We start from the raw sequence: 56128 nt of genomic DNA on the forward strand, positions 1-56128 counted from the left end.
GTGCGCGACTCGCGCGCGCTGGCGGACACGCCGCGATCATCGCGCTCGGCTGCGTCGTGCGCGGCGACACGCGCCACTACGAGCACGTTGCCGACGGCTGTTCCGAAGGACTCATGCGGACCGCGCTCGACTACCGCCTCCCCGTGCTCAACGGCGTGCTCGCGGTCGAGCGCCATGAAGACGCCGCCGCGCGCGCCGGCGGCGCGCACGGCAACAAGGGCGAGGAAATCGCGCTGGCCGCGCTGGAAATGATCGATTTGTGGAGAAAGCTGTGACGAACTCGCGACGCCCCGAAGGTGTGGATCTGGCCGCCCGCTCGCGCGCCCGGCGCCGTGCGCTGCAGGCGCTGTACGCCTGGCAGTTGTCCGGCAGCGCGATCGGCAGCGTGATCGACCAGTTCCGCCACGAGCAGGACATGGAAGTCGCCGACATCGAATATTTCGAAGACCTCGTGCGCGGCGTCGAGCGCCATTGCGACGAACTGGATGCGGGACTGCTGCCGTTCCTCGGCCGCGAGGTCGTCCAGGTCGATCCGATCGAGCGTGCGGCGCTGCGCCTGGGCGCCTACGAATTGAAATACCGCATCGACGTGCCGTATCGCGTCGTCATCAACGAAGCGATCGAGACGACGAAACGGTTCGGCGCCGATCACGGACACACCTACGTCAACGGCGTGCTCGACAAGCTCGCCGGCGAGTGGCGCAAGGCCGAGTACCGCGGCCGCTGACGTGAGAGCCGCGGCCGCTGCGCGTTACGGCGTCCGGGCGCGCGGAGCGAGCCGCTGAGCCATGGGCGAGTTCGCGCTGATCGAGGAAGTCCGTCGCCGCTGCGCGATCGCGCGCGACGACGTGGCGCTCGGCATCGGCGACGACGCGGCGCTGCTGCAGCCGCGCGACGGCGAGGAACTCGCCGTGTCGATGGACACGCTGGTTGCCGGCGTGCATTTTCCGCCGGGCACTGCGCCGTTCGATATCGGCTGGAAGGCGCTCGCAGTCAATCTTTCCGATCTCGCCGCGATGGGGGCCGAACCTGCGTGGGCAATGCTCGCGCTGACCCTGCCGTCGATCGATGCCGACTGGCTCGCCGGGTTCTGCGACGGTTTCGGCGCGCTCGCGCGTGAGCACCGCGTCGCGCTCGTCGGCGGCGACACGACGCGCGGTCCGCTCGCGATCACGGTCACGGTGCACGGCTTCGTGCCGCGCGGCGCTGCGCTGCGCCGCGACGGCGCTCGCGCCGGCGACCGCATTTTTGTTAGCGGACATCCCGGCGATGCTGCGGCCGGACTGGCCTGTGTCCTCGGCGCGACGCTGCCGCGCGCGCCGTCCGGCGACGACCGCGAATACCTGCTGCAGCGCCTGAACCGGCCCGTGCCGCGCGTCTCGCTCGGTCTCGCGTTGCGCGGCATCGCGGGCGCCGCGATCGACGTGTCCGACGGCCTGAGCCAGGATCTCGGCCACATTGGCGCGCGCAGCGGGCTTGGCGCGATCCTGCGCGCCGACCGTCTTCCCGTGTCGGCGCCGCTCGCGCGCGTCGGCGACGTGGAGCAGCTGCTGCGCTGGCAGCTCGCCGGCGGCGACGACTACGAGCTGTGCTGCGCGGTACCGCCGGAACGGATCGCGCAGGCACGCGCCGCAGCCGATCGCTGCGGCATTGCCTTCACCGAGATCGGCACGTTCGACCACGGCAGCGGCGTTCGCGTCGTCGCGGCGGACGGCAGCGAGATCGCCGCCCCGCGCGGCGGCTGGGAGCATTTCGCCGCATGAGCCTGAGTGCCGCACAGCGCCGCACGATCCTCGGTCATCCGGCCGGCTGGATCGCGAGCGGCTTCGGCGCGGGGCTGAGCCCGCTCGCGCCGGGCACGGTCGGTTCCGCGGTCGCGCTGTTGCCGTATCTATGGCTGCGAGAGCTGCCGCCGGGCATCTACCTCGGCGTCGTGCTCGCCGTGTTCGTGCTCGGCGCCTGGGCGTCCCGCGTTCTCGTCGCGCGGCTGCGGCTCGAGGATCCGGGCTGCATCGTCGTGGACGAATTCGTCGGCCAGTGGCTCGCGCTCGCGCTGGCGCCGCCGGGCTGGCTCTGGATCGTCGTGGGATTCTTGCTTTTTAGACTTTTCGACATCTGGAAGCCCTGGCCGGTTTCCTGGACCGACCGCAACGTCGGCGGTGGACTTGGCGTCATGCTCGACGACGCGCTGGCCGGGCTGATGGCCGGCGCCGCGCTCGCGGCACTGGCACGGGCCGTTCAATAGCGGCGCGCGTCGTCCTCGAGATACCGGTAGTAGTCGACCGCGACGGCCGCGACCAGCGCGTTCGCGTCGTGGGGGGCCACGGTCACGCGCAGTTCGGCGACGCGCTGGATCGGCACGATCTGCTCGTAGTCGCGGAAGAACGCCTGCAGCGCGGCCGTCCTGCCGCGCAGCTCGAAGCGGTGGCGCTGGCTCGCATAGAACTCGCGGCCGACTTCGGCGTCGCGCGCGATCGCGCCGAGCGTCAGTCCGTGGCGCTCGGCGAGCGCCTTCAACCCGGCGTCGATTTCCGCGGCCACGAACTGCGCGGGCAGGCGCTGCTCGTACAACGCGAGGTCCTTGCGCACGGCGGCGACATCCTGCGCGTAGGCGTCGGGATTCGCGGCCTGCTGCCGCTTGGCGTCGATGGCATCGTCGAGCCACATCGTCGCGGCCTCGCCGCGCTCGACCTGATCGAGTGCGGCTGCCAGCTGCCACGCTCCGAGCACGGCACCGGCGATCAGGCCGAACGCGACGGCAAAGCGGCGTGCGCCCTGCGGCGAACCCGTCTCGGCGTTCACGGCGTCACCGTTGCGGGCAGGCTCGCGAGACGCGCGGGATCGATGCGGGCGTCGAGTGTCACGGTGCTTCCGGCGAGCTCGGCGACGGTGCCGGAAAAGCCGGCGCGATCGAAGCGCTCGAGCATCTGCGCCATCGCGACGTCGTTGGCGTTGCCGAGCCGCAGCCTGACGCGCTGCGGTTCGACCTCGAGCGAAACGATGCGCGTACCGGCCGGCAATTGAGACGTCAGTCCGAGCGCCGGCTCCAGGCCGGCCTGCGGACGGCCGAGCACATCGACGATCGTCTTGCGCGCGAGCATGCGGCCGCGCAGCTGATCGATGCTGCCGATCGGCGCGAGCACGGCGTCGAGCTGCGCGAGGCGCCGTTCGAGGGCTTCGGCCTCGGTCGCGAGCACGGCCTCGCGGTAGCGGAAGTAGACGGTCGCGGCGAACAGCGGCAGGAACGCGGCGAGGAACGCGAGCAGCGCGAGCACCAATGCGGAGCGGGGCCTTTTCACGGGCGACGTCATCGCAGCGGCTCCGGCGTCGTGGAGGTGCTGCAGGGTGCGCCCCGGTCGGGCGCCGGCGGGCCGATGCGATAGGCGAGCACGGCGGCAGCGTCGGCCGACAGCGTGACTTTCTCGCCGACGCGATGCCCGTCGTCGAACTCGCTGGCGAACAGCGCGAAGACGCGCGGCGGATCGCCGGACCTCTCGACCGCGATGAGCTTACGGCAGACCACCTTTCCGTCGCTGCGGCGTTCGCGGCGGATGCGCTCGGACCACGCGGCACGATCGGTGCCGCTGCGCAGCGCCGGCGCGGCTTGGTCCCAGGCCTCGGTATAGCGTGCCGCATCGACGAGGTCGAGCCAGGCAGTCGCCCGTGCGGCCTCGTCGCCGGCATTCGCCGCGGCGCCGAAACTCAATACGAGCATCGCGATCGTCCCTCGCATCGTCGACCTCCTAGTCGGGCAGCAGCTTGCCCGGGTTGAGTATGCCATCGGGGTCGAACTGGGCCTTGATACGGCGCATGAGTTCGAGCGTGACCGGATCGAGGGCGCGCGGCAGGAATTCGCGCTTGACGAGGCCGATGCCGTGCTCGCCCGACAGCGTGCCGTCGAGCGCGAGCACGAGATCGAACACCGCCGCGAGGCAGCCGGGCGCGGCAGCGGCCTGCGCCGGATCTTCGGGCCGGTACAAAAGATTGACGTGGATGTTGCCGTTGCCGGCATGCCCGAAGTTGACAATGGGAATGGCGTACTTTTCCGAAATCGCGCGCAGCCCGGTGATGAGTTCCGGCAGGCGGCTGACCGGAACGACGACGTCTTCATTGATCTTCATCGGCGCGATCGCGCGCAGCGCCGGCGAAAGCGCCTTGCGCGCGGCCCAGAGCTGATCGACCTCGGTCGCGTCGTTGGCCGCACGCCATTCGACGAGTCCCTCGCCGCGCGCCGCCGCCGCGACGGCCTCGACCGCGGACGGCAGATAGTCGACGTCGCCGTCGACCTCGATCAGCAGCATCGCACCGGCCTCGGGTACGGCGTCGCCGCCATGCCGGCGCGCGAGCCGCAGCGCCGCGTTGTCGAGGAATTCGAGCGCGCAGGGCGTGACCGGCTGGGCCATGATCCGCGACACCGCGGCCGCGGCGGTCGCGATGTCGGCATAGGTCGCTCGCAGCACGCGCCTGGCTGCCGGCAGCGGCGTGAGTTTCAGCGTCGCCTGCGTGATCAGCGCGAGCGTGCCCTCGGCACCGATCAGCAGCCGCGTAAGGTCGTAGCCGGTCGCGCCCTTGCTCGTGTAGTAGCCGGCGCGGAAGGCTTCGCCGGTGCCCGCGACGGCCTGCAGGCCCAGCGTGTTCTCGCGCGGCGCGCCGTATTTCACGGTGCGCGGCCCGGCCGAGTTGCAGGCGAGATTGCCGCCGACGCTGCAATAGGCGCTCGAGGTCGGATCGGGCGGCCAGAAGAAGCCGAACGGCTTGAGCGCGGCCTGCAGATCGCCGTTGAGCACGCCGGGCTCGACGACGGCATAGCGGTTCGCCGCGTCGATGCGCAGGATGCGGTTCATGCGTTCGAACGACGCGACGACGCCGCCGGCCACCGGCACGGTCGCGCCGGTCGTGTTCGTGCCGCGGCCGCGCGCGATCAGCGGCGTGCGTGCTGCGCGGCAGGCCTGCACGAGAGCGACGACCTGCTCGTGCGCGGTCGGAAACACGACTGCGTCGGGCAGGGCCTGGCGGCGCGAATTGTCGTAGCCGTAGACCAGGCATTCGCCCGGATCGACGCTCATCGCGCCGGGGAAGATCGCCGCGAGCGTTTCGCGCAGGGTCGCCGCGAGCGCCATGGATCAGTCCTGGTATTCGAGCACGCGGACGACCTTCTCGACGCCGGCGACGTTGCGCGCGATCTCGGTGACGCGGTCGGCTTCCTCGTGCGAGAGCAGGCCCATGAGGTACACGGTGCGATGCACCGTCGTCACGTTGACGCGCGTCGGGTCGAAGCCGGGCATGTCGACGATGTCGAGCAGCGCGGTCTTCACGTGCGCGGTGATCGTGTTGTCGCGACGCTGAGACAGGAAACCCTCGGGCTCGCGGACTTCGATCTCGTTGACGAGCCGGCGCACGCCTTCGTAGCCGGACACGCGCTGCTCGGCGCGATGCTTGAGTTCCTCGGTGCGCACTTCGCCGGCCAGCAGCATCACGCCGTTGTAGACGACGATCGACACGTTGTTCTTGAGCGCGAGCTCCTTGTCCTTGTTGAAGTTGTCGTAGGCCGAGGCCTGGATGTTGCGGTCGCTGATGACCGTGGTCCAGCTGCGCCGGTCGTGGCCGACGCCGGCAGCGGTGCCGCCGACGACGGCCGCGACGCAGCCCGACAGCAGCGCGGCGAGCGCGGCCAGCGCGATCGCGCGCAGCGGCATGCGCAGAAGGTTCGGTCCGGAGCGAAGGTTCGGTCTCATGCAGTCCTCTTCAGTGGGCGTCAAAGGCGGCGCGTTCCCAGGTGCAGGTCGGATTGTCGACACCGCCCCTGAACGCGACGCTGTCGAAACGGCATGTCGCCTGCGCGTAGCACGGGTGCGCGGCGAGGAACATGTCGGCCGCGCGCACGAGGCGGCGACGCTTGGCCGGCGTGATGGATTCGAGCCCGTCGGCCACGGCGTCGTCGTTGCGATAGCGCACCTCGACGAACACCAATGCGGTGCCGTCGCGCATGACGAGGTCGAGCTCGCCGTAGCGGCAATGCCAGTTGCGCGCGACGAGGCGCAGTCCGGCCCGTTCGAGTTCGGCCTGCGCCGCCTGTTCCCAGATGGCGCCGACCGCGCGCATCAGGGCATCCGGCCGTCGCCGAGCGTCAGTCCGGACACGGGACGCGCGACGCCGTTCTCGAACCGCGCCCAGGTGAGCAGGCGGTGGACGCGGCCGAACGTGTCGGACGCGAGCTGTCCGGTCGCGCCGGGCAGATAGCTGTCGGGATGCGTGCCGAGCCAGTCCATGTAAGGCATCAGCGCATAGGCGTCGAGGCCGAGCGCGAACAGGCGCGCGCCGCTGCCGCGGGCCGAATCGATGCCGCGCACGATCTGGTCGCGCGGCGGCAGCCCCGCGCTCGCGTCGAACAGCCACGGCGCATCGCAGAACTCGAGGCCGTCGAGGTCGCGGTCGAGGCCCGCATTGAGCGAGCCCGAGTAGACGTGCGAACTCGCGAGCACCGGCACCGTGACGCCGGCCAGCTTGAGCTGCGGCACGAGCAGGCGCGCCTGCTGCGGGCGCATGCTGATGAAGACCGCCGCGTTGGACGCGGTCGCGAACGCGCCGACGGCCTGGCGGATCACGCCGGAATAATTGACTTCGCCTTCCTTGATCCGCGATTCGCCGACGACCGCGCCGCCGAGACTCTCGAACTGCGCGCGGAACGCGAGCGCGGCGCGCTCGGCCCAGTCGTCGGTCGCCGCGATGACGGCGGCTTCCCGGATGCCGAGCGACGCCATGCGTTCGGCCGCCTGCGCGCCCTCGGTGTCGGGCAGCAGGCCGAAGGCGACGCTGCCCGGCGGCGGCGTCGCGCCGCTGTCGGCCTGGTTCAGCGCGAGCACCGGCACGCGCAGATCGCCCTGTTCGAACAGCAGCCCGACGGCTTCGCGCGTCAGCGGGCCGACGACGCGGTCGGCGCCGTCCTCGACCGCGCGGCGATAGGCGGCGAGCGCGTCTTCGGCGCTTTGTCCACTATCGTAGATTTTTACTTCACCACGCTGCGGATCGGCGTTGCGGTCGTTGAACCAGGCCGCGAAGAAGCCGTCGCGGATCGCGGCGGCCGCGTTTTTGAGCGCGCCGCTGGACGGCAGCAGCAGCGCGACGCGGCGCGACGCGCGGTAGCCCTCGCGCGACCAGCCGTCGCTGCCGTCCTGCTGCAGCGTGCCGACCGGCCGGCTCGGCCGCTGCAGCGCGAGCGGCAGCATCTGGCCCTGCTTGCGCAGTGCGCGTTCGATCCAGGGGCGCAGCAGGTCGTTCGGCGGAAGCTCGGCGCCGCGCTGCTTGAGCGTCGCCGCATCGAGCGCGGCCAGCGTGTCGACGATTTCGCGACGGTTGCCTTCGCGGTCGGCACCGGCGAGCGAGCGGTCGAGCACCGCACGCGTGCGTGCCGCCGCGAACCGGTCGCCGGTGGCCTGCTGCGCGCGCGCGGTCAGTTCGAGGCGGCGCAGCACGAGCGCCGGCGGCAGCGCCGCATCCGGCAGCGCGAGCAGCGCGAGCGCTTCCTCGGGCTGTTCGCGGTTCAGCGCGAACTCGGCGCTGAGCAGGTCGTAGCGATAGGCGTCCTCGCCGGTCAGGCGCTTGCGGCGGACGTCGGACAGCACCTCGGCAGCCGCGGCGGTGTCGCCTTCCTCGCGCAGCGCCTCGGCGGCGCGCAGGCGGTAGTGGCCGCGCGCGCCCGAGTCCGATTTCGCGAGTTCGAGATAGGCGTTCGCGGCAGCGCGGAATTCGCCGCGTTCGTAGAGCTCGTCGGCGGCTGCGGTCTGCGCGCCGCGCGTGGGTGCGGTATCCATGGTTGCGCAGCCGCCGAGCAGCGACATCAGCAGGCAGAGCAGAACACCACGCAGTTTCACAGGCATGACCGCATCCGTAACGCCGGGTAATGCTGCGATGATAGCGGATAGTGACCGCGCGCCCGCGGGCGCGCGGCGGAGGAACGGGAATGACGGAACAGCGGGCCGGAAGGCTCTGGGTGGTTGCGACGCCGATCGGCAATCTGGACGACCTCGGCGCGCGCGCGCAGGAAACGCTCAAGCGCGTCGCGCTGATCGCGGCCGAGGACACGCGCCACAGCGCGCCGCTGCTCGCGCGCTACGGCATCTCGACGCGGCTCGTCGCGCTGCACGAGCACAACGAGCGCGACGAGGCCGAACGTCTCGTCGCGCGCATGCGCGACGGCGCCGAGATCGCGCTGATTTCCGATGCGGGAACGCCGCTCGTCAGCGATCCGGGCTTTCGCCTCGTGCGTGCGGCGCGCGCCGCCGGCATCGCCGTATCGCCGGTGCCCGGCGCCTGCGCCGCGATCGCCGCACTGTCGGTCGCCGGGCTGCCGAGCGACCGTTTCGTGTTCGAGGGATTCCTGCCGTCCAAGGCATCCGCGCGGCGCGATCGCCTGGCCGAACTCGCCGCCGAAACGCGCACGCTGGTGTTCTACGAATCGAGCCACCGCGTACGCGACTGCCTCGATGACATGGTCGCCGCGTTCGGCGCGACGCGCCCGGCCGTGCTCGCGCGCGAACTGACGAAACTGTTCGAGACTGTCCTCGACGGCGACCTCGCGACGCTCGTCGCGCGCGTCGCCGCCGACCCGAACCAGGAGCGCGGCGAGTTCGTGCTGCTGGTCGGCGGCCGGCCCGACGACGAGGACGCGCGCCTGGCCGAAGGCCGCCGCGTGTTCGCGCTGCTGCGCGACGAACTGCCGCCGGCACGCGCGGCCAAGCTCGCCGCGGCGATCACGGGGGCGGCGCGCAAGGCGCTGTATGTGAGCGAGTAACGAGTATCGGCGCCGCGGCTCGTGCTCATTTCTCGCTCCTCTTCACTCGTTTCTGCTCTCAAGCCGCTACAATCCGCCGCGGAGTCGGCCAGACAGTCGCGGCGCAGCAATGCGGCGAGGAAAGTCCGGGCTCCATAGGGCAAGGTGCCAGGTAACGCCTGGGCGGCGCGAGCCGACGGCCAGTGCAACAGAAAGCAAACCGCCGAACGCTGCCGGCAACGGCAGGCGTGGTAAGGGTGAAACGGTGCGGTAAGAGCGCACCGCCTGCGGGGCCAACGCCGCAGGGCACGGTAAACCCCACCTGGAGCAAGACCGAATAGGGGAACCATGACGCGGCCCGCGTCGTTCCCGGGTTGGTCGCTCGAGCCTGACGGCGACGTCAGGCCTAGAGGAATGACTGTCGTCCCGCAAGGGATACAGGACCCGGCTTATCGGCCGACTCCACACACGCGCAGACGTGGCGGGAGAGTGGTGAAAGACGCGGCGGCACGCGCGCGGTTTTCACCACTTTCCTCCGCGTCCTGCGCGTTTTTCATTGCGCCGCACGCTTGCGATCGCTTCGCGCCGCCGAATCGCGGTTTCATCGCCGTCCCGAGGTGTTTCGTCGCAAACCGCAGCGCTTGACGGTGCGCCGCTGCGGCGGTCATCGACAGCGGTGTGAAGCGCGCGTTCGTCTGCGCCGGCGGCGGAGCGCCGCGCATCGACGCGCACGGCACCTTCGAGCCCGGCTCGATCGCGAGGACCATGAACGCGGCGCTGCTCGCGCAGTTCGTCCTCGACGGCCAAGTGTCGCCGGACACGCGGCTCGCCGCGCTGCTGCCGTCGCCGGCCATCGTGCCGCAGCTCGACGGACAGTCCATCGTGCTGCGCAACGTCGTGACGCATCGCTCGGGTCTACCCGCGCTGCCGCGGCACCGGCCGGACCTCGGGCGCCTGCTCGACGAACTCGCGCGGCGAACCGCGCCGCCGGCCGAGGCGCGCCTCCGCTGGATCACCGCGGCGATCGGCGATCAGGTGCGCCTGATCGCGCTCGACGATGTCATCTATTTTCAGGTCGACGACAAATGTGTCCGCGTCGCCACGGCCGGCGACGATGCGCCGATCCGCATGCCGCTCAAGGAATTGCTGGCCGGGCTCGACCCGGACGCGTTCCGGCAGGTGCATCGCGGCATCGTCGTGCGCGTCGCGGCGATCGACCGTCTGCGCCGCGACGAATTCGGCAAGGGCTGGCTCAGTCTCAGCTCCGGCCGGAGCGTCTGCCGGCCAGCACCGGATTCCAGCGCCGGTTTCGCGGCATGTGATTGCCGGCTCAGCGCGGCGCGTTGCCGAACAGTACGGCGCGCTCGTCGTCGCTGATCGTGCGCGCCGGCGCATAGGCGGCCGCGACGCCGGCATAGGCGCGCTGCGTCGCCGGCCGCACGCGGATCGCCTCGAACCAACGCTGCAGATGCGGAAACCCGGCGAGATCCTGCGCATGCGCCGCGTGCGGCACGATCCACGGATAGCAGGCCATGTCGGCGATGCTGTACTCGCCGGCGATGAATTCGCGATCGGCGAGCCGGCGGTCGAGCACGCCGTAGAGTCGCGCGGTCTCGCGCGTGTAGCGGTCGATCGCGTAAGGCACGGGCTCGGGCGCGTAGACGCGGAAGTGACCGTTCTGTCCAGCCATCGGGCCGAGCCCGCCGACCTGCCAGAACAGCCACTGCATGACCTCGAAGCGCCGGCGCGGATCCTGCGGCAGGAACCGGCCCGATTTCTCGGCGAGGTACTGCAGCAGCGCGCCGGATTCGAACAGCCGCACCGGCTCGCCGCCGTCGGCGGGGGCGTGGTCGATCAGCGCGGGAATGCGGTTGTTCGGCGAGAACGCGAGGAACTCCGGGCGAAATTGCTCGCCCTTGCCGATGTCGACCGGCACGATGCGGTGTTCGAGCCCGGTTTCCTCGAGCATCAGGCGCGGCTTCAGTCCGTTCGGCGTTCCCCAGTAATACAGCTCGATCATGGTGCGCTCCGCGTAGGCGAGGGGCGCCAGCTTAGGTAGCGATCTGGCATGCTGGAAGCGCCAGCATCGGAAACATTCATGGATCCAGTTCTTGCGTTTGCGCTGCAGCTGTCGCCGCGCGGCTCGCGTACCTTGCTGCGTGCGCTGCATGCGCAGCTGCGCGCGGCGATTCTCGACGGCCGCCTGCGGCCCGGCCAGCGCCTGCCATCCTCGCGCGCGCTCGCACAGGCCTACGGCATCTCGCGCAACACGGCGGTCGCGGCCTACGACCTGCTGCTCAGCGAAGGCTATCTGCGTGCGCGGCGCGCGAGCGGCGTGCACGTCGCCGAGCTGCCGGCCGCGGCCGCGCCGTCCGGCGCGACGCGGCCCGCCGCACTGGCACGCCGGCATCTGTCGCCGCAGGCGCGCGACGCGCAGGAGACCGACGCGGTTGCGAGCGGCGGCGTGTTCCGCCTCGGCGTGCCCGAGCTCGACGGCCTTCCGTTCGAGATCTGGCGCCGGCTCGGTGCGCGCGCGCTGCGCCAGTTCGCGCGCACGAGCGCCGACTACGCGCCGGCGCAGGGTCGGGAGGTGCTGCGTCAGGCGATCGCCCAGCATGTCGCGTTCGCGCGCGCCGTGGCCTGCCGCGCCGACGATGTCGTCGTGACCTCGGGCGCGCAGCAGGCGTTCGATCTGCTCGCGCGCACGCTGGTCACGCCCGGCCGCACGCGCGTCGCGGTCGAAGAGCCCGGCTATCCGCCGCTGCGCGCGGCGTTCGCCGCAGCCGGTGCGCAGCTCGTGCCGGTGTGTGTCGACGCCGAAGGGCTGTGCGTCGCCGCGCTGCCGCCCGACGTGCGCGTGATCTGCGTAACGCCGTCGCACCAGTTCCCGCTGGGCTGCGCCATGTCGGCCGCGCGGCGCGCCGAATTGCTGGGTTTCGCGCGCCGCCGCGACGCGGTCGTGATCGAGGACGACTACGACGGCGAGTTCCGCTACGCCGACCGGCCCCTCGACGCGCTGCAGACGCTCGACGGCGGCGAGCGCGTGTTCTACGTCGGCACGTTTTCCAAGAGCCTGTTTCCGGGCCTGCGCATCGGCTATGTCGTCGCACCGGCCTGGGCGCGCGCCGCGCTCGTCGCGGCGCGGCGCACGGCCGATTCGCACGGCGACGTGCTGGCGCAGGACACGCTCGCGGCGTTCATCGCCGAAGGCCATCTCGCGCGTCACGTGCGGCGCATGCAGGCCGTCTATGCGCAGCGCCGCGATGCCGTGCTGCACGGCGTGCAGCGGCATTTCTCCGGCGTGCTCGAACCCTTGCCGTCGCTGGCGGGCCTGCATCTGGCGTTCGCCTCCCTGCCGGAAGCGCCGCTGCCGTCCTGGTTGACGCGCGTCGAACCCGGACCCGGCGGCGTCGCCACCTTGCGCCGGTTCCGCACGTCGCGGGGCGGTCGCGCCGGTCTCGTGCTCGGCCTCGGCGCGGCCGAGCTGGTGGCGGTGGGACCGGCGCTGGCCAGTCTGCGGCAGGCCTGGACCGCCGGCTGAGCGCGGTCGCCTGCGACGGAATTGCCGCCGACCAGCCGTGCCGGATACGCTGCCGTTTCCCTTGGGAGGATTGCGACGATGATGATGCGGACGGCGAAGATCGGACTGATGGTGGCGATGGTGCTGTCGGGTGTGGCCGAGGCCGCTTGCGACAATCCGGTGCAGGGCAAGAACGGCGAGAAGCCGAATCATCGGGTGCATTGGTCCACGCGCAGCGAGGTACTGAGCCAGGGTTTCGACGTATTCCGCTCCGAGCGCGCCGACGGCGGCTTCGAGAAGCTCAACGAGAAGCCGATCCCGTCGGCGCGCGTCTCGGTGAAGACGAAGGACTACGAGTACAAGGACTTCGCGATCGATCCGTGCAAGACCTACTACTACTACGTCGAGGCGATCGCCGAGAGCGGCTATCGCATGAAGCTCAGCGAGCCCCAGGCGGCCGGCCCCGGCGCGAAGCCGCCCGCCGCCGCGCAGAAGGAAAGCGAAGCCAAGAGCGCCGGCAAGGCCAAGTGAGCGGCGCGGCTTTCCTGCGCCTGGCCGTGTTGGCGACGGCTGCCGGCGTCGCCGGCTGCCGGCACGCCGAGCCGTTGATCGACGTTGCGCCGGGCAGCGCGCGCGGCGCCAATGTCGTACTGATCACGCTGGACACGGTCCGAGCCGATTACCTGGGCTGCTACGGTCGCGCGCCTTCGGTCACGCCGAATCTCGACCGTCTCTGCGCCCAGGGGCTGCGCTTCGCGAATGCCGTCACGCCCGCGCCGCTGACGTTGCCGGCGCATGCGACCCTGCTGACCGGCCTGACGCCGCCGCATCACGGCATGCGCTACAACGCCGAGTTTCCGTCGGCCCCGCAGAACAGGACCCTGGCCGAGGACCTGCACGAAGCCGGCTATTTCACCGCGGCGACGGTGTCGGCCTTCGTGCTCGACCGCCGTTTCGGCCTCGCGCGCGGTTTCGACGTCTACGACGACAGTGTCGCGCAGGCGCCGCTGCATCCCGGTCAGGTGCTGCGCAACGAGCGCGATGCCGAGGCGGTCACCGATGCGGCGCTGTCCGTGCTGGCGAACCGCGACGTGACCAAGCCGGTCTTCCTCTGGGTGCACTACTACGACGCTCATGCGCCCTACGCACCGCGCGTACCACCGGTGCAGACCGACGATGCGTCGCGCTATGCGGCGGAGATCGGCCAGATCGATACGGCGGTGGGCCGCCTGCTGGCGGCGCCGGCGCTGGCGCCCGAGCGCACCGTCGTCGTCGTCGCGGCCGATCACGGCGAAGGTCTGGGCGATCATGCCGAACGCACCCACGGTCTGTTTCTCTACGACACGACGACCCACATTCCGCTGCTGCTGCGCCTGCCGCCGCGGCTGGCGCAGCCACGGGCGGGCCACATCGTCACCGGGCTTGTAGGGCTCGTCGATCTGCGGGCGAGCCTGCTCAGCCTCCTCGGGCTGACCCACGCGCCCGACGACGGCATCGACTGGTTCAGCCGCAAGCGCGGTCCGCAGGAGGGCGTCTACCAGGAGGCCTCGCTGCCGTATTTCGACTACGGCTTCGCGCCGCTCTACAGCTGGCGTGGCCGGAGCGAGCGTTTCGTCGAGGCGGCGACGCCGGAGTATTACGACCTGGCCGCCGATCCGGCCGAGAAGACCAACCGCTTCGCTGAGCTCAGCGGCAAGCAGGGCAATCCCGCCGACCGCGCGCGCCAGCGTCTCGACGCATTGCGCCTGGGCGTTCCGAGCATCGTGCAGGCCGCCGCACGCATGGAGCAGGCCAGCCCCGACGTCACCGCGCGATTGCGCTCGCTCGGCTATATCGGCGCGGCCCCGGCCGGCGAAGAAGGCGAGCTGCCGGATCCGAAGTCGCAGATCGAGGTCGTGAACCTGCATGAGGATGCGGCCGCGCTGATCGAGAGCGGCAACGCCGCCGGCGGCCTCGTCCTGCTGGAGCGTGCCCGCGCGTTGTCGCCGCGCAACGAAAGCGTGCTGCGGCTGACCGCCAAGGCTCAGCTCGCACTGCAGCGGATCGACGATGCCGAGGCCACCCTGCGCGTCCAGCTCGAACTGAGGCCCAACGCCGACAGCCTGCTGCTGCTGGCGCAGATCCTGGTTCTGCGCGGCGAGTTCGAGCTTGCCGAAACGCTGCTGCAGCAGGCCGAGGCGCTGGAGCCGCGGCATGGCGGCATCGCCGTGGCACGGGGCGACATCGCCTTGCGCGAAGGAGACCCCGCGGCCGCACGGCAGCGCTACGAAGAGGCGCTGCGCCTGGACCCCAGCCGCGTGGGGCCGATAGCCCGGCAGCGGCTGCGCGGTCTCGGAGAAGCCGGGAAGCCGTCGGCGTTGCATTGACCCCATGCTTTAGCGTAGGGTGAAATTTCTGGGGTGTTGTCAAGGTTGGTCCGTCACGGTTTTTTTCTCGGCTATCGCGCTTCGTGGGAGGAGTACGATGAAGTTCAATCGCTTGGCTTTGGGATTGGGAATTGTCTGTTTTGCTGGTTTCTGCACGGTCGCTTCCGCGCAGACACCCGGTTGGGAGCAGTATCGCAGCCAGGTTCGCGTCAAGCGGGCGCTGGCCGACTCGATGACGCCGGAGCAGTACGCCGCTCATGTCGACCGCATGGCGCAGCTGATGGCGGCGCAGGCCGCCGGTACGCAGGGGCCGACGCCGAACGTGATTCGTGCACCGGGCGATACCTGCGTTGCAGCGACGCCGGAAATCAGTGCTCTGCCGTACAACTCGACCGGTTCGACTGTGAGCCTCGTCGATAATTTCGACCTGCCGGCGGATACGACCAATCCGACCTGCGCGGCCGGCACGTCGTGCACGGGCGCGGGCCCGGCCGGCTCGCTGCCGTTCGGCGCGATCTATACCGGTACCGGCACGGGTCCGGACCAGGCGTTCTCCATCCGTACCGACGCCAACTGCGCGTTGACGATCGGCATGACGCCGACCGGTGGACAGGACCTCGCGCTGATGCTGTATCAGAACCAGTGCTCCAGCGCGTTGGCCGACTGCGGCTGCGTCGCGGACACGGGCGTCGCCAATGGTCTCGAGACGATCACGCTGAATGCGGTTGCCGGCACGCAGTATTTCGTCGTCATCGACGGCTATTCCGCAGGTGCCACGCCGCCGGGACCGTCGGGCCCGTTCAACCTGCAGATCACGGGTACGGGATGCAACCTGACGCCGGTGCAGCTGCAGAGCTTCGGCATCGACTGAGCACCGCCGTCTGACGTGTCGCAACGAAAAAAACCCGGCGAAAGCCGGGTTTTTTTCATGGCGGCGGAGCGTCGAGCAGCCCGGCCAGCTCGGCGGATGCCGCAACCGTATCGCGCAGCTGCGGTTTCGCCGCGAGGGCGTGCCGCAGATGGCCGGCCGCGCGCGGTCTGTCTTCCCCGGCCCAGGCGACGGCCAGCGCGAGATGCGCCTCGGCATAGGAATCCTGACCCGGCCGGGCACGTCCCAGCCACTGCTCGGCGCCGGCGCGGTCGCCTTCGCCGGCGAGTTGCAGCGCGAGCAGCGCGGCCAGCGGGAAGGCGTCGCCCTGCAGCTGGGCCTGTTGCCGCAGCGTCGCGATCGCCGCGCCGCGGCGGCCGCCGCGCAGTTGCGCCTGGGCCAGGTTCTCGAGCAGGTTGGCTGCGCCCGGAGACAGCGCGACGGCCTGTTCGAGCGCCGAGATCGCCGCGTCGGTCCGGCCGTCGAACAGGAGTGCAGCGCCAAGGTTGGACCAAGCGGCGGCGCGTTTGGGCTGGCGCCGCGTGACTTCGGCCCAGGCGTCGGCCGCCGCGGCGAAGCGGCGCGCGCGCAATAGCGCCTCGGCCAGCTGATAGCGGGTCTCGGGGTTCTCCGGATCGAGTTCCACCGCGCGATCCAGGCTCAGCAGGCCGCCCTCGACGTCGCGCTTGGCCATGAGCAGCGCGCCCAGACGCAGCCAGGCCACGCGATTGTCGGGATGGTCGAGCACGAGTTCGCGCAGGCGTCGTTCCGCTTCGGGCCAGTGCGCGCCGTCGAGCGCCTGCTGCGCCTGCAGCACGGCAGCATGTTCCGCGAGCCGGTCGCGCGGATCGACATCGTTGCGCCAGCGCGCCGGCGTGTCGGGCGAGCCGGCGCTGAGATAACCCAGGCTGCGCAGGCGAGCGGTCGCTTCGGCCGACGGTGCGTCGGGCTGTGCGGCCGACCGCGCCGGCTGCGGCAGGCTGGCGAGCAGGCTTTCCAGGCGCGCGTCCCGCGTCGCTGCGGCCGCGTCGTTGCGCGGCGTGGTTTCGTGCGGATCGGCCGACAGGTCGAACACTTCGCCGCGCACACCCTGGATGCGTTTCCAGTCGCCTTCGCGCAACGCCTGGAGCGGCGCCCAGCCGTAGGTATAGGCGCCGAAATAGCTCTCGCTGTAGGCCGGCTGCGCCGCGGGCGCGCTGGCGGTGTGCAGCGCCGGCAACAGGTCGATGCCGTCCAGCCCCGCCGGTACCGGCGCACCGGCCAGCGCGAGCACGGTAGGCGCGATGTCGGCAGTGCGCACGGGCACCGACTGCCGCTGCGCGGGCACGCGCCCGGGCGCGCTGACGATCAGCGGTACGCGCATGGTCGACTGGTACAGCAGCAGGCCATGGTCGTATTCGCCGTGCTCGCCAAGTCCTTCGCCGTGGTCGGAAGTCAGCACCACGACGGCGTCGGGATAGCGCCGGCGCACGTCTCGCACCAGCTCGCCCACCCAATGGTCGGTGTAGGCGACCTCGGCGAGATAGGCACCGTTCTCGCCGGTCTGGCGGAACGCCTCCGGAGCGGCATAGGGCGTATGCGGGTCGTACAGATGCACCCAGGCGAACCAGTCCGGCGTCTGGCGCTGGTTTATCCAGGCCAGTGCGGCGCGGACGGTGTCTTCCGCGCGCCGTTCGCGCAGCGCAAACGGGTTGTTGCCCGCGGCGGCCGCGAAATTGTCGTCGTAGTGGTCGAAACCGTGGTCGAAGCCGAACTGGCGATGCAGCGGGAAGCCGCTGACGAAGCCGCCGCCGGCATAGCCGCAGGCGCCGAGCCACGCAGCCAGGCCGGGCGGGTCGGTGCCGAGCACCTGTCCGTTGTCGCGAATGCCGTGGCGGTTCGGGTACAGGCCGGTAAGGATAGTTGCGTGGCTCGGACCGGTGAGCGGCGCGGCCGAGACCGCCTGTTCGAACAGCGCGCCTTCGCGGGCCAGTGCATCGATCCGCGGGGTGGCGACGCGGCTGCCGAGCGCCGACAGGGCGTCGGCACGCAAGGTATCCACCGTGATCAGCAGCACCGGAACACTGCCGCAGTCCGGCGCGGTTTCGCGTCGCGACACGAGCAGGCCGAGCCCCAGCGCGAGCGTGGCGACGATGCCGGCAGCGGCGAAATAGCGGCGACGATGACGCGATGTCGGGCTCATAGCACCTTCCAGCGCCACTTGCAGATCAGCGACGCGGCGATTGTCGCGGTCAGGAACAGCGCTTCCCAGCCGCTGAGCCAGGCCGGCAGTCCCGGCAGGAAGCGCCGCGGCGGCAGTTCGGCGGTAAGCATCTGCACCGGCTGGTCCGCCGCCAGCGTCGAGTAGCTGGCCGACAGCCAGTCCCAGGCGCTCGGCCTGACGCTGACGTTCCGCGTCGTGTGGCTGATCCGCAGCCACTCGCGGCCGTCGGCGGCGATCAGGCGGACTTGATCGCCGTCGCCGGGCCAGGGCAGCAGGACGGCACCATCGGCGTCGGGCACGAGATGGCCCGGCTCCCAGTGCGGCGCGTGGCCCGCGGCCGGCGGAGGTTCCAGGCGCACGCGCACCGGCGTACCGGCGGCCGGTGGCAGACTGTCGAAGCGCAGCGCCATGCCGGTCCACAGCAGGATCACCGGCAGGCCGGCCAGCAGTGACGGCAGCAAGACCAGCCCGAGCTGGCCGAAGGCCAGGCGGAACTGGCGCCCGACGAGCGGCCAGAGGCCGTCCAGCGGGCCGTCGTAATCGGCCAGCATGCGTTGCGCGTGGCGCAGTTCGGGCCTGAGCGCGGCCAGACGCTGCTGCGGCGACAGGAAGCGGTAGATCGCCATGCCGGCGACGCCGGCCAGCGCGCCCCAGAGCAGCACGCGCAGCGCCGCCGGCAGCAGTGCGGCCAGCGGCTCGTCGACGATGGCCAGCAGCCGCGCCGGCAGGTCGAGCAGGCCGGTCACGGCGCGGCAGCCGGCTGTGCGGCGATCAGCGCGGCGACATCGGCGATGCCGGAGACGGGCTGCGCCGGCGTGAACGACGTGAACAGCACACCTGGCACGGCCTGCGGTGCGATGCAATGGTCGCCGCTCCAGAACTGGCGGTTGTCCTCGATCAGGCTGGCCGGTATCGCGCCCAGCGAGGTCTGCCAGGAGGCGCGATAGCCCGGCGCATAGCCGACCTGCAGGTCCGGCGCGGTATCGCGCTGCGCCGCGGAGTAGATCGCGGCGGCGTCGGACACCTCGAGCACGACCGCGGCCTGGTCGGCCGGATCGCGCAGTGCGGCCAGCGCGGCAGCGAGTTCCTGCTTGAGCCCGGCCGCGTCGGCGTCGGCGACGATGCCCTGGGGCTCGCGCCCGCGGCGATTCACGTAGATGCCGTTGAGGCCGAGCGCGTAGGCGCGCGTCTTCGACCAGTCGACCGAGGCGAACAGCGGCGCGGCGGGATCGGCGCCAGACCTGAGCGTCATGTAGCCCTTTTCGACCAGCCAGCGATTCAGATGCACGGCGCGCCGGAACGCGGCAAAGCCATGGTCCGAAAGCACGATCAGGCGGTCGCCGGGGCCGAGCCGGCGCACGGTTTCGCCGAGCACCCGGTCGGCCTCGCGGTAGATGTTCGGGATTGCCGCGCGTGCGGTCTCGCTGCTGGCCGCGTGCAGCGGATGCGCCGGGTCGAGGCCGCGCCAGAACATGTGGCTGACCCGGTCGGTCTGCACGAACACCTTCACGACCAGTTCGCTGTCGCGACGATCCAGCGCATCGTAGAGCATGGCCTCGCCCTCGCGCAGGGTCGTGGCCACCATGTCCAGCCAGGCCTGTTCGCCGAGGTGACCCTGATTCAGCGCCCAGGTTTCTTCGGGCATGCCCAGGGTGTGGTAGGTGCCGATGCGCCGCTCCAGCTCGGCCGCAAAGTCCGGCGGCGAGGAAATCGGCAGGGCCGGATCGGCCGGGTCCGCCTGGATCGGCGCGAGGTAGAGCAGCGGCCGCGGAAAGCCTTCGACGAGATAGGCGCGCGTCATGCCCTTCACCGAACCAAGCAGGCCGGCGCTGTAGCGCAGCCGTATCCAGTCCGACCACCGGCCCGCGGCCAGCGGCATGGTGGTCGCGCCCAGCGTGAGCTGCGCGCCGTCGCCGCTCGCGGTCAACAGCAGCGGCACCTGCAGCGCCGCGTTGCTGCTGCTCCAGGGATCGGGCGGGCCGTCGAGATGGGTCTTTACCGCGCCGTCTTCGCCGATCGGCACGGTCAGCACACGACCGCCGTTCTCGGCGTTCGGCAGCGGACGCGTGGCGACCAGCGTATAGGTGCCCTGCGTGCCGAGCAGGTCGGGCACGCCCATGCCGGCGATCATCCGGTTCACCGGGTCGGGGGGATACGTCACAGGCACGCGCAGTACGGTCGCCCGGTCGCCCCGGGCTTCGGCAGCGAGCCACAGCGGCTGGCCGTGACGCCGGTTGCGCAACTGCGGGTCGCCCAGGGCCAGTTTCATGCCGAGCAGCTCGACCGGCTCGGGTGCCGCAAACTCGGCGATGCTGAAGTCCGGCTCGTAGCTGCCCGGCTTGCGGCGCAGGAAATCGAAAATGCCGTGCTCGCCGGGATCGGTGCCGGTCGCGAAACTGGCCCAGGCCACCGGCGACTGCGGCGGATTGCTCGTCGCGAGGCGCTGGTAGTGGCCGCGTTCGCGCAGCGCGGCAAAGTGCGGCAGGCTGCCGTCGGCCATCCAGCGTTCGGTCAGTGCCGGGTCCAGTCCGTCGAAGCCGACGACGATGGTGCGCTGGGTGGCCGGTGCGCGTGGCGGCCCGTCGCCGCCGCAGCCGGCGAGCAGGCAGAGCGCGGCGAGTAAGGCGGCGCCCGGACCAGCTCTGCTCATGCGTCGCGTTCGGAAGTCGTCGGCGTCCGTGGTCCGCGCCGGCGCAGGCGCCGCAGCGCCCAGCGCACCGGCCAGATCAGCACGGCCGCGAGACTCAGCGCGACGCCGATGACGATGGCCCAGAGCGAACCGAAAAAGCTCACGCCCGCGCCGGGGCCTATGTAGGCCTGTGCCGCGCAGGCGGTGAGCAGCAGCACGAAAAACACGAGACCGCGCATCATTCCCTCTTCCCGAGACGAGTCAGGCGGCCGAGTCTAGCAGGGCGCCAAGGCCGCGGATTCGCCGCCGTCGGGTGTTTCCGTCGGCGGCGCTCTACACTCGGCGGCCGCCATGTCGACCAGTGCCTTTCCACCGCCGCCGCCGCCGCTGCAACGCTGGGCCGGAGCCTTCGCCGCGCGCTTCCCGCACGTGCTGCGCGCGCTGGCTCGCATGGAGACCGGCAGCGTCGCCGACGAGATCGCACAGACCCCGCTGGAGCGGCCGGTCTACGTCTGCGGTCTCGCGCGCTCCGGTTCGACCGTGCTGCTGGAAATGCTGGCCGGCCTGCCGGATTTCGTCTCCTGGCGCTACAGCGACTATCCGCTGCAATGGCTGCCCTACTGGTGGAACGCGCTGCGCCGCCGCCTGCCGCTGCCGGCCACGGCGCCGGTCGAGCGCGCCCATCGCGACCGGCTTCTCGTCGGACCGGATAGCCCCGAGGCGTTCGAGGAATGTTTCTGGCAGGCGTTCTTTCCGGCGCGCCACGACGAAGGCGTCGATCAGCGCCTGGACGGCACGCGGCGCGACGCCGCGTTCGACCGTTTCTATCGCGATCAGGTGCGCAAGCTGCTGACCGTGCGCGGCGGCCGGCGCTATCTCTGCAAGGGCAATTACAACGCGCTGCGCCTGGGCTATCTGCACGCACTGTGGCCGGACGCCCGCTTTCTGGTCGCAGCGCGCGCGCCGCAGGCGCAGATCGCCTCGCTGATCAAGCAGGATCTCTGGTTCCGGCGCTGGGCCGCCGAAGATCCGCGCATAGGCCGGCAGCTTGCCGAGCGCGGCCATTTCGAGTTCGGCCCGCAAAAACGCGTGCAGCATTGCGGCGATGCCGAAGCGGCGCGGGCGATACGCGCGGCCTGGGACGCCGGCGACGCGGTGACGGCCTATGCGCTGCAATGGCGCGAGGTCTATGGTTCGGTGCTCGACGGCCTCGAGCGCGACGCGGGCCTGCGCCGGGCCTGCCTGCTCGTCCACTACGAATCCCTCTGCGCCGATCCGGCGGCCGGTCTCGCGCGTATCGCCGGCCACGTCGGGCTCGCCGCCGAGCCGGCGGAGCGGCTCGTCTCCGGCTGGCGCGGCCGGCTGACCTTGCCCGACTACTACGACGACGGCTTCATGCCGGCCGATCGCGAGCGCATCGCGGCGATCACGGCCGGCGTCGACGGCCGCCTGCGCGAATTCGCCGCGTCCGCCTGAGCGCAGACGACTCACCGGCGCTGGTAATCGCCAAGGCCAGCAGATACTGTACCCCAGTATCCTACGGACCCGATCGATGCCGCATTCGCCCGCCGAGAAGAAACGCGTGCTCGCCCGCGTCGGCCGCATCCGCGGCCAGATCGACGCGCTGCAGCGCGCGCTCGACCAGGGCGCCGAGTGCGCCGCGGTGCTGCAGCAGATCGCCGCGCTGCGCGGCGCGGTCAACGGCCTCATGGCGCAGGTGCTCGAAAGCCACCTGCGCGAAGAACTCGGCCAGCCGGCGGCATCGGCCAGACTGCGGCAGGAGCGCGTCGACGATGTCGTCTCGCTGGTCCGTTCGTACCTGAAATAGCCATCCCGGGCCGCCGCTGCGGTTCGTCCGTCCATTCGTGCAACCGGAGTAGACCGTCCCATGAAAAGCCGTGCCGCCGTGGCCTTCGAAGCAGGCAAGCCGCTGCAGATCGTCGAGATCGACGTCGCCCCGCCGCGCAAGGGCGAAGTGCTCGTGAAGATCCATGCGACCGGCGTCTGCCACACCGATGCCTTCACGCTGAGCGGCGACGATCCCGAAGGCATCTTCCCGGCGGTGCTCGGGCACGAAGGCGGCGGCGTCGTGGTCGAGGTCGGCGAGGGAGTCACGAGCGTCGCGCCCGGCGATCATGTGATTCCGCTGTACACGGCCGAATGCCGCGAATGCAAATTCTGTAAATCGGGAAAGACCAACCTGTGTCAGGCGGTGCGCGCGACGCAGGGCAAGGGACTCATGCCCGACGGCACGACGCGGTTCTCCTACGAGGGCCGGCCGATCTACCACTACATGGGCTGCAGCACCTTCAGTGAATACACCGTCGTGCCCGAGGTCTCGCTGGCCAAGGTGAATCCGGCGGCGCCGCTGGAAAAGGTCTGTCTGCTCGGCTGCGGCGTCACGACCGGCATCGGCGCCGTGCACAACACGGCGAAGGTCAAGCCCGGCGATAGCGTCGCCGTGTTCGGCCTCGGCGGCATCGGACTCGCGGTGATCCAGGGCGCGGTGCAGGCCAAGGCCGGCCGCATCCTGGCGATCGATACGAATCCCGGCAAGTTCGCGCTCGCGCGCGAGATGGGCGCGACCGACTGCGTCAATCCGAAGGATCACGACAAGCCGATCCAGGACGTCATCGTCGCGCTGACCGACGGCGGCGTGGACTTCAGCTTCGAATGCATCGGCAATGTCGAGGTGATGCGCGCCGCGCTCGAGTGCTGCCACAAGGGCTGGGGCGAGAGCGTCATCATCGGCGTCGCCGGCGCCGGCCAGGAAATCCGCACGCGGCCGTTCCAGCTCGTGACCGGCCGCGTCTGGCGCGGCACGGCCTTCGGCGGCGTCAAGGGCCGCACGCAGTTGCCGGGCATGGTCGAGCAGGCGATGAGCGGCGAGATCCGGCTCGATCCGTTCATCACGCACACCTTGCCGCTGGAGCGCATCAACGAAGCGTTCGACCTGATGCACGAAGGCAAGTCGATCCGCACGGTCATCCACTACTGACGGGGCACCCATGCAGCGAATCGAAGCGCACGCGAGCTGCGGCGGCGTGCAGGAAGTCTGGCAGCACGACGCGTCCGTGCTCGGCTGCGCGATGCGATTCGGCATCTACCTGCCGCCGCAGTCGCGCGAGCGCGCGTGCCCCGTGCTGTACTGGCTCAGCGGCCTGACCTGCACGGAACAGAACTTCATCACGAAGGCGAATGCGCAGCGCTACGCCGCGGAACACGGCATCGTCGTCGTCGCGCCCGACACGAGTCCGCGCGGCGATGCCGTCGCCGACGCCGAGGGCTACGACCTCGGCAAGGGCGCGGGCTTCTACGTCGATGCGACGCAGGCACCGTGGGCCGCGCATTACCGCATGCACGACTACGTCGCGAACGAACTGCCGGCGCTCGTCGAGGCGCGCTTCCCGGTCACGGCGGCACGCGCGATCAGCGGCCACTCGATGGGTGGCCACGGCGCGCTCGTGCTCGCGCTGCGCCATCCGGGCCGCTATCGCAGCGTGTCGGCGTTCTCGCCGATCGTCGCGCCGTCGCAGGTGCCCTGGGGCGAAAAGGCGTTCGCGGCCTATCTCGGCACCAACCGCGCCGCGTGGCGGAACTGGGACGCGTGCGCGCTGGTCGCGACCGCGGCCGAGCGCCTGCCGCTGCTCGTCGATCAGGGCGAGGCCGACGAGTTCCTCGCCACGCAGTTGCGGCCGGAACTGCTGGAGGAGGCCTGCCGCGCCGCCGCGCATCCGCTGCAGTTGCGCCGGCACGCGGGCTACGACCACAGCTATTACTTCATCGCGAGCTTCATCGGCGAACACATGGCGCATCATTCGCGCGCGCTGGTCTGAGCGCCGGACTATCGCGCGGGCATGCGGAACGGAGGCGGCGTGACGAAGATCGCGGTCATGGGAGCGGGCAGCATCGGCTGCTATGTCGGCGGTCGTCTGGCCGCGGCGGGTGCCGCGGTCGTGCTGATCGGGCGCGAACGCCTCGCACGCGAACTCGCCGCGCACGGGCTCACCGTCACCGACTATCGCGGCTATTCGGCGACGCTGGGTTCCGGCCGCTTCACCTACGCGACGACGGCCGCTGCGGCGGCGCACGCCGACCTCGTGCTCGTTACGGTGAAGTCGGCCGGCACCGCCGGCGCGGCGCAGGAACTCGCCGGCACGCTGCGCGACGATGCCGTTGTCGTGAGCCTGCAGAACGGCATCGGCAATGCCGGCACGCTGCGCGCGTCGCTGCCGGCGCAGACGGTGCTCGCCGGCATGGTGCCGTTCAACGTCGTGCAGCGCGGCGACGGCGCGTTTCATCAGGGCACCGAAGGCGAACTCGAGGTCGAGCGTCACGCGCGGCTCGATGCATTCGCACCGGCGTTCGCGCGCGCCGGCCTGCCGCTGGTGCAGCACGACGACCTGCGCCCGGTGCAGTGGGCGAAGCTGCTGCTGAACCTCAACAACCCGATCAACGCGCTGTCGGATCTGCCGCTGAAGACGCAGCTGTCGCAGCGCGCCTACCGGCGCTGCCTTGCGCTCGCGCAGCGCGAAGGGCTGGACGTCCTTGCCGCGGCCGGCATCCGTCCGGCGCAGCTGACGCGCGTGCCGCCGCACTGGATCCCGCGCGTGCTGGCGCTGCCCGATGTCCTGTTCCGCGTGATCGCCGCCGGCATGCTCGCCATCGATCCGCTCGCGCGCTCGTCGATGTGGGAAGACCTTCAGGCGCAGCGCGCGACGGAAGTCGACTGGATCAACGGCGAAATCGTCGCGCTGGCCGAGCGTATCGGCCGCAGCGCGCCGGTGAACGCGAGACTCGTCGCGCTCGTCCATGCAGCCGAGCAGGGCGGTCCGCGGCGCTGGGAAGGCCGCGCGTTGCTGGAGGCGCTGAGCCGTGGCGATCACGCGTAAAGGACCGATCGAATGCGCGATGTCGCCCCCGTGGATTCAGCCGGAAAGCCGATCGGCCAAGGAGGCCGGACAGGCATGGCCGCGGTTGCGCTGGCGATCGCTTCGGCCGCCGCGGGACAGGCGCCGATACCCGCGGCCGGGCCGGGCTTCGATGTCGAGCGTTACCACGTCGTGCTGCATCCGGCGCTCGCGACGACCGCACTTTCCGGATCGGAAACCATCACGTTCCGGAGCACCGCGGATGCGCTGAAGGCACTGACGTTTTCGGCCAGCGCGCTGCAGGTCGGTGCGGCGCGCCTGGATGGCCGGCCGGTCAAGGTGGTCAGCAGCGCCGCCGGCGTGGTGTTCGAACTGCCCCGCGCGCTCGGCAAAGGTGCGACGGCCACGTTGTCGTTCGCGATCAGCGGCGTTCCCGCGCGAGGCGTGACGCTGACGAAGGCCGGGCTCTACACCAGCTATTTCGCCTGCGACTGGATGGTCTGCCTGCAGGACGCGCCCGGCGACAAGGCGCACTTTTCGCTCGACCTGCGGCTTCCGGCCGGTGCGACGTCGCTGGGTGTTGGCCGCGCGCTGCCACTCCAGCGTCTGCGCGACGGCAGCGAGCGTCATCGATGGCGATCCACGCGTCCCTATTCTTCCTATCTGTTCGGGTTCGCCGCGGGACATTTTCCGAGGCGTTCGATTCGGACCGACGCGGGGGAGTTCGTCTATCTGGACGCGACAGGAGAAAACAGGAATCTGAGCGAGGTCTTCGTCCACACGCCTTCCATCGCGCGGTTCCTGGCCGGCAAGGCCGGTATCGCCGTGCCCGATCGCCGCTATGTGCAATTGCTCGTGCCCGGGCGCGAAGCGCAGGAGGCCGCGACGTTTTCTCTGATCGGCGAAGAGGAGCTGGAGCGCGAGCGGCAGGAGCCCGCGACTGCCTGGGTCATCGCGCACGAGATGGCGCATCAGTGGTGGGGAAACCTCGTTACCTGCGAGTCGTGGAGCGATTTCTGGTTGAACGAGGGCATCACGACGTTCATGGGCGCCGCATGGAAGGAGCATGCGTTCGGTCGCGCCGCCTACGAACAGGAACTGGACCGGGCGCGTCAGCGGATCGACAAGGCACGTGCGGCCGGGTTCGACAAGCCGCTTGCCTGGTCGGGCACGTATCCGTCCTTGGGAACGCGCCGCGCGGTGCAGTACAGCAAGGGAGCGCTTTTTCTCGCGCACTTGCGCGAGGATCTGGGAGAAACGATCTTCTGGGACGGCATGCGCGCTTTCGCTCGCCGCCATGCCGGCGGCGTCGTGACGAGCGTCGATTTCCAGCGCGCGATGGAAGCAGCAAGCGGGCGCGACCTGTCCGCGCTGTTCGCGCAATGGGTCTACGGCGACTAGTTGCCGAACCGGATGCCCGAGGGTGCGACCGCAGCGGACGAGGCTGATACGAATGGCGTCGACATAGGCCCGAGCGAAGCCGGCGCCACGGGTTGCGTCGCACGCGGTTATCATCCGCGCTTTGCCCAGGACCCCGCTTCGATGACCACCGACACGCCTCCCGACCGCCTCGACGCCGATCCGCGCAGCAAGTTCCATGACGCCGCCGCGTTCGAGCGCGGCATCGGCATCCGCTTCAACGGCGCCGAGCGCCAGGACGTCGAGGAATACTGCGTCAGCGAAGGCTGGATCCGCGTTCCGGCCGGCCGCGCGCGCGATCGCCGCGGCAATCCGATGACGATCAAGCTCAAGGGCGAGGTCGTCGCTTATTACCGCGTGGAAGGCGAGTGATGAGTAGTCAGGAGTGAGAAACGAGAGAAGGCCCAGCCCACTCGTTTCTCACTCCTCCATATTCTTTCCTGCGCCGCAAGGCGCGATTTTCCACTAGTTCCTACCTGCCAACCTCTACTTCTTCTCCTTCACCTTGTCCTTGGCCGCCTGCTTCGCCTGGTCGGTCAGGCTCGCGGTATTGCCGTTCTTGATCGGGCAGGCTGCCGGCAGCGGGCCCTTGCCGTTGCCGCAGCCGCCGGTCTGCTGGGAGAAGCCCCAGAGATGGCTGAAATTGGCCGGCGCGCCGGTCGGGAAGCCCATCGGCCCCTTCGTCGAGCTGACGAACTGCTTCTGCGTATGACAGGTGAAGCAGTTGTTGCCGTTGCCCTGGATGAAGGTTTCGAGCGTCGTGTTCGCGTTTTCCTTGGAGCCCGCGAAATTCGTCGCCGACGGCGGCAGCGCGCCGCCGACGGTCCAGAGGTTTCCGGTCATCTGGTAGTTCTGCCAGACCGCCATGTCGCCGTATTTCGTCGGCGACTGTTTTATCAGTCCCTGCAAGGTCGACAGCACCGACGCATTCAGCGCAATCATCGCGCTGGTGTTGTCGGTCGAACCGCCGCCCTGCGGCGCGACGCGGCAGACCTGGGTCGGATTGACCTTGGTCTTGTTCGGCGGGCAGTCGGCCGTGCTGCAGCTCGGGTTGTTGAACGACCAGCCGCTGGCCGGTGCCTTCTGCGGGTTCGTGCAGTCCGGTGCGTTGGAGTTGTGCTCGAACGTGGCCCAGATGAATTCCGGATGATCCTGCGTGTTGACGACGACATGGAAGCCGACGAGACCGAGTACGACCGGCTGGCAGTCCGTACCGACGACGCCCTTGATCACGTACATGTCCGTTGGAACCTTGTTCGTGAACGTGCGCCACGCGGCCTTGAGTTCGACCGACCCGGCCGGCAATGCCGTCGACGTCGGTGCGGACGTGATGCAGGTCGTGTTGTTGAAGTCGCAGGTCGTGATGAAGTCGTACTCGGTCTTGTTGACCCACATGCTGTAGTACACGACGTTCTTGTTCTGGTCGTACAGCGGATCACCCGTCGCCTGCTGATCCGAGCCGCCGTCGACGCCTGCACCCTTGGGGACGCGCGGGCGCAGGAACAGTTTCTTCGCGTCGGCGGCAGCGGCCTTCGGACTCGCCGAACACGGCGCGCTGGGCTGCTCGCCCCAGGGTGTCACCGGCGTGCCGGCCGGTACGAAAATGCCGTATTCCGGCATCCAGGTCTCGAATTCGCGGCCGCCGTCGGCGGGCTGCACGAGGTCGGCGAAAGCCTGCCAGGCGAACTGATGGAACTGGCAGTCGTTGGTGCCGCCGCCGGGAATGGTGGTCGGGAAACTCGGGTTCGTGAACCAGCTTGCGTTGGCGTCGCACGGGGTCTGTGCGAAAGCCGCGCTGCCGAAAAACATCAGGGCGGCACCGAACAACCATTGCTGCAGACGAGCACTCATGGCGGATCTCCCAGGGGTGGCTGGAGTCGACTCGGGTATCACAGTGCGCAACTGTGATTTGGATACATTGCGCGATTTTCATGACGGCGACAATCGCGCGAAGCGGGAAACGGGCGTGCCGCCTGTCACGTGCCGGCGCGACGCCGGGCGGACCGGGCGCGATCGGTGTGGTCCCGGGGCGCCTGAACCGGCGGCGACCAAGCTCTGTGAGCGCCGACACGGAACGCTGCGCGCACGACTGTACGTACCTGTCGGGCTGAGCCGTGGCGTTCAGCAACGTAACGACACTGTGAACCCATGAATTCCTTTGGAATTCAATGCGCTGAGTGGGTTTGCTTAGAAAACGCCTGAAATCAACGCAAACAGTGACAACCCCATTGATCTGTAACGGAAATTCTCCTTGACAGTCTCAGGGGCTGAGACTAGTGTGGGCGCCGGTGTGAATTGGTGGGAATTTGTGGGGAAGGACACTGGGGCATGTTTCAGGGCGAGACCGCCATCACGATCGACGACAAGGGTCGGCTCGCCGTGCCGACGGCTTATCGCGAGCTGATTTCGGGTCTGTCGGCCGGGCGCCTGGTGTTCACCTACAACCCCTTCGAGACCGGTTGCCTGTGGCTGTTCCCGCTCAACGAGTGGGAAACCGTGCGCGACCAGGTGAACGCGCTGCCCAACGTCAAGGCCGTGCACCGCGCGCTGCAGATGAAGCTGGTCGGTGCCGCGGCCCACGTCGAGCCCGACAGTGCCGGGCGCGTTCTCGTACCGGCGAGCCAGCGCATGGCGGCCGGCATCGAGAAGAAGGCGGTGCTGCTCGGCATGGGAACGAAATTCGAGTTGTGGAGCGAGCAGGCGCACCTCGCGAAGATCCGCCAGACCATCGGCGAGGACGAGATCAGCGACGCGATGATGAACCTGAAGTTGTAGCGGAATTTACGGATCGGGGTGGAGCAGGGTGAAGCAGGACACGCTCAGGCACGTCCCGGTCATGTTGGCGGAAGCGGTGGACGCGCTGGCCGTGAAGCCCGACGGCGTCTACCTCGACGGCACCTTCGGTCGCGGCGGTCATGCGCGCGAGGTGCTGAAACGGCTGGGTGCCGGGGGGCGCCTGTTGCTGCTGGACCGCGACCCGCAGGCGATTGCCATGGCGCGTGCCGAATTCGGTCAGGACCCGCGTGTACAGGTACGTCACGGCAGCTTTGCCGATCTGGCCGACTGGGACGCGACGGAGGGCGGTGTGGACGGTGTGTTGCTCGATATCGGCGTGTCGTCGCCGCAGCTGGACGATCCGCAGCGCGGATTCAGCTTCCAGGCCGACGCCCCGCTCGACATGCGCATGGACACCAGTCAGGGCGAAAGCGCCGCGGAATATCTCGCGCGCGCGTCCGAAACGCAGATCGCCGACGTGCTCTATGCCTACGGCGAGGAGCGCATGAGCCGGCGCATCGCGCGCTGGATCGTCGAGCGCCGCGACGAAGGTCAGCCGATCCACACGACCGCCGAACTGGCCGACCTCTGCGCGCGCGCCGTGCCCAAGCGCGAGCCGGGCAAACATCCGGCGACGCGCACCTTCCAGGCGCTGCGCATCGCCGTCAACGGCGAACTCGATGCGCTCGAACGCGGACTGGCCGGCGCGGTGCGCCGCCTGCGGCCGGGCGGGCGGCTCGCCGTGATCAGCTTCCACTCGCTCGAAGACCGCATCGTCAAGCAGTTCATCCGCGCGCAGTCGCAGCCGCCGCCGTCGCGTCGCGGCCTGCCGCCGCCGGTTCATGCGCCGCTGACGCTGCGTGCGCTCGGCAGCGCGCATCTGCCGGGTGCCGAGGAGATCGAACGCAACCCGCGCGCGCGCAGCGCCGTGCTGCGCGTGGCCGAACGCCTTCCGGAGAGCGCCGCATGAAGCGCATCGGATTCGCATTGTTCGCCCTGCTGCTGCTCGCCGACATCGCAAGCGCGATCGGCGTCGTCTACCAGCGCCACGAAGGCCGCGTGCTGTTCATCGAGCTGACCCGGCTCAACAAGGAGCGCGACGAGATGAATTTCGAGTACGGCCGGCTGCAGCTGGAACAGTCGACCTGGGCCGAGCCCAACCGCATCGAGCAGGTCGCGCGCGGCCAGCTCGGCATGGACTCGGTCGATCCCGCCGACGTGGTGATCGTGCGCCGCTGATGAACAGGCCGCCCCGCCCGCGCGAATTCGCCGAAGCCGCTCCGCGCAGCAGCGCTGCCGCGGTGTTGCGCGCGGCCACGCGTGCGCGTCCGCCGGTGAATCTGAAGGCGCGTCTTTCGGCCGTGCTGATGTTGCTGACGCTGGCCGGCACCGGCCTCGTCGTGCGTGCGGTCGACCTGCAGGTGCTGCGCAAGGACTTCTATCAGGAACAGGGCGACGCGCGTTACCTGCGCGACGTCCCGATCGCGGTGTCGCGCGGCACCGTGCTCGACCGCAACGGCGAACCGCTGGCCGTCTCCACGCCGGTCGAGTCGATCTGGGCGAATCCGCAGGAACTGCTGCAGCATGCCGGCCGCATTCCGGAACTCGCCGAGGCGTTGAGCATCGACGAGGCCGTGCTGCGGCAGAAGCTCGATCAGCGCGCCGACAAGGAATTTCTCTATCTCAAGCGTCATCTGAATCCCGATGACGCCAGGCTGATCCTCGACCGCAAGATCCCCGGCGTCAGCGCGCAGCGCGAATTCCGCCGCTATTACCCGAGCGGCGAGGTGATGGCGCACGTGCTCGGTTTCACGAACATCGACGATCGCGGCCAGGAAGGGCTCGAGCTCGCGTTCGACGAATGGCTGGCCGGCAAGCCCGGCGCGAAGCGCGTGATCCGCGACCGGCTCGGCCATGTCGTCGAGGACGTCGAACTGCTGCGCGAACCGCAGCCGGGCCGCGACCTGACGCTGTCGATCGATCGCCGCATCCAGTCGCTGGCCTATCGCGAGCTCAAGCGCACGCTGCTCGAACATGGCGCGACGTCGGGATCGATCGTCGTGCTCGATGCGCGCAACGGCGAAATCCTCGCGACGGTGAACCAGCCCTCGTTCAATCCGAACGCCGTCAACAACGGCGACACCTCGATCCGTCGCAACCGCGCGCTGACCGACGTCGTCGAGCCCGGCTCGACGATGAAGGCGTTCACGATCGCCGCGGCGCTCGAAAGCGGCAAGTGGAAGCCGAACACGCCGATCGACACGACGCCGGGCACGATGCCGCTCGCCGGCCACATCATCCGCGACACCAGCAACAAGGGACTGCTCGACGTGACCGGCGTGCTGACGCGCTCGAGCAACGTCGGTGCGGCGAAGATCGCGCTGTCGCTGTCGAACGAACATCTCTACGACATGTTCAAGCGCGTCGGCTTCGGCGAAAGCACCGGCAGCGGCTTTCCGGGCGAAGCGCCCGGCGTGCTGCCGCCGGCCAAGGGCTGGGGCGTCGTGGAGAAAGCCACGCTGTCCTACGGCTACGGCCTCAACGTGACGCCGCTGCAGCTCGCGCAGGCCTATGCGGTGCTCGCCGACGGCGGTCGCCTGCGCGCGCCGACGTTCGTCAAAGGCGCGCAGAACCCCGAGCGCGCAGTGCTCGACCCCGCGCTCGCCCAGACCATCGTGACCATGCTCGAAACCGTCATCACGCCGCGCGGCACCGGCCTGCGCGCGGCCGTGCGCAACTATCGCGTCGCCGGCAAGACCGGCACGTCGCGCCGCGCCGTCGCCGGCGGCTACGACAGCCGCTACATTTCCACGTTTGCAGGGCTCGCGCCGGCGAGCAGTCCGCGTCTCGTCGGCGTCGTGGTGATCCACGATCCGAAGGGCGCCTATACCGGCGGCATGGTCGCCGCGCCGGCGTTCAGCCGCGTCATGGACGGCGCGCTGCGCCTGCTCGACGTGCCGCCCGACAATGTGGAGAAGTGGTACGCCGACGGCGCCGGCAACTGGGCGCCGGTGCAGGCCGGCGATGCCGCGCCCGAGTACGAACCGGGTGCCACGAACGACGAGGAAGGCGTACCGGAATGACGCCGATCCTTCGCCCCGCAACCCGCAGCGGCGCCGCGACTCGCGGCGCCTTTCGCACGTTTGCCCCGGCGGCGTCGGCGCGGACGCTCCCGGTCCGCGAGGACCGGTCGTCCGCGCCGCCCGCTTTTTTTGTCGCGAGGTGCGCGTGCTGAATCTGCGCCTCGCCGAAATCGCCGTCTGGACGCGCGGACGCCTGAGCGGCGCCGACGCCGACGTGCATGGCGTCGCCACCGACACGCGCGCGCTGCGCGCGGGCGATCTGTTCGTCGCACTCAAGGGCGAACGCGTCGATGCGCACGATTTCCTCGATGCGGCGCGCGCGGCCGGTGCGGCCGCGGCACTCGTCGCGCGCAAGGTCGACGTGCCGCTCGCGCAGATCGTCGTCGCCGACACGGAACGCGCGCTCGGCGATCTCGCCGCCGCGGTGCGTGCGCGCAGCGATGCGCGCGTGATCGGCATCACCGGCTCCAACGGCAAGACCACGGTCAAGACGCTGACCGCGTCGATCCTTGCGCTGCACGGCGTCACGCACTGGACCCAGGGCAACTACAACAACGAGATCGGCCTGCCGCTGACCCTGCTCGCGCTGCCGCCGGAAACCGCGTTCGCCGTGCTCGAGATGGGTGCCGGCAAGCCGGGCGACATCGCCTATCTCGCCGCGATCGCGCGGCCGGAGATTGCCCTCGTCAACAACATCGCGCCGGCGCATCTCGAACGTCTGCGCTCGCTCGAGGGCGTCGCCGAGACCAAGGGCGCGCTGTACGAAGCGCTGCCCGACGACGGCGTCGCGATCGTCAACGGCGAAGATGCCTTTGCCGCATTGTTTACAGGGCTGGCCGGGGCACGGCGCACGCTGTGCTTCGGCTTTTCTGCTGCATTCGACATCTGGGCCGACGCGCTCGACCTCGGTCTCACGTCGCGCTTCCGCCTGCACACGCCGCAGGGCGATGCCGACGTCGCGCTGCCGTTGGCCGGGCGCCACAACGTCTCGAATGCACTCGCGGCTGCGGCCATTGCGCATGCGCTCGACGTGCCGCTCGCGACGATCCGGCGCGGCCTCGAAGAGGCCTCGGCGGTGGCCGGGCGTCTCGTGCGTCACGACACCGGCGCGGGCTGGACGCTGATCGACGACAGCTACAACGCGAATCCGGGTTCCGCGGCCGCGGCTGTCGACACGCTGGTGCTGCAGCCGGGCGAGTCCTGGCTCGTGCTCGGCGACATGAAGGAACTCGGCGACGAGGCGGTCGACCTGCATGCGCGCATCGGCGCGCACGCGCGCGCCGCCGGCGTGCGCCGGCTGTATGCGACGGGCGATCTCAGCCGCGCCGCCGCGGACGCGTTCGGCGAGGGTGCGCAGCACTTCGCCGATCAGCGCGAACTCATCGAACGCCTGCGCGCCGACCTGCGTGCCGGCGTCTGCTGTCTGGTCAAGGGCTCGCGGTCGTCGGCGATGGATCGCGTCGTCGCTGCGCTGCTCGGCGCAAAGGGGGACGCGCATGCTGCTTGAACTGGCCCGCTGGCTGACGCCTTACATCAGCGCTTTCCATGTCGTCCAGTACCTGACGTTCCGGGCGATCATGGCGACGTTGACGGCGCTCGCGGTGTCGCTGCTCGTCGGCCCCGGCATGATCCGTCGTCTCGCCGCGCTGAAGGCCGGACAGGTCATTCGCCAGGACGGCCCGCAGACGCATCTGTCGAAGGCCGGCACGCCGACCATGGGAGGCGCGCTGATTCTTGCGTCGATCGGCATCTCGACCGTGCTCTGGGCCGATCTCGGCAACCGCTACGTCTGGCTCGTGCTCGCGGTCACCGTCGTGTTCGGCGCGATCGGCTTCTACGACGACTACAAGAAGCTCGTGCTCAAGGACAGCCGCGGCCTTGCCGCGCGCTGGAAGTATTTCTGGCAGTCGGTCGGCGGGCTCGGCGCCGCACTGTTCCTGTACTACACGGCCGACGTGCCGGCGGCGACCGCGCTGTACCTGCCGCTGTTCAAGCAGGTCGCGCTGCCGCTCGGCGCGTTCTTCTTCGTGCTGCTCGGCTATCTGATGGTCGTGGGCTTTTCCAATGCGGTGAATCTCACCGACGGCCTCGACGGCCTCGCGATCATGCCGAGCGTGCTCGTGGCCTGCGCGCTCGGCGTGTTCGCGTATCTCGGCGGCAATGCGGTGTTTTCCAACTACCTGCAGATTCCGGCCGTGCCGGGCGCGGGCGAACTCACGATCTATTGCGGCGCGCTCGCCGGAGCCGGACTCGGATTCCTCTGGTTCAACACGTACCCGGCGCAGGTCTTCATGGGCGACATCGGCGCGCTCGCGATCGGCGCGGCGCTCGGCCTGATCGCGGTCATCGTGCGCCAGGAAGTCGCGCTGCTGATCATGGGCGGCGTGTTCGTCATGGAAACCGCGTCGGTGATGCTCCAGGTCGCGAGCTTCAAGCTGACCGGCAGGCGCCTGTTCCGCATGGCGCCGATCCATCACCACTTCGAGCTCAAGGGCTGGCCCGAGCCGCGCGTGATCGTGCGCTTCTGGATCATCAGCGTCGTGCTCGTGCTGATCGGTCTCGCGACCCTGAAGGTGCGTTGATGAGCGACGCGCAGGCCACCCGCCGCAGCGAACTGCCCGGTCGCTACGACCGCGGGCTGCTGCTGGCCGCGCTGGGCCTGGCCGGCCTGGGTCTGGTCATGGTCGCGTCCAGTTCGATCCCGGTCGCCGACAGCCAGCACATCGGGCCGTTCTACTTCGTCACGCGCCATCTGGTCTTTCTGATGCTCGGACTCGGCCTCGCGATCGCGGCGATGCGGATCGAACTCGAGACCGCCGAGCGCTACAGCGGCGTCGTGCTGCTCGCCGGCTTCGCGCTGCTGCTGTCGGTGTTCGTGCCGGGCCTCGGCATGCGCATCAATGGCGCGCTGCGCTGGATCCATCTCGGCATTTCGGGCTTCCAGCCGGTCGAGGCGTTCAAGCTGATCCTGATCCTGTACCTGTCAAGCTATCTCGTGCGCCACCGCGAGTCGGTGCAGCGCAATTTCTTCGGCGTGATCAAGCCGATCGCGGTCGCCGGCGTCGGCGTCGTGCTGCTGCTCGCGCAGCCCGATTTCGGTTCGGCCGCGCTCGTGGCCGCGACGACGGTCGGCCTGATCTGGCTGGGCGGAGCGAGGCTGCGCAACCTCGTGTTCCTCGGTCTGCCGATGATGCCGGTCATGGCCTGGGCCGCGATGTACGCGGAATACCGCATCAAGCGCCTGACCTCGTTCCGCGATCCGTTCCTCGATCCGTTCGGCGACGGCTACCAGCTCGCGCAGGCGCTGATCGCGGTCGGCCGCGGCGAGTGGTTCGGTGTCGGCCTCGGCGGCTCGGTGCAGAAGCTGTTCTATCTGCCCGAAGCGCACACCGATTTCATTCTCGCCGTGATCGGCGAGGAACTCGGCTTGTTCGGCATCGTGCTCGTGCTCGCACTGTTCGCGTGGTTCTGCGGCCGCGGCCTGCTGATCGGCGCGCGCGCGGTGCAGCGCGGACTGTACTTCCAGGGCTACGTCGCGTTCGGCATTTCGCTGTGCATCGCGCTGCAGGCGCTCGTTTCCATCGGCGTGAACCTCGGCGTTCTGCCGACCAAGGGACTCACGCTGCCGCTGATCAGCTCGGGCGGCTCGTCGGTAATGATGACCTGCGCGATGATCGGCGTGCTGCTGCGCGTGAGCTACGAGCTGTCGCGCGAAGAGGCGCAGAGCGCCGAAACCACGCAGGCGCGCGTGCAGGCCGGAGTCTGGGCATGAACGCGCCGAACCTCGCACCCGTGCTCATCATGGCCGGCGGCACCGGCGGCCACATCTTCCCGGGCATCGCCGTGGCCGACGAACTGCGCGCGCGCGGCGTGCCGGTGCTCTGGATGGGCGCCGCCGGCGGCCTCGAAACCGAGCTCGTGCCGAAAGCCGGCATCGCGATCGAGACGCTCGACATCGGCGGCGTGCGCGGCAAGGGACTGTCGACGAAGCTGCGCGCCCCGCTGCGCATCGCGCGCGCCGTGCTCGCGGCGCGTCGCGTGCTGCGTCGCGTGAGGCCGCGCAGCGTGCTGTCGATGGGCGGCTTCGCCGCCGGCCCCGGCGGCATCGCCGCATGGCTCGCGGGTACTCCGCTGCTCGTGCACGAACAGAACCGCGTGCCCGGCGCGACGAACCGCGCGCTCGCGCGCGTCGCGCGGCGCGTGCTCGCAGGCTTCGCCGACGCGTTCGGCGCGGCGCAGCGCCCGATCTGGGTCGGCAATCCGGTGCGTGCTGCGATCGGTGCGCTCGCGCCGCCGGCGGAACGCTTCGCCGCGCGCGACGGCGCGCCGCGGCTGCTCGTGCTCGGCGGCAGTCTTGGCGCGCAGGCATTGAATCACCGCGTGCCCGAAGCGCTCGCGCGGCTGACCAAAGAGCTGCGCCCGCAGGTACGTCACCAGAGCGGCGCGAAGCATGCCGACGTGACCCGCGCGGCCTATGCGTCGGCCGGCGTCGACGCACACGTCGAACCGTTCATCGACGACATGGCGGCCGCCTACGGCTGGGCCGATCTCATCGTCTGCCGCGCCGGCGCGCTGACCCTCGCGGAGATCGCCGCGGCCGGCGTCGGTGCCGTACTGGTGCCGTATCCGCATGCGGTCGACGACCATCAGACGCGCAACGCCGACGCGTTCGTCGACGCGCGCGCGGCGGTGCGCATCGCCGAGGACGAGGCCACGCCGGAACGCCTCTGCACCGAGCTCGGCCGCCTGTTCGCCGACCGTGCGAGCCTGCTCGCGATGGCACACGCCGCGCGCGGTCTCGCCAAGCCCCGGGCCGCAGCCGATATCGCCACGCAGTGCCTGGAAGTGGCCGCATGACGCCGCGCCGCCTCGCACCGCACGACGACATCACCCATGCGCTGCGCCGCGTGCATTTCGTCGGCATCGGCGGCGTCGGCATGAGCGGCATCGCCGAAGTGCTGCACAACCTCGGCTACGACGTGTCGGGTTCGGACAAGGCCGACTCGGCGACGACGCGCCGCCTCGCCGGCCTCGGCATCCGCGTCGACCGCGGACACGCGGCCGAACATGTGGAAACCGCCGATGCGATCGTCGTGTCGAGCGCGATCAGGCCGGACAATCCCGAACTCGTCGCCGCGCGCGAACGCCGCATTCCGGTCGTGCCGCGCGCGGAGATGCTCGGCGAACTGATGCGCTTTCGCCGCGGCATCGCGGTGGCCGGCACTCACGGCAAGACCACGACGACCAGCCTCGTCGCGAGCGTACTCGCCGAGGCCGGTCTCGATCCGACCTTCGTGATCGGCGGCCAGCTGACCGCGGCGGGCGCGAACGCGCGCCTGGGCACCGGGGAATATCTCGTCGCCGAAGCCGACGAGTCCGACGGCTCGTTCCTGCTGCTCTCGCCGATGGTCGCGATCGTCACGAACATCGACGCCGACCATCTGGAGAACTACGAAGGCGACTTCGGCAAGGTCAAGAAAGCATTTGCCGACTTCCTGCATCGCCTGCCGTTCTACGGCCTGGCGGTGCTGTGCATCGACGATGCGGAAGTCGCCGAACTCGCGAAGCAGACCGCGCGCAGCACGCTGACCTACGGCATCGCGAGCGCCGAGGCGGACGTGCGTGCGGAGAACGTGCGCCAGCGGCGCGCGCAGATGCTGTTCGATCTCGTGCTGCCCGGATTCGATGCGCGCGTGCCGGTCACCCTGAACCTGCCGGGCCGGCACAACGTGCTCAACGCGCTGGCCGCATCGGCCGTGGCGTGGCAGCTCGGCGTCGAGGCCGAGGCGATCCAGCGCGCGCTCGCGCAGTTCCAGGGCGTCGGCCGCCGCTTCCAGGCGCGCGGCGAACTGGTGCTCGACGACGGCCGTGCGACGCTCGTCGACGACTACGGCCACCACCCGAGCGAACTCGCCGCGGTATTCGCCGCAGCGCGCGGCGGCTGGCCGGACCGCCGCCTCGTCGTCGCGTTCCAGCCGCATCGCTACTCGCGCACGCGCGATCTGCTCGACGACTTCGCGCGTGTGCTCAGCGAGGTCGACGTGCTCGTGCTGACCGAGGTCTACCCGGCCGGCGAGGCGCCGATCGCCAACGCCGACGCGCGCGCGCTCGCGCGCGCCGTGCGTGCGCGCGGCAAGGCCGATCCGGTGCTGATCGATCATCCGCGCGATCTCAAGGAAGCGCTGCCTGCGCTGCTGCGCGATCGCGACCTGCTGCTGCTCATGGGCGCCGGCGACATCGGCGCCGCGGCGAGCGAACTCGCCGCATTGGGCGAATTGAGGACAAGGGCAAGTTGATGCGTATTACCGATCCCCAATTGTTCGGACGCGTGGCCGTGGCGCTCGGCGGCAATTCCGCCGAACGCGAGGTGTCGCTCGATTCGGGCCGCAACGTGCTCGACGCGCTGCGCGCGCGCGGCGTCGACGCACACGCGGTCGACGGCATTCCGGCGCTGCTCGACGCGCTGCGCGCCGGCCACTTCGCGCGCGTGTTCAACATCCTGCACGGCCGCGGCGGCGAAGACGGCATGCTGCAGGGCGCGCTGCAGGCGCTCGGCGTGCCGTTCACCGGCTCGGGCGTGCTCGGCTCGGCGCTGACCATGGACAAGGTGCGCACGAAGGAAGTCTGGATCGCGAAGGGCCTGCCGACGCCGCGCTTCCGCGCGTACCGCAAGGGCGAGGACATCGCCGCGGTCATCGCCGAACTCGGCTATCCCGTGATCGTGAAACCGTCGCACGAAGGTTCCAGCGTCGGCATCACGCGCGTCTACGGGCAAGCCGATCTTCCGGCGGCGCTCGAACTCGCGTCGCGCTACGACGGCGAACTCGTGATCGAGCAGCTCGTCGTCGGCGACGAGTTCACCGTCGGCATCCTGCACGGCGAGGCGCTGCCGTCGATCCACATCGTGCCCAAGGGCGAGTTCTACGACTACCACGCGAAGTACGTCGCCGAGGACACGCAGTATCTGTGCCCCGGGCTGGACGGCGCGGCCGAAGACGGGATCCGCGCGCTCGCGCTGCGCGCGTTCGTCGCGGCCGGCGCGGCGGGTTGGGGCCGCGTCGACGTCATGCGCGACCGCGACGGCGGCAACTGGCTGCTGGAAGTGAACACCACGCCGGGCATGACCAGCCACTCGCTCGTGCCGAAGGCCGCGCGCGCGGTCGGCATCGACTTCCCCGAGCTGTGCTGGCGCATCCTCGAAACGAGCTTCGGAGACGCCGCCTGATGAGCGCGACGGCGATCCAACGCCTGCTGGCCTGGGCCATTGCGCTGACGCTCGTCGCGCTGCCCGTGGTCGGCCTGCTCAACGGCTGGTACGCGGCCGATCGCTGGCCCGTGCGCCAGCTCGAGCTGCAGGCGGAGTTCGCCAACGTCAGCGCTGAGCAGATCCGCACGGCCGCGGCGCCCGCGATCGGCGTGGGTTTCTTCGCAGTCGATCTGGCCGGCGTGCAGAAGAGCGTCGCGCAGCTGCCCTGGGTCGAAAAAGTGGAAGCGCGCAAGCGCTGGCCCGACACGCTCGTGCTGCGCGTCTACGAGCAGCGGCCCTATGCGCACTGGGGCAGCGACATGCTGATCAATCGCGACGGCCATCTGTTCCAGGTGCCGGGCGCGTCGGAAATCCAGGGTCTGCCGCGGCTGACCGGTCCGGACGAGCGCATCGCCGACGTGATCGCGTTCCACAACGACGTGCTCGCCGAATCCGGCGGCAGCGGCCTGCAGGTGACCGGCGTCACGCTGAGCGCACGCGGCAGCTGGACCGTACACCTCGACAGCGGCGCCAGCATCATCGTCGGCAACGAGCATGCGCACGAGCGCCTGCGCCGCTTCATCCAGATGTATCCACGCGTGGCCGCGAGCGGCCGCGGCGCGTTCGAGTACGTCGATCTCCGCTACAGCAACGGCTTCGCGATGAAGTGGCCCGGCGCGGACGCCGAGCCGGCGACCGCGCCGCCTCCGTCCGCCAACCCCGTCCCTGCGCCGGTGGAAGACGCATGAACCGCAAGACCGAAAAATCGCTGATCGTCGGCCTCGACATCGGCACCTCGAAGACCGTCGCCATCGTCGGCGAATTCCAGCCCGGCGATCCGGTCGAGATCATCGGCGTCGGCTCGCACGCGTCGCGCGGCCTCAAGCGCGGCGTCGTCGTCGACATCGAATCGACCGTGCAGTCGATCCAGCGCGCGATCGAGGAAGCCGAACTCATGGCCGGCTGCGAAATCCGTTCGGTCTATGCGTCGATCTCGGGCAGCCATATCAAGGACGACAATTCGCACGGCACCGCGCCGATCCGCGACAAGGAAGTGACCCAGGCCGATCTCGACGCCGTGCTCAACGCGGCGAGCGCGCTTGCGATTCCGGGCGACCGCTGGGTGCTCTACAAGGAGCCCCAGGAATATCTGATCGACGGGCAGGAAGGCATCCGCCACCCGGTCGGCATGTCCGGCGTGCGGCTCGAGGCCAACGTGCATCTCGTGACCGGCGCGGCGAGCGCGGCGCAGAACATCATGAAGTGCATCCAGCGCTGCGGGCTGTCGGTCGACGAGCTCGTGCCGTCGGCCGTGGCCTCGGCGCGCGCCGTGCTGACCCAGGACGAGCGCGAGCTCGGCGTCTGCCTCGTCGACATCGGCGCCGGCACGACCGATCTGGCGATCTACACGCAGGGCGCGATCCGCCACACCGCGGCGCTGCCGATCGGCGGCGATCAGGTCACCAACGACATCGCGCAGTTCGTGCGCACGCCTACCGCGAATGCCGAGGAAATCAAGATCCGCTACGCCTGCGCGCTCGCGCAGCTCGCGACCGCGGAAGAAACGATTCAGGTGCCGAGCGTCGGCGACCGTCCGCCGCGCCGCCTCGCGCGCCAGACGCTGGCCGAGGCGGTGCAGCCGCGCTACGAGGAAATCTTCGAGATGGTGCAGGCGGAACTGCGCCGCTCGGGGCTCGAGGAACTCACGCGCGCCGGCATCGTGCTGACCGGCGGCGGCGCCAAGATGGAAGGCGTCGTCGAGCTCGCGGAAGAACTGTTCCACATGCCGGTGCGGCTCGGCGTGCCGCAGCACGTCAGCGGCCTGTCGGATGTCGTGTCCAACCAGATCCATGCCAGCGGCGTGGGCCTGCTGCTCTACGGCGCGGGACGCGAAGCCGTGCGGCGCCCGGCGGGCGCCGGCGTCGCGCGCGTCGGCGGGCTCTGGGACAAGGTCATGCACTGGTTCAAGGGGAATTTCTAGCGAAATTCACAAACGCCGCGTCTGCGGTGTGCGGGACCCGCGGCAGGACGCCGCGGGAGCGCGGCGAAAGCCGCGCGACCGGAGAACGCGCCTGTTCTCCGTCCGGCCGGCGGGTCATGCGGACGCGCGCGGCACACAACAGCAAGTCATAAAACCGGAGGATGGGAGCTATGTTCGAATTCGTGGAAAAGATCGCGCCGAATGCGGTCATCAAGGTCATCGGCGTCGGCGGCGGCGGCGGCAACGCGGTCGCTCACATGGTCCAGCAGCACGTCGAGGGCGTGGACTTCGTCTGCGCCAACACCGACGCGCAGGCGATCAAGAACTCAGGCGCGAAATTCAGCCTGCAGCTCGGCAGCAACGTGACCAAGGGTCTCGGTGCCGGCGCGAATCCCGAGGTCGGCCGTCAGGCCGCGCTCGAGGATCGCGAACGCATCGTCGAGATGCTGCAGGGCGCCGACATGGTGTTCATCACCGCCGGCATGGGCGGCGGCACCGGCACGGGCGCCGCGCCCGTCGTCGCGCAGCTCGCCAAGGAACTCGGCATCCTGACGGTCGCGGTCGTGACCAAGCCGTTTCCGTTCGAGGGCCGCCGCCGCATGCAGGTCGCGCTCAAGGGCATCGAGGATCTGAGTCAGCACGTCGACTCGCTGATCACCGTGCCGAACGAGAAGCTCCTGACCGTGCTCGGCCGCGACGTGACGCTGCTCAGTGCGTTCAAGCAGGCCAACGACGTGCTGCTCGGCGCCGTGCAGGGCATCGCCGACCTGATCACGCGTCCGGGTCTCATCAACGTCGACTTCGCCGACGTGCGTACCGTCATGTCGGAAATGGGCATGGCGATGATGGGCACGGGCTCGGCCAAGGGCGACGACCGCGCGGTCGCTGCGGCGGAAGCGGCGATCAACAACCCGCTGCTCGAGGACGTCAACCTCGCCGGTGCCTGCGGCATCCTCGTCAACGTGACCGCAGGTCCGAACCTGACCATGCGCGAATTCGACGAGATCGGTCAGGTCATCCACGGCTTCGCGAGCGAGGATGCGACCGTGGTCATCGGCACGGCACTCGACACCGAACTGCAGGACGAAGTCCGCGTGACCGTCGTGGCGACCGGCCTCAATCGCGCGGCCGTGCGCCAGCCGGTGATGTCGCGTCGCGAGGAACCGCGTCCGCGTCTCGTGCTGCGCACGGGCACGGGCAACGAGGTCGTCGATTACGCACAGCCCGCGGTACGCGTCGCCGGTCCTGCTGCGCGCCAGGTCAGCGTCGCCGAAACGGCGGTCGCTGCCGAGCCCGCGATGGACTATCTCGACATTCCCGCGTTCCTGCGGCGGCAGGCCGACTGACGGTCGCGGCCGCAAGGCCGCGCCGCCCGGATCGCAACGCTCCGCAGCTTCGTGCTGCGGCGTTGCCGTGCCGGTCGCGTGAGGGTTTTGCGCAAAAAAGCGTCAAGGACAGGTGACGACAGGCGCCGTCATCCGTCATGCTACGTCCTCCAGAGGGCGGTATGCCGACGGCATACCGCCCTTTTTTCGCCCGATCCATCGGCTAATGTTGTATCTACGCAACAGGGTGTGGGTCAGGCGCGTCGTTTTGCTTTTCTGTCATAAAGCCCTGTGCTAGCATCCAGGCCGTTTTGTTGGCTCCTGCCCCAGGGGACAAAAAAAGAATGATTAAACAACGCACGCTCAAGAACGTTATTCGGGCGACAGGCGTCGGCATCCACACCGGCGAAAAGGTCTACATGACCCTGCGTCCGGCGGCGGTCGACACGGGCATCGTGTTCCGTCGCGTGGATCTGAATCCGCCGGTGGAAATCCACGCCCGCGCGGAAAACGTCGGCGACACCAGCCTTTCCAGCACCCTGATCAAGGGAACGATCCGCGTATCGACAGTCGAACATCTGCTGTCGGCCATGGCGGGTCTCGGTATCGACAACGCCTACGTCGACCTGTCGGCCTCGGAAGTGCCGATCATGGACGGCAGCGCTGGCCCGTTCGTATTCCTGCTGCAGTCCGCGGGCATCGAAGAACAGCCCAAGGCCAAGCGCTTCATTCGCATCAAGAAGCCGCTCGTCGTCAAGGAAGGCGACAAATGGGCGCGTTTCGAGCCGTTCGACGGCTTCAAGGTCGGTTTCTCGATCGACTTCAACCACCCGATCTTCACCGCGCAGACCTCCCGCGCGGAAATCGACTTCTCGACGACCTCGTTCGTCAAGGAAGTCTCCCGTGCCCGTACCTTCGGCTTCATGCGCGACATCGAAATGCTGCGCGAGCGGAATCTGGTCCTGGGCGGGTCCATGGACAACGCGATCGTCCTCGACGACTATCGCGTCCTCAACGAAGACGGCTTGCGCTACGAGGACGAATTCGTCAAACACAAGATCCTCGACGCGATCGGCGACTTGTACCTGCTCGGACACAGCCTCATCGGCGCGTTCTTCGGGCACAAGTCGGGCCATCAGTTGAACAATCTGCTGCTGCGCACGCTGCTGGCTGATACCAGCGCGTGGGAAGAGGTCTGCTTCGACGACCCGGCAACGGCACCGATTTCCTACGCCCACCCTGCCCAGGCGATGTAGGAAGGCAACACCACTGCGGCTTTCAGCCAGCCGCAGTGCGGCGCGGTCAGGTATCCGCGTCTTTCTTGGAATCAGTGGTTTCGGCGAGGGACGCCATCTTCAGAAACAAGGCCCTGAGTTCGGGGTCTGCCAGTGTGACTGCGGCCTTGCTCAAGTGCTCGGCGGCGGTGTGTGAAAGCGGCTTCCGCCTTGCAGGCTCCGGGGGAACGGACGGCAAGGGTGCCACTTTGACGGTGAACGACTTGAAGGGCTGGCCCAGCGCTTTTTGCGCTTCGGCCAGGATCGGGGTCTGGTGAAGTCTCAGCTTCGCTGCCCAGGTCGAGGAGTTCGCCAGAAAAATAACGCGACCCTGTCGCGCGTCCGCCAGACAGCAATGTGGGCGGATCGCGGGAGGTAGCGTCAGGCGTAAACGAAGATCCAGTGCTTCCAGCGCTCGCGCCCGCTTGATCAGGGACGCGACGGGGGAGGTCTCGCCGACCGGTTTGGGGCCGGACGACGAGCGACGCGACGTGGCCGCGGACGATGGGGTTTTTGTTTGCATCGCGGAAACCCAGGCAGAAAACGAATCCGGCATGAACATCATTATCGTCGCAAAGCCGCACGCGGTGCCGCAGACCATCGACCTCGGCTGCTGGCGCACCCGCATCAAATGCGGCGCGATACTCGGTTGTGCCGCCCTGGCCTGCGCGCTGCTCGGCGTGAGCGTGGCCTACAGCATCGCCGGTCCGAAGACGCGGACGCTCGCCGAAGTGCGGGAACTGCGCGAACAGAGCGACGCGCGGCTGCGCGAGCTCGAACAGATCAAGCAGAGCACGCAGCGCGATCTCGACGCGCTCGCCGTGAAGCTCGGTGCGCTGCAGGCGCATGCGACGCGTCTCAATGCGCTCGGCGAGCGGCTGACCCGCGCCGGCAAGCTCGACGACGGCGAGTTCCGCTTCTCCGAGGCCCCCTCGGTCGGCGGCCCCGAAGAGCCTATGTCGCCGGTCGTGCATGCGGCGGCGCCCCAGCTGACCGACTCGATCGAGGAACTGCACGGCCGCTTCGTGCGCCAGCAGGCCCAGCTCGAAGTGCTCGAAAATCTGCTGCTCGACCGCAAGATCGATTCCGACCTGCTGCCGAGCGGCATGCCGGTCAATTCCGGCTACATCTCCTCGTATTTCGGCGGCCGTCCCGATCCGTTCAACGGCGCCAGCGCGTTTCACTCGGGCATCGACTTCGATGCCAATGTCGGTGCGGACATCCACTCGGTCGCCGAAGGCGTCGTGACCTGGTCCGGCACTCGTCCCGGTTACGGCAACGTGGTCGAAGTCGATCACGGCAACGGCTACATGACCCGCTATGCACATAATTCCCAGAACCTGGCCACGGTCGGCCAGCGCGTCCGCGTCGGCGAAGTCATCGCCAAGGTCGGTTCGACCGGCCGTTCGACCGGGTCGCACGTGCATTTCGAAGTCTGGCTCAACGGCAAGGCCGTCAATCCCATCGCGTACGTACGTAGCCAGCGCAAGGCCTGACAGCGGGCTCTACCGTTCCGCGGCTCTTGAATCCAGGGGCCTGCAACCCACCATTCTTTTCCCGACGCGGCCGCCGGCTTATCATCGGCGGTCCGCTTGTGCCTGCGCGCTGCGCGGGCTTCCTGCGTTTTCCCTTTCCTGCTGAGCGATCGATTCCATGTTCAACCGTCTGATGACGAGCCTTTTCGGCAGCCGCAACGATCGCGTGCTGCGCCAGCTCAACAAGGCCGTGGCGCAGATCGCCGCGCTCGAGCCGGCCATGCAGGCACTGTCCGACGCGGAGTTGCGCGCTCGCACCGATCAGTTCAAGCAGCGCCTGAAGGACGGCGAGACGCTCGAGCAGATCCTGCCCGACGCGTTCGCCACGGTGCGCGAAGCCTCGGTCCGCGTGCTCGGCCTGCGCCACTACGACGTGCAGATGATCGGCGGCATGGTGCTGAACATGGGACGCATCGCCGAAATGCGCACGGGTGAAGGCAAGACGCTCGTCGGCACGCTGTCGGTCTACCTCAATGCGCTCGAAGGCAAGGGCGTTCACGTCGTCACGGTGAACGACTACCTCGCCAAGCGCGACGCGGCGACGATGGGCAAGCTCTACAACTTCCTGGGTCTGACCGTCGGCGTGGTCTGGCCGGGCATGAACCACAGCGACAAGTCCGCGGCCTACAACGCCGACATCACTTACGGCACCAACAACGAGTTCGGCTTCGACTATCTGCGCGACAACATGGCACTGTCGAAGGAACAGCGGTACCAGCGCGGCCTGCACTACGCGATCGTCGACGAAGTCGACTCGATCCTGATCGACGAGGCGCGCACGCCGCTGATCATCTCCGGACCGTCCGAGGAATCGCCGCAGCTCTACGTCAAGATCAACCGCATCGTTCCGAAGCTGACGCGCCAGGAAAAGGAAGATTCCACGGTCGGCGACTACTGGGTCGACGAAAAGCAGAAGCAGGTGCACCTGTCCGAAGAGGGCATGGAGCACGCCGAGCAGTTGCTGCGCCGCGAAGGCGTGATCGCCAATGACGAGGGCCTCTACGACGCCAAGCATCTGGTCGTCGTGCACCATCTGAATGCGGCGCTGCGCGCCAACGCGCTGTACCAGCGCGACGTCGACTACATCGTGCGCGACGGCGAGGTCATCATCGTCGACGAATTCACCGGCCGCACGCTCGCGGGCCGGCGCTGGTCCGACGGCCTGCATCAGGCGGTCGAGGCGAAGGAAGGCGTGCCGATCCAGCGCGAGAACCAGACGCTCGCGACGATCACGTTCCAGAACTACTTCCGCATGTATAAAAAGCTGGCCGGCATGACCGGTACGGCCGACACGGAAGCCTACGAGTTCCAGCAGGTCTACGGCCTCGAAGTCATCGTGATCCCGACGCACCGGCCGATGATCCGCAAGGACTCGCCCGACCTCGTCTTCCTCAAGCACAAGCCGAAATGGGACGCGATCGTCGAGGACATCCGCGACTGCCAGAAGCGCAAGCAGCCGGTGCTCGTCGGCACCGCGTCGATCGACGCCTCGGAGTTCCTGTCGAACATGCTGCAGAAACAGGGCGTCGCGCACGAGGTGCTCAACGCCAAGCAGCATGAGCGCGAAGCGCACATCGTCGCGCAGGCCGGGCGCCCCGGCGCCGTGACGATCGCGACGAACATGGCCGGCCGCGGTACGGACATCGTGCTCGGCGGCAGCCTCGAAGCCGAGCTCGCGCTGCTGCCGGAAGACGCGACCGACGCCGAGCGCGCGCGCATCCGCAGCGACTGGAAGAAGCGTCACCAGGAAGTCGTCGCCGCCGGCGGCCTGCACATCATCGGCACCGAGCGCCACGAATCGCGCCGCATCGACAATCAGCTGCGCGGCCGCTCCGGCCGTCAGGGCGACCCCGGTTCGAGCCGCTTCTACCTGTCGCTCGAAGACAACCTCATGCGCATCTTCTCGCCCGACTGGGTGACGAAGTGGATGCAGATCTTCGGCATGAAGGAAGACGACGCGCTCGAAGACCGCATGGTCAGCCGCCAGATCGAAAAGGTGCAGCGCAAGGTCGAGCAGCACAACTTCGACATCCGCAAGAACCTGCTCGAGTTCGACGACGTCGCGAACGACCAGCGCAAGGTGATCTACGAGCAGCGCAACGAGCTGCTCGAACAGGACGATTTCGCCGATACCGCAAGCGCCATCCGCACCGACGTGTTCACTGATCTCGTGCGCAGCCACGTGCCGCAGCATTCGATCGACGAGCAGTGGGACGTGCCTGCGCTGCAGAAGAAGCTGACCGACGATTTCGGCATCGAGGTCGATCTGAAGCGCTGGCTCGAGACGCAGACCGAAGCCGATTCCGAAGACGTGCTCGAACACGTGCTCGCCGCGGTCGATCGCTATTTCCGCGAACGCGAGGCGCTGCTCGGTTCGGAAGTCATGCGCGCGCTCGAGCGTCACGTGATGCTGAACACGCTCGACAACTGCTGGAAGGAACACCTGGCCAGCATGGACTACCTGCGTCAGGGCATCTATCTGCGCTCCTATGCGCAGAAGCAACCGAAGCAGGAGTTCAAGCGCGAATCGTTCGAGCTGTTCCAGTCGATGCTCGAGCGCATCAAGCTCGAGACGACGACGCTGCTGGCGCGCGTGCGCATCCGCAGCGAGGACGAAGTGCAGCAGATGGAAGAGCAGCAGCGTCGCCAGCAGCAACAGGCACCGCTGAATTTCGCGCACGCGGAAGCCAGCGGCTTTGCGAGCGAGGGCGAAGTACTCGCGGCGACGGCCGCCGCGTCGGCACCGGCCGTCGCGCAGTTCGCCGAAGGCCCGAAGGTCGGCCGCAACGATCCGTGCCCCTGCGGGTCGGGCAAGAAGTACAAGCAGTGCCACGGGCGTCTCGCCTGAGTGCATAGGCTTCGTGGAGTGAATGCGTGAACGCCGTTTCCGCGGAACCGGCGTCCGCCGCGGCGAGCGATTTGCCGGCCGTGCACGTCGTCGCGGCCGCGCTCGTCGACGCCGACGGCCGCGTGCTGCTCGCGCAGCGGCCCGACGGCAAGCATCTGGCGGGCTACTGGGAATTTCCGGGCGGCAAGGTGGAGCCCGGCGAAACGCCGCTGCAGGCGCTGCGGCGCGAGATCCACGAAGAGATCGGCGTCCGCGTCGCTTCGGCCGAGCCGCTGATCCGCATTCCGTGGCGTTATGCCGCCAAGCGCATCGTGCTCGATGTCTATCGCGTCCGCGCGTTCGACGGCGTCCCGCATTCCTGCGAGGGCCAGCCGCTGAAGTGGGTTCCGGCCTCGGCGCTCGATCCGAGCGAGATGCCCGAAGCCGACCACCCGGTCATCCACGCGCTCGTGCTGCCGCGGCACTATCTGATCACGCCGCAGCCCGATGCCGACGAAGACGCGTTCCTTGCGCGTCTCGACGCGGCGCTCGCGCGCGGCGTCCGTCTCGTGCAGTTGCGCGCGAAAGCCAGCGACGACGCGGCGTTGCGTCGCCTCGCGCCGGCCTGCCTGAGCCGCGTGCGCGCGGCCGGCGGCCAGCTGCTGATCAACTCGCGTAGCGATCTCGTCGACGAATTCGATCTCGACGGCGTGCACGTGACCGCGGCGCAACTCGCGGCACTCGATGCGCGTCCGGTCGGCGCGAAGCGCTGGTTCGCCGCCTCCTGTCACGGCCCCGCCGACCTGCGCAGGGCGCAGGCGCTCGGCGCGGACTTCGTCGTTCTCGGCAGCGTCGCGCAGACCGCGAGTCATCCGCAGCAGATTCCGCTGGGCTGGAGCGAGTTTGCGGCGCTCTGCGACGAGGCGGCCGTGCCGGTCTACGCGCTCGGCGGGCTGGTACGCGACGATCTCGATGCGGCGCTGGCCGCTGGCGCGCAGGGCATCGCCGGTATTTCGGCATTCTGGTAACGCCTCACTGCCGCGCTGCGGCGAGCCCGAGGTACCTGTCGTGCAGCGTCGCAACCGCGGCGTCGAGCTGATCCAGCGTTCCCGAGTTGTCGATCACGTCGCTCGCGATCGACAGACGCTGCTCGCGTGTCGCCTGCGCGGCGATCATTTTCAGGGCGAAATCGCGCTCGATCGCGTCGCGCTGCTGCAGGCGCGCGAGCTGGATCTCGGGCGCCACGTCGACGACGAGTACGCGATCGACCCAGGCATAGGCCGGCCAGGTTTCGGCCAGCAGCGGAATGGCAAGCAGGCAGTACGCATTCCGGTCGGCGGCGACCTGCTCGCGCAGCCGCTCGCGCACGCGCGGATGGACGATGGCTTCGAGACGCCGGCGCGCGGCGTCGTCGCCGAATACGAGGCGGCGCATCGCGGCACGATCGAGCGATCCGTCGGACTGGAGGACTTGCGAGCCGAAGGCCGCGGCGATCTCGGCGAGCGCCGGCCGGCCCGGCAAAACGGCCTCGCGTGCGGCGACGTCGGCGTCATAGCAGGCAATGCCGCGCCGCGCGAAGGCCTGCGTGACGGCGGTCTTGCCGGACGCGATGCCGCCGCTGACCGCGACGACAAATCGCGCGGCAACCTCCGCCGCATTCATCGCACGAACAGCACCTGCGTGTAGAGCTGCAGCAGCTGTTCGCCCCAGATGAACTGGATCCAGCCGGCGACCGCGATGAACGGGCCGAACGGGATCGGCGTCGAGCTGTCCTTGCCGCGCGTCGCGAGGATGATGCTGCCCAGGATCGCGCCGACGACGGACGACAGCAGCACGATCGGCAGCAGGCTCTTCGGCCCCATCCATGCGCCGAGCGCGCCGAGCAGCTTGAAGTCGCCATAGCCCATGCCTTCCTTGCCGGTCAGCAGCTTGAACAGCCAGTAGATCGACCAGAGGCTCAGGTAACCGATCGCGGCACCGACGATTGCGTCGGCCGGCGCCACGAACACCGGCTGCAGCGACAGCAGCAGACCGAGCCAGAGCAACGGCAGCGTGAGGTTGTCGGGAAGCAGCTGCGTGCGGAAGTCGATGCCGGCCAGCGCGATCAGCAGATAGCTCAGCGCGAGGCCCGCAGCGCCAGCCCAGGTCGGGCCGAACTTCGCGACGACGACGAGCGTCGCCGCCGCGCTGAGCGCCTCGACCAGCGGATACTGGATCGAGATCGGTGCCTTGCAGTAGCGGCAGCGGCCGCGCAGCACGAGCCAGCTCGCGAGCGGGATGTTGTCGAGCACCGACAGCTGGTGCTTGCACTGCGGGCAGTGCGAGCGCTTGAACACGATGTCCGGCGGTGCGGGGGCGTCAGCAGCCGCAGGCTCGATGCCGAGCATCTCGCGACTCTGCGCGCGCCAATCGTGCATCAGCCGTTCCGGCAGGCGCAGGATGACGACGTTGAGGAAACTGCCGACGACGAGACCGAACAGGCCGGCCGCGAGATACAGCGGCCAGCCTTCGCTGAGGACTTCGATCATCGTTGCCGATCAGCCGACGACGGCGGCGAGCTTGAAGATCGGCAGGTACATGCCGACGACCATGCCGCCGACGAGCACGCCGATGATGACCATGATGAACGGTTCGAGCAGGCTCGACAGTGCGTCGACCGCGTTGTTGACTTCCTCCTCGTAGAACTCGGCGATCTTGAACAGCATCTTGTCGAGTGCGCCGGATTCTTCGCCGATCGCGACCATCTGCACGACCATGTTCGGGAACAGGCCGACCTGACGCATCGCAAGCTGCAGCTGATGACCGACCGCGACGTCTTCGCGGATGCGCTTCACGGCAGCGTTGTAGACAGGGCTGCCGGTCGCGCCGGCGACGGAGTCGAGCGCTTCGACCAGCGGTACGCCGGCGCGGAACGTCACGCCGAGCGTGCGCGCGAAGCGGGCGATGGCCGACTGATGCAGGATCTGGCCGATGACGGGCAGCTTCAGCACGGCTCGCGCGCAGAAGTGCGCGAAGGCCGGCGATCGTTTGTAGATGAAGATCAGCCCGGCGAAGAATCCGGCGACGCCGAGCAGCACGATCCACCAGTAGCTGACCATGAAGCGCGACATGTTCACGATCATCTGCGTGAACGCCGGCAGGTCGGCGCCGAAACCCTTGAACACGTTTTCGAACTGCGGCACCACGAAGATCAGCAGGATCGCCGAGACGAGGATCGCGACCGCCATGACGATCGCCGGATAAAACATCGCCTTCTTGATCTTGCCCTTCAGCGACTCGATGTTTTCCTTGTACGTCGCGACCGTGTCGAGCACCGTGTCGAGCACACCGGCCGCTTCGCCGGCCTTGACGAGGTTGACGAACAATTCGTCGAACTGCACCGGGAATTTCGCGAGCGCCTCGTGCAGCGTCGAGCCGCCTTCGATGTCGTTCTTGATCGCCACCAGCATGTTCTTCATGCGGATGTTGGTCTGGCCGCCCGAGATGATTTCGAGGCCCTGCACCAGCGGAACGCCGGCCTGCATCATCACGGCGATCTGACGGCTGAACACCGCGATGTCGCGCGCCTTGATGGTCTTGCCCGCGGCGCCGAACAGCGGCTTGCCTTTCGGCTTCACGGCGGTCGGATTGATGCCCTGGCGCCGCAGTTCGGCCTTCACGAGGCTGATGTTCTTGGCCGCGTACTCGCCCTTGATCATCGTGCCGCGCTTGTCCTTGCCGCTCCAGACGAAGGTCTGGAGCTGGCTGACTTCGGCGCGGGCCCGTCCGCGCTGGGCTGCGGCGGCTGCGGCGGATTTGCGAGGTACCGTTGCGGTAGCCATGATTAATCCTTGGTGACGCGGTTGATTTCGGCGAGGCTGGTGACGCCCTGCTTGACCTTGAGCATGGCGGACGCGCGCAGATCGCGGATGCCGGCGGCACGCGCCGCCTCCGCGATCTGAATGGCGTTCCCCCCGCCGAGGATGATCTTCACGATATCTTCGGCCAGCGGCATGACCTGATAGATGCCGACTCGCCCTTTATACCCTTCGTTGCAGCCGGAACAACCGACTGCATCAAACATCTGGATATTGCTGATCTCGTCCTCGCGAAAACCCTCGGCGACGAGTGCCGCGGGCGGCAGGACCAGCGGTTTCTTGCAGTCGTGCAGGCGGCGGGCAAGGCGCTGCGCGATGACGAGCGTGACCGACGAGGTGATGTTGTACGGCGCGATGCCCATGTTCATGAGGCGCGCGATCGTCTGCGGCGCATCGTTCGTATGCAGCGTGGACAGCACCATGTGGCCGGTCTGGGCGGCCTTGACCGCGATCTCCGCGGTTTCGAGATCGCGGATCTCGCCGACCATGATGACGTCCGGATCCTGGCGCAGGAACGAACGCAGCGCTGCGGCGAAAGTCATGCCGCGCTTCTGGTTCTGCTGGACCTGGTTGATGCCGGCGACGCGGATTTCGACCGGGTCTTCGACCGTCGAGATGTTGCGCCCTTCGGTGTTGAGGATATTGAGCGCGGTATACAGCGAGACGGTCTTGCCCGAGCCGGTCGGGCCGGTCACGAGCACCATGCCGTAGGGTTTTTCGATCGCGTCGAGGAACAGCTTCTTCTGGTCCTCCTCGTAGCCGAGCTTCTCGATGCCGAGCTTGGCCGCCGAGCCGTCGAGCACGCGCAGCACGACCTTTTCGCCGAACAGCGTCGGGCAGGTACTTACGCGGAAGTCGATCGACTTGCCCTTGGAAAGATTGAGCTTGATGCGTCCATCCTGCGGCACGCGGCGTTCGGCGATGTCGAGACCCGACATGACTTTCAGGCGCGAGGAGATGCGCGGCGCGAGCTTCGACGGCGGCGCCGCGACTTTGCGCAGCACGCCGTCCATGCGCAGACGCACCCGGTATTCCATCTCGAACGGCTCGAAGTGGATGTCCGATGCGCCGCGCTTGATCGCGTCGACGAGCACCTTGTTGACGAACTTGACGATCGGCGTGTCGTCGCTGCCCGACGCATCGACACCGCCGCTGCCCGAATCCGCGTCGTCGTCGGTGTTGGCGAGATCGAGGCTTTCGAGTCCCTCGGAATCGTCGAGGCCATCGACCATCTGGCCGGTCTGCTGCAGCGCCTGCTCGATGACCTTCTGCAGCTGGCTTTCGTCGACGAGGATCGGCTCGACGGTGTGATTCGACTGGAACTTGATCTCGTCGAGCGCGCGCAGATTCGTCGGATCGGAAATGCCGACGAACAGGCGGTTGCCGCGTTTGAACAGCGGCAACGCCTTGTGTTTGTTGATGAGTTCTTCGCTGACGAGCTTGGACGGCAACTGCGCGAAGTCGATGGCCTGTACGTCGAACAGCGGCACGCCGAACTCCGACGACGCCGCGAGCGCAACGGCGCGGCTGTCGGCAAGACCGTTTTCGATGAGATAGGTGCTGATCGGAATGCGGTCGCGGGCGGCGGATTCCATCGCCTTGCGTGCCGCGACATCGGTGATCGTGCCGTCGATGACGAGGCGTCGCGCGATGCCGGTTAGGCCGACGAGCGCTGAAGGGCTGGCCTGTACCATGGCGGACCTGTCGATTGACGCGTTAAATCGCAATATAACGCAAAGCCGGTGACAGGGGGAATTCCGTTCCCAGCAAACCCCTAGCGCATTTTTGTGAAGTACGGCATGAGGTCCGGGCGCACTGAGAACCGCGTCACGGCCGACCGCGGCGGGTCGCGGATGGGTGGGCCGGCGAGGGGAATGACCGGCACGGGCGGGCCGGACAGCTATTCCTTGTGGCGCATGACCGCACCGACGGCCGGCGCGAGTTCGACCATCCAGGCCGAATGTGTGGCGGGCGGGATTCCCGGGGTCAGGTCGGTCGTTTCGCTGTCGTCGCTGGTCACGTCGAACGTGAAGTCGCGATCGGCGTTCACGTCGCGCCAGAACTTGAGGATCCGGCGCTCGTCGCCGAGGTCGTAGAGACCGACCTGCGCGCCCTGCTGGAAATGCACGTAGCGTCGCGGCGCGGGATCCTGCAGGGCCGAACCGACCCAGGTGCTCGGCGCGTCCATGCCGAGTTCCCGGAGTATCGTCGGCGCAAAATCGACCTGCGAAGCCAGCCGCACCGGCACCAGCGGCCGCTCGGGCTCGTAGCCGAACGAGAACATCAGGAACGGAATACGCAGCACGTTCTCGTAGACCGACTTGGCGTGCATGAATTCCTGGTGCTCGCCGAGCATGTCCGCGTGGTCGGCCGCGAGGATGACGACCGCATTGTCGAGATAGCCCTTCTCGCGCAGGACGCCGAGCGTCTCGACGAAGATGGCGTCCATCTGCAGCACGCCGTTGTCGTAGTAGTTCGTCGTCGCCGGCGTCGGCGGTCCGGTGCGGCCGACGGGCTTCGCGTACGACTCGGCCGGCAGATAGCGGACGTTCTCCTCGTGGCGACGTCCGAGCGCGTGCGAGGACATCAGATGGAACCAGACCATGAGCGGCTGGCCGTCATACTTCGGCAGCTTCGATACGCGGTCGACGACGAGCTTGTCGTCGTTCATGTAGAAGCCCTTGGCCATCGACCCGTCGAAATACGAATCGAACGCGCCGTAGGCCTCGCGCACGCCGTAGAAATTGGTGTGATCGCCGCCGAGGATCATCTCGACGCGGTAGCCGTTGCGCTTGAGCACGTCGGCCAGCGTGAACGGCCGGTTTGAAAACTGGTGCGTGTATTTCGACAACAGGCTCGCGAGCACGCCGCAGGTCGACTCGGCGCAGGCTGCCGTGACGCGGTCGAGCTGCTGCGTGCGGACGGTCTTCATCAGTGCGGCGATGCGCGGCGTCGTGTCGCGCTCATAGCCGTAGACGCCCATATGGTCGGGCCGCAACGCGTCGGCCAGAAAGATGAACACGTTGCGCCGGTTGGCGTCGGCCACGGGCTTGTAGGCGCGCCGGACCTCGTCCTCGATGCGGTCGAGCGCGCCGGCGCCGTCGGTCGTATGCGCCTGAAGGCTGCGCGCGGCCTGCTCCGGGAAGATCGTGAGGCTCAGCGGCTCGCCTTCGGTCGCATAGGACACGTCGGCAAACGCGATCACGCGAATCGCCGTGTAGGCGGCGCCGCAGAGCACGAGTGCGCCGAACATGTGACGCGAGAGCCGTCGCGACGCCATCGCGACACCGTCGATGCGCGGCTGCAGCAGCCACAGCGTGCCGAGCACGACGAGCACGACGGCCGCCGTCAGCGTCGCCGCGAGTCCGATGGAGATGTCGAGCACGCTGAGCAGGCCCGTCACCTGGCGCGAATAGGTCCAGACGAGCTGCCAGGACGTGACGCGGCCCCACGACAGCAGGCCGGTCGCGACGACGGCGTAATAGGCGAGCAGCAGGAACAGCGCGAGCGCGAGCAGCGTGGCGCAGATCAGCCGTGCGGCGCGGCCGAGACGGGCCGCCACGAGCCGCAGCGTTGCGA

General features: G+C 68.8%; 53 protein-coding genes, 1 other RNA gene and 1 pseudogene (1 of these 55 cut by a window edge). 36 read left to right on the forward strand and 19 right to left on the reverse strand.

Translation table 11 applies throughout. The annotated features are described in order from the left end of the window. From VLF18_RS06005 to VLF18_RS06020, 4 genes are all read left to right on the forward strand, one after another. Window positions 1-275: 6,7-dimethyl-8-ribityllumazine synthase (locus tag VLF18_RS06005; protein WP_325278710.1), on the forward strand; the 275-nt coding region annotated here is incomplete at its 5' end. Then, on the forward strand, window positions 272-727 hold the full coding sequence (gene nusB, locus VLF18_RS06010) for a transcription antitermination factor NusB (protein WP_325278711.1): 456 nt from the start codon (window positions 272-274) through the stop codon (window positions 725-727). The genes VLF18_RS06005 and nusB, both read left to right, overlap by 4 nt. A gap of 61 nt (window positions 728-788) precedes the next feature. Next, a complete protein-coding gene (thiL, locus tag VLF18_RS06015; RefSeq protein WP_325278712.1) occupies window positions 789-1763 on the forward strand; it encodes a thiamine-phosphate kinase in 975 nt (324 codons plus the stop codon). Then, window positions 1760-2245 carry a phosphatidylglycerophosphatase A gene (locus VLF18_RS06020; RefSeq protein ID WP_325278713.1) on the forward strand — a complete coding sequence of 162 codons (486 nt, stop codon included), beginning with the start codon at window positions 1760-1762 and terminating at the stop codon, window positions 2243-2245. The genes thiL and VLF18_RS06020 overlap by 4 nt, the downstream gene beginning before the upstream one ends. Here VLF18_RS06020 and pilO read toward each other — a convergent pair. The 7 genes from pilO to VLF18_RS06055 are packed head-to-tail and all read right to left on the reverse strand — an operon-like array spanning window position 2239 to window position 7877. Continuing rightward, the gene (gene pilO, locus VLF18_RS06025) at window positions 2239-2802 is read right to left on the reverse strand and encodes a type 4a pilus biogenesis protein PilO (RefSeq protein ID WP_325278714.1); all 564 of its coding nucleotides are present in this window, start codon (window positions 2800-2802) and stop codon (window positions 2239-2241) included. The genes VLF18_RS06020 and pilO overlap by 7 nt on opposite strands. Then, entirely contained in the window at window positions 2799-3299 is a 501-nt protein-coding gene (locus VLF18_RS06030) for a hypothetical protein (RefSeq protein ID WP_325278715.1), read from the reverse strand. Before VLF18_RS06030 ends, pilO begins: the two co-directional genes overlap by 4 nt. Before the next feature lie 8 nt (window positions 3300-3307). Then, window positions 3308-3733, reverse strand: a complete 426-nt coding sequence (locus VLF18_RS06035) for a DUF4019 domain-containing protein (RefSeq protein ID WP_325278716.1) — start codon at window positions 3731-3733, stop codon at window positions 3308-3310. Window positions 3734-3743: 10 nt separating this feature from the next. Beyond that, the gene (locus VLF18_RS06040; protein WP_325278717.1) at window positions 3744-5120 is read right to left on the reverse strand and encodes an FAD-binding oxidoreductase; all 1377 of its coding nucleotides are present in this window, start codon (window positions 5118-5120) and stop codon (window positions 3744-3746) included. A gap of 3 nt (window positions 5121-5123) precedes the next feature. Further along, window positions 5124-5735 (reverse strand): BON domain-containing protein, encoded by a 612-nt coding sequence (locus VLF18_RS06045; protein ID WP_325278718.1) that lies wholly within the window; start codon window positions 5733-5735, stop codon window positions 5124-5126. A 10-nt stretch (window positions 5736-5745) separates the two neighbouring features. Next, window positions 5746-6102, reverse strand: coding sequence for a YraN family protein (locus tag VLF18_RS06050; RefSeq protein ID WP_325278719.1), 357 nt, complete (start codon window positions 6100-6102; stop codon window positions 5746-5748). Continuing rightward, window positions 6102-7877: a penicillin-binding protein activator gene (locus VLF18_RS06055; RefSeq protein WP_325278720.1), complete on the reverse strand. Its 1776-nt coding sequence runs from the start codon at window positions 7875-7877 to the stop codon at window positions 6102-6104. The genes VLF18_RS06050 and VLF18_RS06055 overlap by 1 nt, the downstream gene beginning before the upstream one ends. An 83-nt stretch (window positions 7878-7960) precedes the next feature. Here VLF18_RS06055 and rsmI point away from each other — a divergent pair, with 83 nt between their 5' ends. The 4 genes and pseudogenes from rsmI to VLF18_RS06075 all read left to right on the forward strand — a co-directional run bounded on the left by rsmI (window position 7961) and on the right by VLF18_RS06075 (window position 10147). Continuing rightward, a complete protein-coding gene (rsmI, locus tag VLF18_RS06060; RefSeq protein WP_325278721.1) occupies window positions 7961-8791 on the forward strand; it encodes a 16S rRNA (cytidine(1402)-2'-O)-methyltransferase in 831 nt (276 codons plus the stop codon). An 80-nt stretch (window positions 8792-8871) separates the two neighbouring features. Beyond that, an RNA gene (rnpB, locus tag VLF18_RS06065) (RNase P RNA component class A) lies at window positions 8872-9238 on the forward strand. Window positions 9239-9433: 195 nt separating this feature from the next. After that, window positions 9434-9724, forward strand: a pseudogene (locus VLF18_RS06070) (serine hydrolase); the annotation flags it as partial. Window positions 9725-9805: 81 nt separating this feature from the next. Next, window positions 9806-10147 carry a LytTR family DNA-binding domain-containing protein gene (locus tag VLF18_RS06075; RefSeq protein WP_325278761.1) on the forward strand — a complete coding sequence of 114 codons (342 nt, stop codon included), beginning with the start codon at window positions 9806-9808 and terminating at the stop codon, window positions 10145-10147. On the opposite strand, the gene VLF18_RS06080 is transcribed toward VLF18_RS06075, so the two are convergent. Next, a complete protein-coding gene (locus tag VLF18_RS06080) occupies window positions 10101-10790 on the reverse strand; it encodes a glutathione S-transferase N-terminal domain-containing protein (protein WP_325278722.1) in 690 nt (229 codons plus the stop codon). The two genes, VLF18_RS06075 and VLF18_RS06080, sit on opposite strands and share 47 nt — an antisense overlap. A 78-nt stretch (window positions 10791-10868) precedes the next feature. On the opposite strand from VLF18_RS06080, the gene VLF18_RS06085 reads away from it, so the two are divergent. The 4 genes from VLF18_RS06085 (at window position 10869) to VLF18_RS06100 (ending at window position 15527) form a co-directional block, all read left to right on the forward strand. Further along, a complete protein-coding gene (locus VLF18_RS06085; RefSeq protein ID WP_325278723.1) occupies window positions 10869-12311 on the forward strand; it encodes a PLP-dependent aminotransferase family protein in 1443 nt (480 codons plus the stop codon). A 78-nt stretch (window positions 12312-12389) separates the two neighbouring features. Then, window positions 12390-12821, forward strand: coding sequence for a hypothetical protein (locus tag VLF18_RS06090; RefSeq protein ID WP_325278724.1), 432 nt, complete (start codon window positions 12390-12392; stop codon window positions 12819-12821). Beyond that, window positions 12818-14656: a sulfatase-like hydrolase/transferase gene (locus tag VLF18_RS06095; protein WP_325278725.1), complete on the forward strand. Its 1839-nt coding sequence runs from the start codon at window positions 12818-12820 to the stop codon at window positions 14654-14656. Before VLF18_RS06090 ends, VLF18_RS06095 begins: the two co-directional genes overlap by 4 nt. Before the next feature lie 97 nt (window positions 14657-14753). Then, a complete protein-coding gene (locus VLF18_RS06100; protein WP_325278726.1) occupies window positions 14754-15527 on the forward strand; it encodes a hypothetical protein in 774 nt (257 codons plus the stop codon). A 55-nt stretch (window positions 15528-15582) separates the two neighbouring features. On the opposite strand, the gene VLF18_RS06105 is transcribed toward VLF18_RS06100, so the two are convergent. Genes VLF18_RS06105 through VLF18_RS06120 form a run of 4 tightly spaced genes read right to left on the reverse strand, consistent with a single transcriptional unit; the run spans window position 15583 to window position 20598 of the window. After that, window positions 15583-17706 (reverse strand): sulfatase-like hydrolase/transferase, encoded by a 2124-nt coding sequence (locus VLF18_RS06105; protein WP_325278727.1) that lies wholly within the window; start codon window positions 17704-17706, stop codon window positions 15583-15585. Next, window positions 17703-18473, reverse strand: a complete 771-nt coding sequence (locus VLF18_RS06110) for a hypothetical protein (RefSeq protein WP_325278728.1) — start codon at window positions 18471-18473, stop codon at window positions 17703-17705. The genes VLF18_RS06105 and VLF18_RS06110 overlap by 4 nt, the downstream gene beginning before the upstream one ends. After that, window positions 18470-20377 (reverse strand): alkaline phosphatase family protein, encoded by a 1908-nt coding sequence (locus VLF18_RS06115; protein ID WP_325278729.1) that lies wholly within the window; start codon window positions 20375-20377, stop codon window positions 18470-18472. Before VLF18_RS06115 ends, VLF18_RS06110 begins: the two co-directional genes overlap by 4 nt. Continuing rightward, entirely contained in the window at window positions 20374-20598 is a 225-nt protein-coding gene (locus VLF18_RS06120) for a hypothetical protein (protein WP_325278730.1), read from the reverse strand. Before VLF18_RS06120 ends, VLF18_RS06115 begins: the two co-directional genes overlap by 4 nt. Before the next feature lie 109 nt (window positions 20599-20707). Between VLF18_RS06120 and VLF18_RS06125 the strand changes: the two genes are divergently transcribed. From VLF18_RS06125 to VLF18_RS06155, 7 genes are all read left to right on the forward strand, one after another. After that, window positions 20708-21832, forward strand: coding sequence for a sulfotransferase (locus tag VLF18_RS06125; RefSeq protein WP_325278731.1), 1125 nt, complete (start codon window positions 20708-20710; stop codon window positions 21830-21832). 76 nt (window positions 21833-21908) lie between these two features. Continuing rightward, window positions 21909-22184 (forward strand): formaldehyde-responsive transcriptional repressor FrmR, encoded by a 276-nt coding sequence (gene frmR / locus VLF18_RS06130; RefSeq protein ID WP_325278732.1) that lies wholly within the window; start codon window positions 21909-21911, stop codon window positions 22182-22184. A gap of 60 nt (window positions 22185-22244) precedes the next feature. Next, a complete protein-coding gene (locus tag VLF18_RS06135; RefSeq protein WP_325278733.1) occupies window positions 22245-23354 on the forward strand; it encodes an S-(hydroxymethyl)glutathione dehydrogenase/class III alcohol dehydrogenase in 1110 nt (369 codons plus the stop codon). A gap of 10 nt (window positions 23355-23364) precedes the next feature. Further along, complete coding sequence (gene fghA / locus VLF18_RS06140; RefSeq protein ID WP_325278734.1) at window positions 23365-24192, forward strand: S-formylglutathione hydrolase; 828 nt, start codon at window positions 23365-23367, stop codon at window positions 24190-24192. Between the two features lie 39 nt (window positions 24193-24231). Continuing rightward, window positions 24232-25248 (forward strand): 2-dehydropantoate 2-reductase, encoded by a 1017-nt coding sequence (locus VLF18_RS06145; RefSeq protein ID WP_325278735.1) that lies wholly within the window; start codon window positions 24232-24234, stop codon window positions 25246-25248. Window positions 25249-25260: 12 nt separating this feature from the next. After that, window positions 25261-26628: a M1 family aminopeptidase gene (locus VLF18_RS06150; RefSeq protein WP_325278736.1), complete on the forward strand. Its 1368-nt coding sequence runs from the start codon at window positions 25261-25263 to the stop codon at window positions 26626-26628. Between the two features lie 141 nt (window positions 26629-26769). Continuing rightward, complete coding sequence (locus VLF18_RS06155) at window positions 26770-27018, forward strand: DUF3297 family protein (RefSeq protein WP_325278737.1); 249 nt, start codon at window positions 26770-26772, stop codon at window positions 27016-27018. A 114-nt stretch (window positions 27019-27132) separates the two neighbouring features. Here VLF18_RS06155 and VLF18_RS06160 read toward each other — a convergent pair whose 3' ends face one another. Beyond that, window positions 27133-28497, reverse strand: a complete 1365-nt coding sequence (locus tag VLF18_RS06160) for a hypothetical protein (RefSeq protein ID WP_325278738.1) — start codon at window positions 28495-28497, stop codon at window positions 27133-27135. A 477-nt stretch (window positions 28498-28974) separates the two neighbouring features. On the opposite strand from VLF18_RS06160, the gene mraZ reads away from it, so the two are divergent. From mraZ to lpxC, 14 genes are all read left to right on the forward strand, one after another. Beyond that, entirely contained in the window at window positions 28975-29421 is a 447-nt protein-coding gene (gene mraZ / locus VLF18_RS06165) for a division/cell wall cluster transcriptional repressor MraZ (RefSeq protein ID WP_325278739.1), read from the forward strand. A gap of 28 nt (window positions 29422-29449) precedes the next feature. Continuing rightward, window positions 29450-30391, forward strand: a complete 942-nt coding sequence (rsmH, locus tag VLF18_RS06170) for a 16S rRNA (cytosine(1402)-N(4))-methyltransferase RsmH (protein ID WP_325278740.1) — start codon at window positions 29450-29452, stop codon at window positions 30389-30391. Further along, on the forward strand, window positions 30388-30660 hold the full coding sequence (gene ftsL / locus VLF18_RS06175; RefSeq protein WP_325278741.1) for a cell division protein FtsL: 273 nt from the start codon (window positions 30388-30390) through the stop codon (window positions 30658-30660). Before rsmH ends, ftsL begins: the two co-directional genes overlap by 4 nt. A gap of 128 nt (window positions 30661-30788) precedes the next feature. Beyond that, entirely contained in the window at window positions 30789-32504 is a 1716-nt protein-coding gene (locus VLF18_RS06180) for a penicillin-binding protein 2 (RefSeq protein ID WP_325278762.1), read from the forward strand. Window positions 32505-32649: 145 nt separating this feature from the next. Continuing rightward, complete coding sequence (locus VLF18_RS06185; protein ID WP_414717189.1) at window positions 32650-34011, forward strand: UDP-N-acetylmuramoyl-tripeptide--D-alanyl-D-alanine ligase; 1362 nt, start codon at window positions 32650-32652, stop codon at window positions 34009-34011. Further along, on the forward strand, window positions 34001-35086 hold the full coding sequence (mraY, locus tag VLF18_RS06190; protein ID WP_325278742.1) for a phospho-N-acetylmuramoyl-pentapeptide-transferase: 1086 nt from the start codon (window positions 34001-34003) through the stop codon (window positions 35084-35086). The genes VLF18_RS06185 and mraY overlap by 11 nt, the downstream gene beginning before the upstream one ends. Beyond that, window positions 35086-36276 carry a putative lipid II flippase FtsW gene (ftsW, locus tag VLF18_RS06195; protein ID WP_325278743.1) on the forward strand — a complete coding sequence of 397 codons (1191 nt, stop codon included), beginning with the start codon at window positions 35086-35088 and terminating at the stop codon, window positions 36274-36276. Before mraY ends, ftsW begins: the two co-directional genes overlap by 1 nt. After that, window positions 36273-37361 (forward strand): undecaprenyldiphospho-muramoylpentapeptide beta-N-acetylglucosaminyltransferase, encoded by a 1089-nt coding sequence (gene murG / locus VLF18_RS06200; protein ID WP_325278744.1) that lies wholly within the window; start codon window positions 36273-36275, stop codon window positions 37359-37361. Before ftsW ends, murG begins: the two co-directional genes overlap by 4 nt. After that, window positions 37358-38800 carry a UDP-N-acetylmuramate--L-alanine ligase gene (gene murC / locus VLF18_RS06205; RefSeq protein WP_325278745.1) on the forward strand — a complete coding sequence of 481 codons (1443 nt, stop codon included), beginning with the start codon at window positions 37358-37360 and terminating at the stop codon, window positions 38798-38800. The genes murG and murC overlap by 4 nt, the downstream gene beginning before the upstream one ends. Continuing rightward, window positions 38800-39729 (forward strand): D-alanine--D-alanine ligase, encoded by a 930-nt coding sequence (locus VLF18_RS06210; RefSeq protein WP_325278746.1) that lies wholly within the window; start codon window positions 38800-38802, stop codon window positions 39727-39729. The genes murC and VLF18_RS06210 overlap by 1 nt, the downstream gene beginning before the upstream one ends. Next, window positions 39729-40499, forward strand: coding sequence for a cell division protein FtsQ/DivIB (locus VLF18_RS06215; RefSeq protein ID WP_325278747.1), 771 nt, complete (start codon window positions 39729-39731; stop codon window positions 40497-40499). The genes VLF18_RS06210 and VLF18_RS06215 overlap by 1 nt, the downstream gene beginning before the upstream one ends. Next, complete coding sequence (ftsA, locus tag VLF18_RS06220) at window positions 40496-41731, forward strand: cell division protein FtsA (protein WP_325278748.1); 1236 nt, start codon at window positions 40496-40498, stop codon at window positions 41729-41731. The genes VLF18_RS06215 and ftsA overlap by 4 nt, the downstream gene beginning before the upstream one ends. Before the next feature lie 170 nt (window positions 41732-41901). Beyond that, window positions 41902-43077, forward strand: coding sequence for a cell division protein FtsZ (gene ftsZ / locus VLF18_RS06225; protein ID WP_325278749.1), 1176 nt, complete (start codon window positions 41902-41904; stop codon window positions 43075-43077). A 323-nt stretch (window positions 43078-43400) separates the two neighbouring features. Then, a complete protein-coding gene (gene lpxC / locus VLF18_RS06230; protein ID WP_325278764.1) occupies window positions 43401-44312 on the forward strand; it encodes a UDP-3-O-acyl-N-acetylglucosamine deacetylase in 912 nt (303 codons plus the stop codon). A gap of 46 nt (window positions 44313-44358) precedes the next feature. Here lpxC and VLF18_RS06235 read toward each other — a convergent pair whose 3' ends face one another. Beyond that, entirely contained in the window at window positions 44359-44895 is a 537-nt protein-coding gene (locus VLF18_RS06235; protein WP_325278750.1) for a DciA family protein, read from the reverse strand. Between VLF18_RS06235 and VLF18_RS06240 the strand changes: the two genes are divergently transcribed. The 3 genes from VLF18_RS06240 (at window position 44885) to VLF18_RS06250 (ending at window position 49720) form a co-directional block, all read left to right on the forward strand. Then, window positions 44885-45826, forward strand: a complete 942-nt coding sequence (locus VLF18_RS06240; RefSeq protein ID WP_325278751.1) for a M23 family metallopeptidase — start codon at window positions 44885-44887, stop codon at window positions 45824-45826. The two genes, VLF18_RS06235 and VLF18_RS06240, sit on opposite strands and share 11 nt — an antisense overlap. A gap of 157 nt (window positions 45827-45983) precedes the next feature. Then, window positions 45984-48713, forward strand: a complete 2730-nt coding sequence (gene secA, locus VLF18_RS06245; protein WP_325278752.1) for a preprotein translocase subunit SecA — start codon at window positions 45984-45986, stop codon at window positions 48711-48713. A gap of 26 nt (window positions 48714-48739) precedes the next feature. Beyond that, a complete protein-coding gene (locus VLF18_RS06250; RefSeq protein ID WP_325278753.1) occupies window positions 48740-49720 on the forward strand; it encodes a Nudix family hydrolase in 981 nt (326 codons plus the stop codon). 4 nt (window positions 49721-49724) lie between these two features. On the opposite strand, the gene coaE is transcribed toward VLF18_RS06250, so the two are convergent. The 5 genes from coaE to VLF18_RS06275 all read right to left on the reverse strand — a co-directional run. Then, the gene (gene coaE / locus VLF18_RS06255) at window positions 49725-50354 is read right to left on the reverse strand and encodes a dephospho-CoA kinase (RefSeq protein ID WP_325278754.1); all 630 of its coding nucleotides are present in this window, start codon (window positions 50352-50354) and stop codon (window positions 49725-49727) included. After that, window positions 50351-51220: an A24 family peptidase gene (locus tag VLF18_RS06260; RefSeq protein ID WP_325278755.1), complete on the reverse strand. Its 870-nt coding sequence runs from the start codon at window positions 51218-51220 to the stop codon at window positions 50351-50353. The genes coaE and VLF18_RS06260 overlap by 4 nt, the downstream gene beginning before the upstream one ends. Before the next feature lie 9 nt (window positions 51221-51229). Beyond that, on the reverse strand, window positions 51230-52513 hold the full coding sequence (locus VLF18_RS06265) for a type II secretion system F family protein (RefSeq protein WP_325278756.1): 1284 nt from the start codon (window positions 52511-52513) through the stop codon (window positions 51230-51232). A 2-nt stretch (window positions 52514-52515) separates the two neighbouring features. Continuing rightward, on the reverse strand, window positions 52516-54243 hold the full coding sequence (gene pilB, locus VLF18_RS06270) for a type IV-A pilus assembly ATPase PilB (protein ID WP_325278757.1): 1728 nt from the start codon (window positions 54241-54243) through the stop codon (window positions 52516-52518). A gap of 206 nt (window positions 54244-54449) precedes the next feature. After that, window positions 54450-56128, reverse strand: partial view of a sulfatase-like hydrolase/transferase gene (locus VLF18_RS06275; RefSeq protein ID WP_325278758.1) — the 3' portion only. It continues 166 nt past the right edge of the window; only the last 1679 of its 1845 coding nucleotides appear in the window; its start codon lies beyond the right edge, outside the window; the stop codon is at window positions 54450-54452.

The organism is Tahibacter sp., from assembly GCF_035481375.1.
In the GTDB taxonomy this organism is placed as follows: domain Bacteria; phylum Pseudomonadota; class Gammaproteobacteria; order Xanthomonadales; family Rhodanobacteraceae; genus Tahibacter.

Bases quoted from the DNA above. Each gene is read 5' to 3' on its own strand.
- coaE (WP_325278754.1), bottom strand. From the start codon at position 50,354: ATGAATGCGGCGGAGGTTGCCGCGCGATTTGTCGTCGCGGTCAGCGGC.
- pilB (WP_325278757.1), bottom strand. From the start codon at position 54,243: ATGGTACAGGCCAGCCCTTCAGCGCTCGTCGGCCTAACCGGCATCGCG.
- VLF18_RS06040 (WP_325278717.1), bottom strand. From the start codon at position 5,120: ATGGCGCTCGCGGCGACCCTGCGCGAAACGCTCGCGGCGATCTTCCCC.
- VLF18_RS06020 (WP_325278713.1), top strand. From the start codon at position 1,760: ATGAGCCTGAGTGCCGCACAGCGCCGCACGATCCTCGGTCATCCGGCC.
- murC (WP_325278745.1), top strand. From the start codon at position 37,358: ATGACGCCGCGCCGCCTCGCACCGCACGACGACATCACCCATGCGCTG.
- ftsZ (WP_325278749.1), top strand. From the start codon at position 41,902: ATGTTCGAATTCGTGGAAAAGATCGCGCCGAATGCGGTCATCAAGGTC.
- VLF18_RS06035 (WP_325278716.1), bottom strand. From the start codon at position 3,733: ATGCGAGGGACGATCGCGATGCTCGTATTGAGTTTCGGCGCCGCGGCG.
- VLF18_RS06210 (WP_325278746.1), top strand. From the start codon at position 38,800: ATGCGTATTACCGATCCCCAATTGTTCGGACGCGTGGCCGTGGCGCTC.
- thiL (WP_325278712.1), top strand. From the start codon at position 789: ATGGGCGAGTTCGCGCTGATCGAGGAAGTCCGTCGCCGCTGCGCGATC.
- ftsW (WP_325278743.1), top strand. From the start codon at position 35,086: ATGAGCGACGCGCAGGCCACCCGCCGCAGCGAACTGCCCGGTCGCTAC.
- murG (WP_325278744.1), top strand. From the start codon at position 36,273: ATGAACGCGCCGAACCTCGCACCCGTGCTCATCATGGCCGGCGGCACC.
- VLF18_RS06235 (WP_325278750.1), bottom strand. From the start codon at position 44,895: ATGATGTTCATGCCGGATTCGTTTTCTGCCTGGGTTTCCGCGATGCAA.
- VLF18_RS06090 (WP_325278724.1), top strand. From the start codon at position 12,390: ATGATGATGCGGACGGCGAAGATCGGACTGATGGTGGCGATGGTGCTG.
- VLF18_RS06155 (WP_325278737.1), top strand. From the start codon at position 26,770: ATGACCACCGACACGCCTCCCGACCGCCTCGACGCCGATCCGCGCAGC.
- VLF18_RS06085 (WP_325278723.1), top strand. From the start codon at position 10,869: ATGGATCCAGTTCTTGCGTTTGCGCTGCAGCTGTCGCCGCGCGGCTCG.
- mraY (WP_325278742.1), top strand. From the start codon at position 34,001: ATGCTGCTTGAACTGGCCCGCTGGCTGACGCCTTACATCAGCGCTTTC.
- frmR (WP_325278732.1), top strand. From the start codon at position 21,909: ATGCCGCATTCGCCCGCCGAGAAGAAACGCGTGCTCGCCCGCGTCGGC.
- VLF18_RS06160 (WP_325278738.1), bottom strand. From the start codon at position 28,497: ATGAGTGCTCGTCTGCAGCAATGGTTGTTCGGTGCCGCCCTGATGTTT.
- ftsL (WP_325278741.1), top strand. From the start codon at position 30,388: ATGAAGCGCATCGGATTCGCATTGTTCGCCCTGCTGCTGCTCGCCGAC.
- VLF18_RS06120 (WP_325278730.1), bottom strand. From the start codon at position 20,598: ATGATGCGCGGTCTCGTGTTTTTCGTGCTGCTGCTCACCGCCTGCGCG.
- VLF18_RS06115 (WP_325278729.1), bottom strand. From the start codon at position 20,377: ATGAGCAGAGCTGGTCCGGGCGCCGCCTTACTCGCCGCGCTCTGCCTG.
- VLF18_RS06080 (WP_325278722.1), bottom strand. From the start codon at position 10,790: ATGATCGAGCTGTATTACTGGGGAACGCCGAACGGACTGAAGCCGCGC.
- VLF18_RS06050 (WP_325278719.1), bottom strand. From the start codon at position 6,102: ATGCGCGCGGTCGGCGCCATCTGGGAACAGGCGGCGCAGGCCGAACTC.
- rsmI (WP_325278721.1), top strand. From the start codon at position 7,961: ATGACGGAACAGCGGGCCGGAAGGCTCTGGGTGGTTGCGACGCCGATC.
- VLF18_RS06215 (WP_325278747.1), top strand. From the start codon at position 39,729: ATGAGCGCGACGGCGATCCAACGCCTGCTGGCCTGGGCCATTGCGCTG.
- VLF18_RS06135 (WP_325278733.1), top strand. From the start codon at position 22,245: ATGAAAAGCCGTGCCGCCGTGGCCTTCGAAGCAGGCAAGCCGCTGCAG.
- VLF18_RS06055 (WP_325278720.1), bottom strand. From the start codon at position 7,877: ATGCCTGTGAAACTGCGTGGTGTTCTGCTCTGCCTGCTGATGTCGCTG.
- VLF18_RS06240 (WP_325278751.1), top strand. From the start codon at position 44,885: ATGAACATCATTATCGTCGCAAAGCCGCACGCGGTGCCGCAGACCATC.
- mraZ (WP_325278739.1), top strand. From the start codon at position 28,975: ATGTTTCAGGGCGAGACCGCCATCACGATCGACGACAAGGGTCGGCTC.
- VLF18_RS06150 (WP_325278736.1), top strand. From the start codon at position 25,261: ATGCGCGATGTCGCCCCCGTGGATTCAGCCGGAAAGCCGATCGGCCAA.
- VLF18_RS06105 (WP_325278727.1), bottom strand. From the start codon at position 17,706: ATGAGCCCGACATCGCGTCATCGTCGCCGCTATTTCGCCGCTGCCGGC.
- VLF18_RS06100 (WP_325278726.1), top strand. From the start codon at position 14,754: ATGAAGTTCAATCGCTTGGCTTTGGGATTGGGAATTGTCTGTTTTGCT.
- VLF18_RS06260 (WP_325278755.1), bottom strand. From the start codon at position 51,220: ATGATCGAAGTCCTCAGCGAAGGCTGGCCGCTGTATCTCGCGGCCGGC.
- VLF18_RS06180 (WP_325278762.1), top strand. From the start codon at position 30,789: ATGTTGCTGACGCTGGCCGGCACCGGCCTCGTCGTGCGTGCGGTCGAC.
- VLF18_RS06045 (WP_325278718.1), bottom strand. From the start codon at position 5,735: ATGAGACCGAACCTTCGCTCCGGACCGAACCTTCTGCGCATGCCGCTG.
- VLF18_RS06125 (WP_325278731.1), top strand. From the start codon at position 20,708: ATGTCGACCAGTGCCTTTCCACCGCCGCCGCCGCCGCTGCAACGCTGG.
- lpxC (WP_325278764.1), top strand. From the start codon at position 43,401: ATGATTAAACAACGCACGCTCAAGAACGTTATTCGGGCGACAGGCGTC.
- secA (WP_325278752.1), top strand. From the start codon at position 45,984: ATGTTCAACCGTCTGATGACGAGCCTTTTCGGCAGCCGCAACGATCGC.
- fghA (WP_325278734.1), top strand. From the start codon at position 23,365: ATGCAGCGAATCGAAGCGCACGCGAGCTGCGGCGGCGTGCAGGAAGTC.
- VLF18_RS06265 (WP_325278756.1), bottom strand. From the start codon at position 52,513: ATGGCTACCGCAACGGTACCTCGCAAATCCGCCGCAGCCGCCGCAGCC.
- ftsA (WP_325278748.1), top strand. From the start codon at position 40,496: ATGAACCGCAAGACCGAAAAATCGCTGATCGTCGGCCTCGACATCGGC.